Below are 57,671 nucleotides of genomic sequence, written 5' to 3'. Positions count from 1 at the left end.
TCGAAGAACTGAGAAGAAAGAAAAAACTGCTCCAAGGCGAAATCAGTGATCTGGAAAATTTACTCACTTTTAAAAACACAAAAGAGAGCCTGAGTGCTTTCACCAATGGCCTTACAGACCAATATCTGCAAGAAAAAGTAGATGAAGACGGTGATGAAAAAGTAGTTCTGCGAAAAGACGTTATTGCCAGGCAGCTGACTTCTGAAGTCAAGGATATGTTCATCAATAAAAATACGGCAGTAGGCATTGCCAGTACAGCTTTAGGCGGCAATGTGACAGACAGTCTGATTAAACTGGGAATCACTGCTTTTGTAGGAAACTATGCCAAAAAGAACATGAAAAGCCCGAACTGGAAGAAAAAACTTCTCGGTGCGGCCATGATCTACCTCGCTCCTATTGCCCTGAAATATGTCAGAAAGAAGCTGGAAGTATATCAGAAGAATAAAAGTGTTTCGAGTCTGGAACAATTAATTTAAGGGATTAGGGCTTAGGATTAAGGAAATAGTTTTATACACTAAATTTTATACTCCCTAAGCCCTAATTCCTTATTGCTTATCTAGAAAATAACTGCCCCAAAATAATCCCCGCTGCCATAGAAACATTTAAGCTTTCTGTAGACTGCGATTTTCCAAATCTTGGAATGGTGATGCATTGATTAAGGAGTTTTTCTGTTTCCGGACGCATTCCGTTTCCTTCGTTTCCGAGAATAAGATTCAGTTTTTTCGGTTTTTCGAAAGTATAAATATTTTCTCCTTCCATATCGGTTCCGATATTGACATTCTCCGTTTTCGAAAGATATTCCACAAGATCAGTATAAATGATATTCACCCTCGTGAAAGAGCCCATCGTGGCCTGAATCACTTTTGGGTTGTACACATCCACCGTATCTTCACTGCAGATAACCTGTTCTATTCCGAACCAGTCTGCCAGACGGATAATGGTTCCCAGATTACCCGGATCCTGAATTCCATCCAGAACCAACTGAACATCCTTATCATCCATTTTTTCATCTTCAGGCAGATAACAGACTGCTACAGAATCTTTAGGCGTTTTAAGGAAGCTGATTTTTTTCAGCTCATTTTCAGTGATCTGAATAATGGGCACATCAGTACGGTCCAGTTTTTGCGGATCGGTAGAAAATATTTCTTTAACTTTAAAATTAGATTGAGGAAGTTCACAAATGATTTTATTACCTTCAACCAAAAACAAATTGTATTTTTGTCTGAACTTCTTTTTATCTAAAGACTGTAAAATTTTTATTGTATGAGCTGTAAGCATTATAAGAATTCTCCTCAAAAATATTATAAAATTATCTCATTTGCAACATTTGTTGGTCTCCTTTATGCCTGCAGTACAACAAAAAAAGTTCCGGACGGTGAATATCTGCTTACTAAGAACACTTTTGAGTTTGAAGATAAGAAAGAATCCATCGATGAAGAACTGAAGGATTACGTCCAGCAGAAGCCCAACAAAAAGCAGCTTCTGTTCGTTCCGCTGACTTTAGGATTCTATAATATGGCCAATCCTAAATATGATACTTTACTCAACGAATACATGACGTATCCGGATGAGATGAGAAATCAGAAACTGAGAGATTCGCTTTTCCTTAAATACAATATGAAAAGCAGTGTGGGTAAAACACTGTTTCTGGACCGTCTGCTTCACAGCTGGGGAACGCCACCGGTGATTCTGGATCAGACCAGAAGTGAAAAAAGTACAGAATCTATTGAAAAAAGATTGATATACAGAGGGTTTTGGGATGCCGACGTACATGTTAAACATTCCATTGATTCAACGTCTAAAAAAGCGGCCGTTAATTATTTCGTCAGACATAACGATCCTACCTATATTAAGGATTACTACTATAATATTACCGATCCTACCGTAAAAGGTCTTTACTGGCAAAAACTGGACAAGAGTCTGATAAGATCCGGACAGAGGCTTGACCAGACTGTTCTTGAAAAAGAAGTAACAAGAATTACAGATCTGATGCGTGAAAACGGATATTACAGGTTCAACAGCTCCAATGAAGAGGTTTATTTCGTAGCAGATTCCCTGAAAAGCAAAAAACAGGTTCCTCTTACGCTGGAAATCCATAAAGATTCTGCGGATCACCCTTACAAAGTGGCCACTATAGGAAATATTGATGTAGCGATTGTCAATGAGGCGAGCGATTTTCCCAAACATACTATCAAGGACAGTTTAAGAAGAATCAGATTCCACAAAATGGACAACAACTACAAGACTTCTTCCCTATGGAGAGCGGTTATCGTAGACAGCAAGAAAGTGTACGACCAAAAGAATCTTGACCTCACGAAAAGAAATTTCATTGCGATGAATAACTTCAGTATTCTCAAGGCCAGAGATTCCTTAAGAAGAGGTGGAGGAACTTCTCCTAATGACAGTATTGTAGACGTTTTATATTTATTGAAACCTCTTCCGAAATACGAACTTAAAGTTGGAACGGATGTCAATTACTCTCAGCTCTTAAATCTTGGGGTATCTCCTTCTGTTGATCTTACGACCAGGAATATTTTCAAAGGGGCAGAAAACCTTTCGACCAGCATTTCCGGAACATTTGGTTCCATAAGAAGTACAAAAAACATTGATAAGAAAGAACTCGCTTACGAAATTTCAGCGCAGGCTTCGCTTAATTTCCCAAGACTTCTTCTGCCGTTCGATTATTATAAACTTCTCCCTAAAAGATATACACCTACTTCTTCCATTCTTTTGGGAGCATCGGTACAGAATAATATCGGTTTGGGAAGGGTTAACTTTAATACCGGATTGAATTATCAGGCCAATGTGAATGATCAGGTATCGCACAGACTGACCCTTTTCAATACCCAGATAAGTCTTACGAAAAACAAAGATGCCTATTATGATTATTTTGCCAATGACGAGCTCATAAGAAAAGATGTATTTGCAAGCTATTTTGCCACTCAGCCATCATCACAGCTTGAACAGCAGTTTAACTCTGGTCAGTTAACGATTGATCAGATTTCAAGAAAAATCATTACTGATACTACTTATCCTGGGACTCTCGATCAGAAAGGACTGGATCTTCTGACCGCATTCAAAGGAACTGTTGTGAATAAAGACAGACAGACACAGGATATCATCATTTCTTCCATGATCTATAATTTTGTGTACAGTGAGATTGGTAAGAAAGATTATCCGAACGCCTTTTATTTTAACGGAAAAGTAGAGCTTGCCGGTAATATCTTAAGCATATTCAACCAAAAAAGGGATGCTGGAGGTGTTGTGGCGAGTCCTCAGAGAACCATCTTCGGAATTCCTTATGCTCAGTTTGTGAAATTTGATATCGACACCCGAAAATATTTTAAATTCAATGGAAACCAGACGCTGGTTTTACGTCAGTTTGTGGGTGTGGGTGTTCCTTACGGGAACTCTAAGGATATGCCTGTTATCAAGTCTTATTTCAACGGTGGATCCAATGACATCAGAGCATGGGTTGCATTTGGAGGACTGGGACCTTCAGACTCTCAGGTTGATGAAAGAGTACGTACCTATATGACCAACAACTTAAAACTAACGACGAATATAGAATACAGGGTTCCGTTTAATGAAATGTATGAAGGTGCCGTATTTACCGATATCGGAAACACATGGAGTATTAGAAAACCTGGGGAAGACAACAGTTATGGAGATGAGTTTAAATTCAATAAATTCTTAGGACAGATGGGAATAGGAAGCGGATTTGGATTAAGGGTAAATGTGGCTTATATCACACTGAGAGTTGACCTTGCCTACAAAATCTATGATCCGAATAAACCTGAAGGTGACCGATGGAGATTTAAAAACTTCCAGCCTTTCAAACCGACATTGAATATTGCATTCGGATATCCTTTCTAATCCGGAGAAATTCCCAATATGAAATAGACTACAGCAATCACTCTGGCGAGTACTTCGCGGGCCTGATTTCTGTAGTAGCTTTCAGGCTTGTTGACATCCTGAGCATCAAATCCCAGTGCATTCATATTATTATTTCTTGCAAAAAATAAGGCACGAAGGTTATGAAATCCCTGTGATACAATGATCACATCTTTCTTTTTATAAACGTCTTTACAGCGCAGAATACTTTTATAGGTATTGAATCCTTTTGGATCTTCGATAATAATATCTCCCGGAACGCCTTCCTGATTGACCAGATAATTCTTCATCGCAGCCGGCTCATTATACCCCCTGCTTTTCTCACCGCTTACAATGATTTTTTTGATTTTCCCATGATGATACAGAAGTGCTGCTGCATCCATTCTTTTCGTAAAATAAGGATTGGAAAGACCGGATCTCATCTTTGGAGAAGTTCCCAGAACCAAAGCAACCTCACGCGGCGGAATTTTTGAAATCTTGGTATAGGTACGGCCGTTGGTAAGCCCAAAAACCCAGGCATTACACAGACATATCACCAGAATTCCTATTTCTACTGATATAAAAGTTAAGTTAAATATGTTCCTGATAATTCTCAACTAAGGTCAAAGTTAAGCTTTATTTTCTTACTTTTTATAATAGACATACACGCTAATATTTTTCCCTGGGCTTCTTCTTTTTCCGTTAAATATTCATTTTCAAGAAGTTCCACTTCCCCTTCTTCAAGATAACATTCGCAGCTTCCGCAGATCCCCGATTTACATGAATAAGGTACCGGAAAATTCTGAATCAGAAGCTGTTGAAGGATCTTTTCCCTGTTGTCCGGAAGATGCGCTTCATACTCTTTTCCAAGCATTGTGAAGGCTACTTCTACGTTCTCAATCAGAGGAAATTCCTTTTCTACAGGATAAATATCGTCATTATATTCTTCAAAAAGCTCAAAATGAATATTCTTTTTAGGAATTCCGTGGTGGTAACACGCATTGGCCAGCGATTTTATCATCTCGCCTTTACCGCAAATCAGGACTTCATCTACCGCATCCCAGATGGTAGATTCTTCGTCTGTATCGTCCAGATGGAGAATTTGATTAATAATTAAGTTCAGCTTCTTTTCATCCAGCCGGCCGTAGAAAAACTGGTCAGCTGTTTTTTCCTTTGAGAAAAAGTAAAAGATCTGCAGCCTGTCACTGTGTATTCTCGCAAGATTATCTAATTGTTCCCTGTAAATAACTTCTTCCGAGCTTTTATTTCCAAAAAACAAAAATAATCGGGTGCGTGGTTCTGTATGCAGAATATTTTTAAAATGGCTCAGGACCGGCGTAATTCCAATACCCGCTGCAAATGCAACGATTGTCCGGAACTCGCTTGGCTTCGAAACCAGTGTAAATCTTCCGGAAGGCTCTCCTACCATCAGTTCATCTCCTGCATTATAGTTCTTGAACAGCTCTGAAGTGGCTCCCTCAGAAGAATTCACTTTGATTCCAAGGCAGATTTTATTTTCATACGGAGCCGAGGTCATTGAATAATCATTAATGACTTCTTCACCATGAGCCCTAAATTTTATGCTCACAAACTGCCCTGCTTCAAACTTGAAATTCTCCCGTAAATTCTCTGCAATATCGAATTCCAGAGAAAAAGTATTTTTGGTAAGTTGTTGCTTTTTCGCTATTTTTAACGGATGAAACTGTATCAGTTTCCCTTTATAGATTTGTTGTTCCATACTTCAATTCAAAAATAGTCAAAAAATAATTTATGAAGAAGATAATTTTATGCACGCTTATTCTTACCGCTCTTTACAGTTGTAAAAAAGAAGAGCAAAAAATAGAGGATACAGATGTGTCAGTTTCAGTTTCCGTAACAGATCATGCAGCTCCTGCAGCGGACGCTACTTCAAAGGAACTTTCTCCGGAGGATCTTGGAAAATATTTAGCTCAGAAAAATGACACTTTATACGTTACCAACTTCTTTGCAACGTGGTGTGGACCATGTATAAGAGAAATCCCTCATTTTAAAACCAAAATGGAGGAATTGAAAGGGAAACCGGTAAAATTCACATTCATCAACCTTGATGATAAGTCTGAATGGAACAGCGCTGTGAAAAGATTTGCACAGGAAAACAACCTTGCTTCTAGTATTATTCTTTTAGACGGCCAGAAACTTGACCCAACCTTTTTTACCACTAATTTTAAGCAGTGGGACGGTGGTTCAATTCCTTTTACCTATATGAGAAAAGGTGATAAAACTGATGAATATCTGGGCATGATGACCGAAGAAATATTGAATTCTAAAGTTGAAGCTCTCTTAAAATAAAACATCCAGATTCTTTCTGAATAATGCCAAAAAAATTCAAGATCCTGTGTTTACTGCTGACGGCCGCTATTATTCTTACTGCGGTCATCAATCTGAACACAGGATTTTTAAGTTTAAATCTGCAGGATTTTCTTCAGGATTCTAACCAAAGCCAGATCGCTGAGATTCGTATCAACCGTGTGCTGGTTATGCTTTTAGCTGGGATTTCAATTCCGACTTCCGGTTTCCTGATGCAGGAATATTTTCAAAATCCGCTGGCCGGTCCGGATATTTTGGGAATCACATCGGTAGCCAGTCTATCCGTAGCCTTTTATATTTTCTTTTCTCACGATTTCCTGATCCCGGAATTTTTGCAGAACAGTTTTCTCAGCCTTTCAGCCATCGCAGGAAGTCTTGTATTGATGCTGGTTCTCCTTTCCATGTCGAATAAATTTCAGGATAAATCTTATCTCATTATATTCGGATTTCTCGTTTCTGCGTTTGCCGGAGCGGTGGTTTCTTTATTACAGTTCTATGCAGAAAATCAGAGTCTGAAAAACTATATTCTATGGTCTTTCGGAGCTAATAACATGGTGACCAGAAACCAGATCTATGTATTATCTATTCTGGTTTTCATCGGTATGTTTTTCTGTTTTAAAACCATAAAACCATTGATTGGGAATTCATTGGGAACGTCTTACGCACAAAGTTTGGGAGTCAATCTCAATCAGCTGAAGATTCTGATCATTGCAGCTTCTTCCCTACTTTCGGCTTCAATTACGGCATTTTTAGGGCCTATTTTATTTATTGGGATCATTGTTCCTCATTTTTGCAGACTGATCTATAATCCATCCAAACTTTGGCAGCAATGGATTCTGAATATGTTTCTCGGAATGCTGGTGATGATGCTCTTCTCAGTAGTAGCAGAAAAAACACAGATTCCTTTAAATGTGATCAGTTCTGTATTTGGAATACCGGTGATCTTGCTGATGCTTTTGAAGCAGAATAAGGTTTAAAAGTGAATAGTCAATGGTGAATTGTGAATTTTTTAACCCGGAAATAAGATCTGTGTAATCTGAAGAATCTGCGTGAGATTATTTTTTTGCTCGCTGATTTTACAGATTGTCTAGTTTTTTGGTTAATCGCAAAGTCGCAAAGAAATTTGAAAGGATTGTGTTTTAAGGCGCAAGGATTTTATCTCCGATAAAATTGATGAACACGGTAATTGCGAGGAGTATAACGACGAAGCAATCTCTCCATCTTCTGTAGCTGAAAATCTTTGATTTTCTTGCGCCTTAAAATATGCTCATTTTTGATCAAACTTTGCGTCTTTGCGAAAAACCAACAAATTTGTAAATTCACAGAAACACAAACACAATAACAGAAAATGAATTATCAAAAGTAGTTTTTGATGCAGGTCTAAAGATTCACAAAAAGCTAGGCGCCGGATTATTTGAACATGTTTACGAAGAATGCCTGTTCTATGAGCTTTCAAAGACAGGCTTATTAATCGAAAGACAAAAATTATTTCCCATTATCTATGAAGATTTAAAAATTGAGAATGCCTTCAGATTAGATATGATAATTGAAAATAAATTAATATTAGAAATAAAAACGGTAGAATATATTAACTCAATTCATAAAGCACAGCTTTTGACCTATTTAAAAATGACAAACTCTAAATTAGGCCTTTTATTAAATTTCCAATCAGATGTTTTTAAAAACGGAGTAACCAGAATTGTCAACCATTTATAATTAGTAGTATAAAAATTCGACTCTGTCGAATTCTTTGCGCCTTAAAAACATTATTTTTGTAAAAATTGCGTCTTTGCGATTAAACACCAAACCCATGCACCTGGAAATCAGACAAGCCAATATAGGCTACGACAAAACCTTAATTTCAAATGCTCATGCAGATTTGAAACTGGGTGATGTGTGCCTTCTGATTGGAAATAACGGGGTTGGGAAAACCACGCTGATCAAATCTATTTTGCATCAAATTTCCCTCTTAAGCGGAGAAATTTTAATTCATCAGAAAAATATAAAAGACCTTTCCGTTAAAGAAATTGCTGAAAATATTGCCGTTGTTTTCTCAAAATCAAATGTTCCGCAGCATTATACCGTTGAAGACCTGATTTCATTGGGGAAATATATTTACTATCCTTTTTATTTTGAACTCAAGAAAGAAGACAGAGAAGAAGTCTCCGACATTATTGATGAGCTGGATCTCAGACAATATAAATATACTCTTCTAAAAAACTTATCTGACGGGAATCTGCAGAAAGCATTTATAGGCCGTGCCATTACTCAAAATTCACCGGTTATTATACTGGATGAGCCCACGACGCACTTGGATGAGAAAAACAAGCTTATCATCTTAAAAACACTCCGCAGGCTGGCTAAAGAACAGAATAAAATCATTTTGTTTTCTTCCCACGACTGGAGACTCGCCAAAGAGTTTGCAGACAAAATCTGGTATGTAAAGGACAATCAGCTTTTCACGGGACTTGTAGAAGATGTACTGCTTCAACATGATGAGCTGACCAATGTATCCTTATTTCAGGTGAATGATAATTCTGTTCCGCCTTCCATTCAGGCTCCGCAAGTTCATAAAGAAATGCTCTATTCTTTGTTACAGAAAAATTTCGAAAAAGACCTTTCTGCCCTACATTTTGAATACAGGAACGGTTTTTGGGATATTCTCACCAACACCTCTAAACAGCAATGTGAATCTTTCGAAGAAATAGTTGATTCCGTTAAAAACATTCATTAATACTACATTTCTGTTAAATATTTCACATACTATGCATGCATAGTATTATGCTAATCATACAATTTAACTCGTTTACTATCAGATTATTAACAAAATTTAACGTTAATAAATACTATGCATGCATAATATTTACTAAATTTGGGTAACACCATTCGTACATAAATGATGGATAATAATAAAGAAAAAATAGAAAACGTAGATTTAGTTTTAAAACAGACCTGGCTGGCTGTTTCTAAAATGTACACAGAACTTGCTCAAGAGCATGATTCTACTGCTGTACAAGCCCTCACTCTTCTTAAAATTGATCCCAAGGAAGGCACCCGAAGTACCAACTTAGGTCCTAAAATGGCGATTGAGCCCACCTCTCTGACAAGAATCATCAAGCTTCTTGAAGACAACGGATACATCTATAAGGAAAAGACCACTGCCGATAAAAGGGAAGTGATCATTAAACTTACAGATAAAGGTCTGAACTCAAGAAACATGTCAAAAGAAGTGGTGGTCAATTTTAACAAAAAGGTGATGGAGAAGATCGCTCCCGAGAAAATTGAAACGTTCAAGGAGGTCATGTCCGAAATCATGAAAATTGCAAACGAATTATTAAATAACAGAAAATAAATTGTAGGAAATCCATATGGTAACCTATGGTTTTAGCAAATAATAAAAATTTACATATGAAAAGAAGAATCAAACATGTAACGGTTCTTGGTTCAGGAATTATGGGTAGCGGTATTGCGGCACATTTCGCCAACATCGGCGTGGAAGTGTCCCTTTTAGATATCGTTCCTTTTGAACTGACAGAAGCTGAGCAGAAAAAAGGTTTGACCAAAGATGACAAAGTGGTAAGAAACAGAATTGCTTCTGAAAACTTTGAAAAACTGAAAAAAGCAAGTCCTGCCCTTCTCTATTCTCCAAAATTTGCAGATAGAATCAAGGTAGGAAACTTCGATGATGATCTTCAGAAGATCAAAAACACAGACTGGATCATTGAAGTAGTCGTTGAAAGACTTGATATTAAGAAATCTGTTTATGAAAAAATTGAACAGTTCAGAAAACCGGGAACATTAATTTCTTCTAATACATCGGGAATTCCTATTCATTTTCTAATTGAAGGAAGAAGCGATGATTTCAAACAATACTTTGCGGGAACGCACTTCTTCAACCCGGTAAGATACCTTCCTCTTTTAGAGATCATCCCTACCCCGGAAACCCTTCCGGAAGTGGTTGACTTCTACATGAACTACGGAGCGAAATTCTTAGGAAAAACTACTGTTTTAGCCAAAGACACTCCGGCGTTTATCGCTAACAGAATCGGGGTTTTCTCCATGATGGATCTTCTTCACAATGTACAGAAATTAGGACTGACTGTTTCTGAAGTTGATAAATTAACCGGTCCTGTCATCGGACGTCCAAAATCAGCAACATTCAGAACGGCTGATGTGGTAGGTCTTGATACCTTGGTTATGGTAGCCAACGGAGTTCGTCAGAGCGGTGCTGAAGCCAACAACTTTAATGACGTTTTTGCCCTTCCAGGTTATATCCAGAAAATGATGGATAATAAGTGGTTAGGTTCTAAGACTGAGCAAGGTTTCTATAAAAAAGTAAAAAATGCAGAAGGAAAATCTGAAATCCACGGATTAAACCTTGATACATTAGAATATGAACTTCAGGGGAAATCTTCTTTCCCAACGTTAGAATTAACGAAAAATATAGACAAGCCAATTGACAGATTCAAAGTTTTAATTGGTGGAAAAGATAAAGCAGGCGAATTATACAGAAAATCATTAGGCGCTCTGTTCGCTTACGTTTCTCATAAAGTTCCTGAAATCTCAGACGAAGTTTACAAAATAGACGACGCGATGAGAGCAGGTTTCGGATGGGAAAACGGACCGTTTGAAATCTGGGATGCCGTAGGTGTTCAAAAAGGTATTGAATTAGCTAAAGATGCCGGTTATGAAGTTTCAGACTGGGTAAAAAATGTAGAAGCTTTCTATAAAGTAAATGATGAAGGTCAAAGCATCTTTGTGGATAAAAATTCAGGAGAATACAACAAAATTCCTGGTCAGGATGCTTTTATCATCTTAGACAATATCAGAAAGAACAAAACACTTTGGAGCAATTCAGGGGCAGCCATTGAATATCTTGGTGACGGTATCATCAACTTTGAGATCCGCTCAAAAATGAATTCTCTTGGAGGTGAAGTTCTTGACGGATTAAACAGAGCTATCGATTTAGCAGAAAAAGAATACGACGGATTGGTAGTTGGAAACCAGGGAACCAATTTCTCTGTAGGCGCCAACCTTGCCATGATCCTGATGATGGCTATCGAACAGGACTGGGACGATCTGAATATGGCCATCGCTTATTTCCAGAAATCCATGATGAGAGTACGTTACTCTTCTATTCCTGTAGTGGTTGCTCCTCACGGAATGACGCTTGGTGGTGGTTGCGAAATGACCATGCACGCAGACAGAGTGGTTGCAGCAGCAGAAACTTACATAGGATTGGTAGAAACCGGAGTTGGGGTCATTCCTGGCGGTGGTGGTACTAAAGAACTTACCTTAAGAACTTCCAGAGAATTCCACAGCGATGACGTTAAAAACAACAGACTTCGTGAAGCATTCATGAATATCGCCATGGGTAAAGTAGCGACTTCCGCTTATGAAGCTTACGATATGGGAATTCTTGAAAAAGGAAAAGACATTGTATCCGTAAGCAAAAACAGACAGATCGCTGAAGCTAAAAAAGTAGCAAAACTATTGGCCGAACAGGGGTACACACAGCCTATCGAGCAAAGAGTAAAAGTTTTAGGAAAAGATGCCTTAGGAATGTTCTACGTAGGAACAGACCAGATGCTTACCGGAAACTTCATCTCTGCACACGACAAGAAAATTGCAGACAAACTAGCCAACGTGATGGTCGGTGGAAATCTTTCTGAACCAACCGTAGTTACCGAACAATACTTATTGAATCTTGAAAGAGAAACCTTCTTACAACTTTGTGGGGAAAGAAAAACTTTGGAGAGAATTCAGTATATGTTGCAGAATGGGAAACCGTTGAGAAACTAATAGGGAGCTCCGTAGGAGCGAACTGTTAATAGCTGTGAATTAATGATCAATTTTGTTGAGCCTCGTAGAGGCGACCTGTTAATCTGATGGCAAACACATATACACAAATTTATATACAAATTGTTTTTGCAGTTCAAGGTCGGCAAAACCTGATTTCAAAAGAAAACAGAGAGGAGCTTCATAAATTTATTACAGGTATTGTTAGCAACAGAAATCAAAAATTATTTGCTGTATTTGCAATGCCTGATCATGTTCATATTCTTGTCAGTATCAGTCCTGCCATTTCTATTTCAGACTTAGTAAGAGACATTAAAGCGGGCTCTTCAAAATTCATTAATGAAAAAGGATGGATCAATGGAAAATTCAATTGGCAGGAAGGATATGGAGCCTTCTCTTATTCTAAAAGCAGTGTTGATCCTGTGGTAAAATATATTTTAAATCAGGAGGAACATCATAAAAAGAAAACATTTAAGGAAGAATATTTGGATTTCATGGAAAAATTTGAAATTGAATATGATTCAAAATATTTATTTGAATGGATTGAAAATTAACAGGTCGCTCCTACGGAGCTCCGTCAATTACAATCAAAACAAACATGCTATGAACAGTTTACCTCTACGAGGCAAATTCTCAAAAAATAAATTAAATAAAAAAATATGAAACAAGCATATATAGTAAAAGGATTTAGAACAGCAGTAGGAAAAGCGCCTAAAGGCTCCCTTCGCTTTACTCGTCCCGACGTGATGGCCGCTACAGTTATTGAAAAATTAATGGCTGAGCTACCACAATTAGATAAAAACAGAATTGACGACCTTATCGTAGGAAACGCAATGCCGGAAGCAGAACAGGGACTGAATGTAGCCCGTCTGATTTCTTTAATGGGATTGAATACCGATAAAGTTCCGGGAGTTACTGTAAACAGATATTGCGCATCAGGAAGTGAGGCGATTGCTATTGCTTCTGCAAAAATCCAGGCGGGAATGGCAGACTGTATCATCGCAGGAGGTACAGAATCTATGTCTTATATCCCGATGGGTGGTTACAAGCCGGTTCCGGAAACGGATATCGCAAAAACAAACCCTGATTATTACTGGGGAATGGGTTACACCGCTGAAGAAGTAGCCAAGCAATATAATATTACAAGAGAAGAACAGGATCAGTTTGCCTTTGAATCGCATATGAAAGCTTTGAAAGCTAACGCAGAAGGGAAATTTGCCAGCCAGATCGTTTCGATTCCTGTAGAATATAATTTCCTGGATGACAACCAAAAAATGCAGTCTAAAAAGTTTGACTTCTCTGTAGATGAAGGGCCTAGAAAAGATACTTCTCTGGAAGGTCTTGCTAAACTGAGACCTGTATTCGCCAACGGAGGAAGTGTAACGGCCGGAAACTCATCTCAGATGAGTGACGGAGCTGCCTTTGTCATGGTAATGAGCGAAGAAATGGTAAAAGAATTAGGTCTTGAGCCGGAAGCTAGATTGGTAGCATATGCTGCTGCAGGTCTTGAGCCTAGAATTATGGGTATGGGACCGATTTATGCGATTCCAAAAGCTTTAAAACAGGCCGGTCTTGAATTAAAAGATATTGAATTAATTGAATTGAATGAAGCCTTTGCATCACAGTCTGTGGCGATCAAAAAGGAATTAGGATTAAATCCTGATATCCTTAACGTCAACGGAGGTGCCATCGCTCTTGGACACCCGCTTGGATGTACCGGAACCAAATTAACCGTTCAGCTTCTTGACGAAATGAGAAGACGTGGCAACAAGTACGGAATGGTTTCTATGTGTGTAGGTACGGGACAGGGAGCAGCAAGTATCTTTGAGCTGCTTTAATTAAATAGACTAAAAGAGCAAAGAATAAAGAGCAAAGACCAAGATGAAGCATAATTTCAAAAACCTCAATATTTGGAAACTATCTATTGAACTGGCCGATGAAATTTATACAGTTACTGACAGTTTCCCCAAAAGCGAAGAATTCGGATTGAAATCCCAGCTTAGAAGATGTGCAGTTTCTGTTGCTTCAAATATTGCAGAAGGCTCAAGCAGAAGTTCTACTAAAGATTTTAATCGTTTTTTAGAAATAAGTCTTGGTTCTCTTTATGAATTGCAGACTCAAATAATAATATCAAATAACAGAAATTATTTTGAGTCATCTAAAAATGAAATTATAGAAAATAAAATCACAGAATTACAGAGAATGATCTCGGGCTTTCAAAAAAACTTAATGTTGTAAGTCTTTATTCTTTTCTCTTTATTCTTTAATCTATCAAAAAACAAAAAAACATATGGCTACATTAAAAGGAGGTGAATTCCTGATCAAGGAAATTCCTGCAAATGATATTTTCACTCTTGAAGAACTGAGTGAAGAACAAAAAATGCTTCGTGATTCTGCGAAAGAATTTATCGACAGAGAAGTAATTCCTCAAAAAGAAAGATTTGAGAAAAAAGATTATGCTTTAACTGAAGAAAAGATGCGTCAGTTAGGAGAAATGGGACTTTTAGGAGTTGCTGTTCCTGAGGAATACGGCGGTCTTGGAATGGGCTTCGTGAATACCATGCTGGCATGTGATTACTGTTCAGGAGCAAATGGTTCATTAGCTACGGCTTATGGAGCACACACGGGAATCGGAACCCTTCCTATCCTATTGTACGGTACAGAAGAGCAAAAGAAAAAATACCTTCCGGATCTGGCTACAGGGACAAAATTCGGAGCATACTGTCTTACTGAGCCTGATGCAGGTTCTGATGCCAACTCAGGAAAAACAAGAGCTAAGCTTTCTGAAGACGGAAAACATTATGTGATCAACGGACAGAAAATGTGGATCTCCAATGCAGGTTTTGCAGAAATATTCATTGTATTTGCTAAAATTGACGATGATAAAAACATTACCGGTTTCATCGTAGAAAAAGAAGGAACTGAAGGACTTACTTTCGGTGAAGAAGAACATAAACTGGGAATCCGTTCGTCTTCTACAAGACAGGTTTTCTTTAATGATATGAAAGTTCCTGCTGAGAACCTTTTAGGCGAAAGAAACAACGGTTTCAAAATCGCTTTGAATGCTTTGAATGTAGGAAGAATTAAACTGGCAGCTGCCAACCTTGACGGACAGAGAAGAATCTTAAACCACTCTCTTCAATATTCTAACGAAAGAAAGCAGTTTGGCGTTTCTATTTCAACTTTCGGAGCGATCAGAAAGAAACTGGCAGAAATGGCAACAGGAATTTTCGTTGCCGAGGCGGGTTCTTACAGAGCAGCAAAAGACGTTGAAGACAAAATCAATGAATTGGTTGCCGGTGGAATGAATCATCAGCAGGCTGAATTGAAAGGTGTTGAAGAATTTGCGGTGGAAGCTTCTATTCTGAAAGTTTTTGTTTCAGATTTAACACAACATACTGCTGACGAAGGAATCCAGGTGTACGGAGGAATGGGATTCTCTGAAGATATGCCAATGGAAGCGGCATGGAGAGATTCAAGAATCGCAAGAATCTATGAAGGAACTAATGAGATCAACAGATTATTAGCCGTAGGAATGTTAATTAAGAGAGCGATGAAAGGAGAATTAGATTTGCTTTCTCCAGCAATGGCGATCAGCAAAGAATTAATGGGAATTCCATCTTTTGATGTTCCTGATTATTCAGCATTCATGAGTGAAGAAAAAGCGATTATCGCTAACCTTAAGAAAGTATTCCTTATGGTTTCCGGAGCAGCTCTTCAAAAATTCATGATGGATATCGAAAAGCAACAACACTTATTATTAAATGCATCTGAGATCCTTAACCAGCTTTATATGGCAGAATCTGCTGTACTGAGAGCTGAGAAACATTTCTCTCCTGATTCTGTAGAGGCAGCAATGGCACAGCTTAACCTTTATAAAGCAGTTGAAAAGGTCATTGCAGCCGCTAAAGAAGGAATTATCTCTTTCGCTGAAGGTGACGAGCAGAGAATGATGCTTTCAGGTCTGAGAAGATTTACAAAATATACCAACCATCCTAATGTGGTGGCTTTAACTGAAAAAGTTGCAGCCCAGTATATTGCTAAAGGTAATTACTAAACATTATTTTGAATATAACAGTAAACGCTCCAAGATTTTGGAGCGTTTATTATATTAATATGGGTTGTAATTCTTTTGGAAATTACATCTGTTTTTGTCCGATTTCATTTATTTCATTGAAATTCTCTTTAGGATTTACACCATATTGATTGGTTCCCGGAGTTCCTTCTGTAAATAAAAGGATCAATAACCAGATAGCTCCAACAATTGGAATCAAAGAGATAAAAAACCACCATCCGCTTTTATCCACATCATGTAATCTTCTAACCAGAACAGCTAATCCCGGAATAAAAGTAGCCAATGCGTAAACCATATAAATAAATCCATAAGGCATATCCTGATAAAATTTCAATCCCAAAAGATTATCCAATAACGTCGCTATAATTACGAAGATTGTGTTAAATAATAAGTACATCCAGTACTCGGTTCTTCTCGCTCTTCCTGTAAAATCAGCATACTGTTTCAATGCTTTTAAGTACCATTTCATAGTTTTTGTTTTTTTTAATAGGGGCCAAAAATAAAGATTTTTTTCAGATCTGCAACTATTTTTTATCTTATCCGAAACAACTAAAAATTTCGTTATTGAATCACATCACTTGTCTTAAAATAAGCAGCAGAACTATAAAAAGCTATCAATGAACCTATTCAATATTTTTTCATATGTATTGAAAAGCTGCGCGTAGTCTTCGACTTCGCGCAGCTTTTTTTGCTATTTTTCAATTTTTTTACTATTTTTAGTAATTAAATTTGATCAGAGATCAATACTTTTTTCAATATGATAAAAAAAGACATAGAAATGAAGTTATTATTGTCATGCTCATTATTATTGTTTTGCACAATGACTTTCGCCCAGCAGAAAGAAGATAGAAAACAAATTATTCCAAAGGTAGATACTGCCAAAATCCTTAATTTTAAAGGCCTTAAGGAAACACAGGCAAAGATTCATACCGATCCTAAACAGCAGTATAAAATGCTTGTTGCCACTCCAAAAGACACATCGATGTATCTGGCTTTAAAAGAAGCCAAACGGGATGACTCAAAATACAGGACACTCAACAGTTCAGCTCCCGAAAAACAAATACCAGACACAAAAAAGGCACAGCCTACCAAATAATTAAAAAAACTAATCCAACCACAAAAACCAATTACTATGGGAAAATTTATTATCTCGAAGAGAACCGATGGTGACTTCAAATTCAATCTGAAAGCCGGAAACGGACAAGTAATCTTAACCAGTCAGGGATACAGCTCAAAACCATCCTGTGAAAACGGAATAGAATCTGTACGCACCAATTCTCAGGACGATTCGAAATTTGAAAGAAATACAGCAAAAGATGACCGCTGTTATTTCAATTTAAAGGCCGGAAACGGACAGGTTATAGGAACCAGCCAGATGTACGAATCTGAAAACGGCATGGATAACGGGATAGAATCCGTAAAAAACAATGCTCCAGGCGCTTCTGTAGAGGATGAAACCATTATTTAATATTCCTTAAAATATTCTCAATAAAAATGTCTTATTTTTTAAGGCATTTTTTATTTTTGTATTCTATTTTCTATTTGAAATGACAAAAGATGAAATGCTCAACAGAGCCATAAAGATAGCTGATAAAGCACACAAAGGACAAACTGACAAATACCATGCTCCCTACATCGCTCACGTGATGCGTGTCATGGAATACGGAAAAACAATGGACGAAAAGATTGTCGGGGTCCTTCATGACGTAGTGGAAGACCACCCGGAAGAGTTCAGTCTGGAGTATTTAAGAACTGAAGGTTTTCCCGAATATATTATTTTTGCCATCAGCTGCCTTACCAAATTTGATCCCGAAGAGGATTACGATGAATTCGTTAAAAGAACGGAAAGATCACCTTTAGCTGTCGCTGTAAAACTCAATGATCTCCGCGACAATATGGACCTTAGAAGAGTCAACAGAGAGCTTACTCCCAAGGATATCAAAAGATTTAACAAATACCTGAAAGCTTATCATTATCTAATAGAGAAATATTAAAAGTACATAAACACAAAAAATGAATAACCTTCCTAAAATGTCGGCAGCTTACAGGTCTAAGCTGACTTCTGCTATTGTATCCATTTCCATATTTTTTATCGTCTATCTTATTCTCATTGCCGTTTCCCTCTTTCTCATTGTGCTTTTAGGATACGGAGCGTATTCTATTCTTGCATTGAAAATAAGCTACTATACACTTATAGCTGCCGCGGGTCTTGCCAGCATTGGCATTTTTGTTTTTTATTTTATGATTAAATTCATCTTCAAAACAAACAACTACACCACAAGACATCTGGTAGAAATTACCCGATCGCAGCAGCCGGAATTGTTTAGTATTATCGATAACATTGTCACCGAAACTCAGGTAAAAGCTCCGAAAAAGGTTTTCTTTTCTCCTGATGTTAATGCCAGTGTAAGTTATAATTCGATTTTCTGGAGCATGTTTTTTCCAGTGAGAAAAAATCTTACCATCGGTCTGGGATTGATCAATTCTACAAGCACCGGCGAATTAAAAACAATTCTCGCCCATGAATTCGGGCATTTTTCCCAAAGAAGCATGAAAGTGGGTGGATATGTTCACCACGCACAAAAAATCGTGTACGAAACGGTTTACAACAATAAAGAATACGAAAACATGATCATGAGTTTTTCAGGAAATACGTTTTTTACTTTATTTGGAGCGATTTCAGTGGGCTTTATCAATGTATTTCAGTTTATCCTGAAAAAAGTTTCATCTTTTTTATTCCAAAAACACGCTTCCCTTAGCCGGGAGATGGAATATCATGCGGATGCCGTTTCGACTTTTCTCACCAATCCTGAGGAGCAGATCTCTTCGTTATTGAGAATAGAACTAAGTGATTCCGCTTTTCATTATTCCTTTAATTTTTATACCCAAAGTGAACAAAAATATCTTCCTAAGAATCTTTATAAAAATCACACCTCCTTACTGGAAATTTTCAGTGAAAGAAACAATCATCCCTATATTAACGGGCTTCCAAAAGTAGACGAAGAAGATTTAACCCGTTACAATAAAACAAAAATAGAAATTCAGGATCAGTGGGCCTCTCATCCGGATACCGTAAAAAGAATTGAAAGAATCAGAAACAACACCACCAGAAATATTCAGGAAAATCATGAACTGGCAAAAAATATCATCAGAGGATATGACGACATCTGTGAGGTGATGACCCGGAAATACCTGACCCTGCATCAGGTGAAAAATGTGGGTGAAGTGATAGATAATGAAAAGTTCACTGAGCTTTATATAGAAAAATATCCTTATCAGTACCTAAGTTCTAATTTCAACGGATATTATGAAGCTCACAATCCACTTTTAGAGAATATTGAAACGATTATCAAAGATTCCGATCCCATAATGGGCAGTGAAGACCTGTTCAGTGACCGAAAAGTTTCTTTAATTTATGAGAAAGCCGGAATTGAAAGTGATCTGCAAACTCTTGCCTATCTGAAAGCCAATCCTAAAGAAATTAAAACATTCAGATACGGAGAAAATCTTTACAAGGCCAAAGATGCCACTAAACTCATTCCTGAACTTGAAAGCGAACTGTTAAAAGTAAAGACCGCGCTTACAAAAAATGATGAAGATATCTTCCGGTATTATTTCAGCAAGGCTGATCAACATGACCAATCTATCTTATTGGGTAAATACAAAAAGTTTGGAATCATAGACAAAGAATTTGACAGATTTCAGGAGGCACTGACTGAGTTTGCTGCATATCTTCAGTTTATGACCGTAACCTTGCCTTTTGAAGAAATCCGTAAACATAGAGCCAAACTGTTAAAAGCTGAAGCTTCTTTCAAAAAAAATCTGAATGATTTTATAGAAAACTCAAATTATAAAGAATCTTTGACAGAAGAAAGCAGATCTATCTTAAAATCATATTTAGAAGCTTCATACATTTACTTTAATCATGATAAATACCAGGAACCAGAAGTTGAAACCGTATTTGCCGTCGTGAATGAATTTCAGAAAATCCTCAATGAGTATTATCTCGAACTGAAAAAGGACCTATTGACTTTTCAGGACTCATTTTCAAAACTTGGGGAGTAAAAGTAAGTACACTGATTTAATAAATAATCTGAGTTTGGTTTAAGAAAATTAAGGGATAGAGAGTTACGTGATACGGGTTTGAGCGAATTAATGCAGATTAAGCTAATGGAACAGATTACTATTGACCTTTTTTAAACATTAAGATCAGTGAAGAGAAAAAGAATAGTTAAGCTATACTTTTTTATCTTAAGATGTAAGAAATCATAGGTTAAAAACTGCTGAGAAAAGCCAGCCACAACGTGGCGATTTAGCCCAAGATAGGATGCAGTCCAATCAGAATCTCAAGTCACTCAGTTCCATACTCTATTCATCCCACTACTGGGTCTTTTTCTCAGGCGGATTTAAACAAAAAATCTTAATCCGCTCCCGGGAAATCATACGTTTTTGTAGGATGATCCGTACCGTCGATATTGATGTTCAGGGCCAGATAGATAAAGTGAAGGTTTTTATTGCCTTTTGCTTCAAATTCACGCTGCCACAGATAACCTGTAAGAATTCCGAAATAGTCATCGATCTGATAGCCGAAACCGCCATATACTCTATTTCTGGCGAAAGTAGGTTTCATCGGGCTTACCAAAAAGATTTCGTCATAGGCATTCGCGAAGATAGTTCCTTTTTTGACGGTCTTTGCATTCAGGGGAACACTGATATTCAGACGGTATCTGTAACGCATTCTTTGGGAGGCTTTGTCAATTGCGGGCTCATAAAAAAAGCTTTTTTCGATACGAAAACGGTTTTCAAACTTCACGATTCCTTTTTTGAAATCAATCACGTCCTGTAACCAAACCCTGAATTCCTCTCTGCTCAGACTGTGCTCTTTATAATTCACATATCTTCCTAATCCTACAAAAGGTTTATGATTTTTAGTCAGGTTGTAACCTACTCCTCCTTTGATCTCGTAATAATCCGGATACGTATAATCTTCGTTACCTCTGAGCTGTCCTTCTGCGTAGAGAAAAAACTTCGGATGAAACTTATAGGTTAGAGTCACTGCATTGAAGCTGGAAACGTGGTCCTGTGCTTTTAAAAAGGTCATACTCAAAAGTAAACTCAGACTTAAAAAAAGTTTCATAAAAAATTTTTGCAAAAATAAATTATTTAACAATTTGTTAATGTTAACTTTCATTCATTTCAAATTAACATTTACTTAATATTGATCGTATATGAGAAGCCTAAATGAAACCATCTCTGAGGCATTTCAACTCCAAAAGCTTCCGTGTATTTTGTGTTCGTCAAATTATTGATCAGTACATAAACCGAGAAGTCTTTTTTAGCAAAACTCAGCTTCTCATCTAAGAGATTATAAGTCCCCAGATTCATTCTCTCATTGTATCTGTAAACCAATTCGTTGGTGAAATAATTCAGGAATTTTGTCTCCAGTTTGGCGACCACCTGATGTTTCAGATTGTCCAGAATATATCTTGAAACAAATTCATTGGATTCTTTCATTTTGCTGTCCAGATAGGTGTATCCTGCGGTGTATTTTAACCAGCTGAAAGCTCTGTGGCTTAATTCAAGTTCAACTCCTTTTGTGTCAATTTTCCCAACATTCTGAGCGTACCAGATAGGATCCGTCAGGCTTTTTTTAACCCAGTCGATAGAATTATTGGAATTTCTCATGAATCCGCTCACTTTTGCCAGGATTTTGCTGTTCTGAAATTGATATCCTACTTCAGATGAAACTGCATTTTCAGGAAGAAGATTTTGATTTCCCTGTTCTGTTTTGCTTACATAATAAAGGTCTGTAAACGTCGGAACACGGTGAACCTTTGCAATATTTCCGTAGATCTTATTATTTTGATTGAAATTATATCCTACATCTAATCCCGGATAGAAAAAATTCCCCTCTTTGGAATAATTCGCCCATGAAATTCCCGGACTGATGTTCAGTTTTTTTTCCAGTAATGAAAAATGATGTTCAAAGAAAACCTGTGAAACAAAGCGGTTTCGTTCCCCTAGATTATTACTCGCCAGAAATTCCTTTCTCAGCTCCACACCCACACCGGTAGTTCCCAATCCCCATTGATAGCTGGAATTTACTTCTCCACCTACATTATTCCCGATATGCATATTTCTGTAGCCATTTGGCTTATTTCTATCATAGAGATACATATCCTGACCTCTTCTCCAATACGCATTGGAGCTTATCTTCAAATGGCCAAACGTTTGCTGATGCGCTAAACTTACAATAGAAGCCTGCGTTTCCTCATACTGTTCAGTAGCGCTTTTAGATGCATAAAAACCATTCGCGCCGAATTTCTTTTCAGAAAAACCAGCCTGTAGCTTCAGATCTCCGTTTTTAATGTTCAGTTTACTTTGGTAGAAAACATTTCTGATCTCGTAATCCGTATTGTACATATATCCCTGTGAAGAAGAAGAGTTGGCCTGAAGAGAGTTTGAGAATTTTTCATTTCCCAACTGCGCATTGAATCCGAATCCGTAGGTTTCGTAATCTCCGCCGTCAGCACTTATCTTCACTCTTTTTCCGGGAGTTGTTTTGGTAATAATATTGATGACACCGGCATAAGCATTCTGCCCAAATCTTCTGGCAGCCGGACCTTTGATGATCTCGATTCTTTCCACATCATCCATATCTACCGGGACATTCATTGAATTGTGACCCGTTTGGGAATCGTTCATTCTGATGCCGTTCAGCAACAACAATACCTGTTCAAAAGAACTTCCTCTGAATCCTATATCACTTTGTACGCCGTTGGCTCCTCTCCTTCTGATATCCATTCCCGGAACCTGCTGAAGAACTTCATCGATACTTTTCGCCGGAGAATTGGCAATATCTTCTTTGGTAATAACCGTTATGTTCTGATTGGCACTTTTATAAGGTGTGGAGATAAATTTCCCCTGAAATTCAATATTTTCAATATCTGTTGTCTTTTCCTGTGCCTGCGCACAAAACAGGGATCCCAATAAAAATATACTCCCAATCTTTTTGATCATAATAGCTGCCGTTTTTGTTCTAAATCAGTTTATTTAATAATGGCCTCAAAAGTAAGGGAGTTCCTGAAGACAGGCAAATGATAGTTATCATAAAAAAAGATGCAGTATGGCTATACTGCATCTTTTAGGGAAGTAACTGTTTTATCTTTTTCTCATTAAATGTGTAACAAGATCTCTGAATAATTTTCTCATTTCTATATTACAAATTTATGAGTACAATTTTAAATAATTTTAAAACACAAAACAATAGTAAATGGTAAAAATATAACGAAAATCATAAACCGATGAAAAATTTCATGAAAACATGCTATCTATATAACCTTATGACTGATAATCATTTATTCACAAATCAACCTTTTATTCCTCCACGACGGCCTCTCCTTTTCCTGTAGAAGTCAGGATAATATATTTGTATCCGGGAAATATTTAAGCATCTTATTTCCACTAAAATTTCGTAATTTTGTGGGTCTTATTTTTTAAGATGCAAACAATCTTTTTCAAAGATAAAACATGGCTAAAACAATAGAAATAGATATAAAAAAACAGATCTTCGTTAAGAATGCACACCTTAACAATCTGAAGCATATAGACGTTCTGATCCCGAAAAATAAACTGATCGTGATCACAGGAGTTTCCGGAAGCGGAAAATCTTCTCTGGCATTCGATACGATTTATGCAGAGGGACAGAGAAGATATGTGGAGAGTTTAAGTTCCTATGCGCGTCAGTTTTTGGGTAAACTTGAAAAACCAAAAGTGGATGATATCAAAGGGCTCGCCCCTTCCATTGCCATTCAGCAGAAAGTGATTTCTTCCAATCCGCGTTCTACAGTAGGAACTTCTACAGAGATCTATGATTATATGAAACTTCTTTTTGCAAGGATCGGGAAAACCTATTCTCCGGTTTCAGGTGAAGAAGTGAAAAAAGATTCCGTGTCTGATGTGATCGATTTTATCAAAGCTTCCAAAAAAGAGACTTCATTTCTATTGACGGCTCCTTTGGAATATGATGCGGATAATTTTAAAGAAGCACTAAACGTTTTAAAGCTGGCAGGTTTCACAAGACTTGAAATCAATGGTAATCTAGCCGGTATTGAAGATCTGGAAAGTTTCGGTTTTACACCGGAGAAAGGAATGATCATTAATCTGGTGATCGACCGTTTTTCTTATGAAGAAGACGAGAACTTCCTTCAGAGATTGGCAGACTCCATTCAGATGGCGTTTTATGAAGGTCATGGTTATTGTGCACTGAAGAATGCAGATACCGGAAAAGTAAAAGAATTTTCTAATAAATTTGAGCTGGACGGCATGGAGTTCCTTGAACCGAATGTTCATTTTTTCAGCTTTAATAACCCTTACGGAGCTTGTCCGGCATGTGAAGGCTACGGAAAAGTAATCGGAATCGATGAAGATCTTGTGATTCCCAATAAAACCTTATCCATTTATGAAGATGCTGTAGTATCCTGGAGAGGTGAAACCATGAGCGAATGGAAAAAAGCATTCATCAAAAAAGCAGAAGACTTCCCTATCCATAAGCCTTATCATCAACTTTCCAAAGAGCAGAAAAACTTCCTTTGGAAAGGAGACGGAAAAAGCAGTTTCCCATCCATCAATAATTTCTTCAAAATGCTGGAAGAAAACCTGTACAAAATTCAGTACCGTGTCATGCTTTCCCGATACAGAGGAAAAACACTCTGCCCTACCTGTGAAGGCTTAAGGCTTCGTGAAGAAACGAGCTGGGTAAAAGTAGACGGACACAATATCCAGTCGATGATTGAGCTTCCACTGGATGAATTACATCCTTTAATAGACGGACTAAAGCTTTCCGAACACGATCAGGATGTGGCCAAAAGACTGCTATACGAGATCAAAACCCGTATTGAGTTTTTATTAAAAGTAGGTTTGGGTTATTTAACCATCAACAGAACATCCAACACACTTTCCGGTGGGGAAAGTCAGAGAATCAACCTTGCTACAAGTTTGGGAAGTTCACTGGTGGGATCTATTTATATCCTGGATGAACCTTCTATCGGTCTTCACTCAAGAGATACGGAAAACCTGATCGGAGTTTTAAAAAATCTTCGTGATCTTGGAAATACCGTAATCGTTGTAGAGCACGATGAAGACGTGATGAAAGCCGCAGATTATATTATCGATATCGGTCCGGAGGCTGGCTATCTTGGAGGTGAACTGGTTTTTGCAGGAGATTATACCGATCTTAAAAACGCAGATACTCTTACCTCAAAATACCTGACCGGAAGAATGGAAATTGAAGTTCCGAAAAAACGAAGAAAAGCCAAGGAATGGATCCATATCAAAGGAGCAAGACAAAATAATCTTAAAAATATAGACGTAGATGTACCTCTGGAAAGCCTTACGGTGATCTCGGGCGTTTCCGGAAGCGGAAAATCTACACTGATGAAGGAAATTTTAACCAATGACATCCAGATCCAGCTTGGAATGGGTGGTAAAAAGGGAGATTACGATTCTGTAGAATTTCCTAAGAAGCTGATTAAAAATATTGAGCTAATTGACCAGAACCCGATCGGAAAATCATCAAGATCCAACCCGGTTACTTATCTGAAAGCCTATGACGACATCAGAGATCTTTTTGCCAAGCAGAAAGTATCAAAAATGATGGGTTATAAGCCTAAGCATTTCTCTTTCAACGTAGACGGCGGAAGATGTGATGAATGTAAAGGTGAAGGAGTTATTAATGTTTCCATGCAGTTCATGGCAGATATTGAACTTGAATGTGAAGTATGTAAAGGAACCCGTTTCAAAAGCGAGATCCTGGAGGTGAAATTCGATGAGAAAAGTATTTCCGATATTCTTCATATGACGGTAGATGAATCTCTGGAATTCTTTAAAGACAATAATGAAGAAAAGATTGTGACCAAACTGAGACCACTTCAGGAGGTAGGATTAGGTTATCTTCAGCTGGGACAAAGCTCTTCTACCCTTTCCGGAGGTGAGGCGCAGCGTGTGAAACTGGCTTCTTTCCTTGTTAAAGGAGTAACCACAGATAAAACCCTATTTATCTTTGACGAACCTTCTACAGGACTGCATTTCCATGATATTCAGAAGCTGTTGAAATCATTGCAGGCTTTGATTGATCTTGGGCATTCCGTGATAGTTATTGAGCATCAGCCTGACATTATAAAATCCGCGGATTATATAATAGATATCGGGCCTGAGGCTGGAAAATATGGCGGCGAAGTTGTTTTTGCCGGTACACCGGAAGATCTGGCGAACGATAAAAAATCGCATACCGCGAAATACATTAAGGAAAAACTTGAAAACTAAATACAAATAGAGAGCCGGATGGCTCTCTATTCTTTTATAGGAATGTGAATTTTATTCCTTTACATTATACAGAAATGGGCTCTGTCTGCTATAAGTTTTATCCTCAATCTGGGAAACCAGAAATTCAGAAAGGTCTGCTGCGCTGATCTGTTCGCCTTTGCAATCTGTCAGATTCGTTTCTGTTTTGAATTGTTCTGAAGTCGGAATGATTAAAGGAAGTCTGACCAGAGTCCAGTCCAGATCGCTGTTGACAAGGATCTCGTATTCATCCTGCTTGTCTTTTGTGGTTTTGGGATAATTCTGGTACATCCAGTCTGTAGCCGCTTTTACCTTTTCGTTCTTATGATCGAAAGGAGTGTCCACATTCAGGCCGGTGATCGCAATATATCTTTTAATCCCATGCGCATTCATCGATTGTATAATATTGTTTGTGGCATCGCTGAATATTGATTTCTCTCCGACAGGCTGTCCTATCTTGCTGATTACAGCACTGCAGCCTTTAATAAGGTTATCAATAGCCTCAAAATCTCTCGCATCTCCCTTTACAATTTCAATTAAAGGATTTTGAAGGGTAAAATTCTCCGGAATCCGGAGGAGTAATTTCATAGGATACCCTTTTTTAAGAAGTTCCTGAACAAGATAGTTTCCGGTTTTTCCGGTTCCGCCTAGTACGGCAATGGGAGTTGTTTTCATAATGATCTCTTTTGTTGGTAAAGAATTTTTGCCATAGTGAATGATGGATAATCCAATCACTTACGGTCGGTTTTCTTTAGCGTTAAATAAAATAATAGTAGTAACAGGTCCAGATAATTTGAACCTTAAGGTTTCAGACATTTAAAAATGCGTCTGAATGGGGAATGATATTTATAAAGAGATATTAATACTCCAAATGTAGTACTTAATTTTTAACTAACAAAAAAATTCAACTGTTTCAGAAAAAATATAATTAAATAATAATCACCAATTTAACTGATACAATATCAAACAAAATCTTAATTAATGAATATTTTCCTATTATTTTATGAAAATAATGATAATTAAAAATAACCGCTCTGATGAGAATTCAGTCAGACAGTATTTTTATTAAAAAAATTGTTAAAAATTTAATTTAAACCAAATTCATCACGGTAAATAATTATTCATTTTCAAATAACTCCAATAAACAGTATATGTATCAAATCTGATTTAAATAATTGAAATTTAATTTAATACATTCAAAAATAACGGATAAAAAAGGATAAATGAAACCAATACATTTGTGTTATAACTCTTTTTTTTAAACAGCATATTGAGGATGAAAACACTAATTATTTCAGCATTATTTCTGTGCTTTGTCAGCACCAGCGCACAAGTGGGAATCAACACCACGACTCCCGATCCCAGTGCCGTACTGGACATCAAACATTCCAATAAAGGCCTTCTTATTCCAAGAGTAAGCCTGAAAGACAATATGGATATCACAACCATTCCTTCACCCGCCAATGGACTGATGGTGTTTAACCTGACGAATTCAACCGGAACCAGCAATAAGGTGATGGCTGACAATTTCTATGTTTTTTCGTCTTCAACCAATTCATGGAATTTACTCGTAACAGACACCGTCCTGAATATGGCGATTGAAGGGCTTGGAGTACCCCAACTGCAGGTCGTTGCCAATGTAGCAGCCAGCGGAAATGATACCTCTTATATAGGAAGTGATCTGGGTGCCAATATAAGAAAGCTCTTTTTCGAGAATGAAGTCTTTGACAGAAACAGTTCCTACGATCCGGCAACCTCTGAATTCAAAGCTCCTAAAAACGGCTACTACCAAATTGATGTTTCAGTTCTCCTGAAAAGCTATCAGGCCCAGAATACAACCAATATTGTGCGGCTGGGAGTAAGTAATCCTTATACGACATTTACTTACAGCGGTAATGCAACATTCGCTTTTCTGAATCAGCCTTTAAATGCTGTCACTGATGATCAGCAGCCGTTAACCCTTAAAGTTTCAGGGGTCATTTATATGAACAAGGACCAGAAAATATGTTTCCTGACCCGATACATTACGCCCGGCACCACTGCAGGCAATAATACCTATTCTATCGCTACTGAAAGTCTGGGCTACAACAGAACACAGGTCAATAATATCACCATCGTATACCTTCCCATAAATTAAAGCCATGAAAATATACAGTTTACTTATGATTTGTTTTGGGGTATTTCACTATTCACAGGTAGGCATCAACGTGATTCCCCGACCTGACAACAGTGCGGCACTTCATGTACAATCTACCAACAAAGGCCTGTTAATCCCCAGAGTTTCATTATCGGGAGCCACAGATATTACGACGATCAACAAACCTGCAAATGGCTTACTGGTGTTCAATTTAAAAGATGGAGATAACGGAACGCCTCTTACTACAGATGATGTACTGAAGAACAGGCTCTATTCTTTCAGCAACGGAAGATGGAATATTTTCGTGAATGCTGAAGAGATGGATAAAAAAATCAACAATATTCTTCTCAACAGATTGGTAGCTCTGGTTAATATGAAACCTTCAGGAAACGATCTCAGCTTCGTGAGCGGCGATCTGGGCAATAACATCCGGAGATTTATATTTGATAATAAGGTGACGGACAAATCCAATACATTCAATACCTCAACAGGAGAATTTACAGCTCCGTTTACAGGATATTATGTCATCAACATGAATATTCTTCTGAAACCGTGGTCGAATAATTTTGATCCGGGCAATAATATCAAAACACCCATCCGGTTAGGTCTTGCAAAGCCTTATACCGGAACATTCCCTGCCAGTGGTGTTACCGATGCTATTTTCCACAGTGTTTTCCAGAATCTGGATTCAGCAATGGGGAATAATTTCATCACGTATATGAACCTGAAAACCATTATCTTTCTGCAGTCAGGAGAGAAAACGGTTCCTCTGGTAAAATATATTAGTCCGGGAACATCAGGAAATCAATATAACCTGAATACGGAAGCGAATAATTACAACCGGGTTTTAACCAACACGATTTCTATCGTCTATCTTCCTACCACTTCATGATAAAATTCCCTGTGTTTAAAGGGAAAAAGAATGAAAAAGAACAGAGTGGAAAAACAGGAATCCATACTTATCCACAAAAAAATGTGGATAACTTGTGAATTTTAACATTAAATTCATATTTCATATTAAAAATATGACTACATTTACTATGTAATACAACTGAAATGAAATCTTTTTTTGCTTTTTTCAGCTTTGAAATTGCAATTAAATTTGAAATAAAAATTTAAGCACAGCATTGTCGGCTGTGCTTTTTTAATTGTTGTCTAATTAAAAAAATGAGATGTTTTATCTACTGGATCCGCTTCTAAAGAGCGGGTCCTTTTTTTTATCCCTAATAGAAGCATTTTCAGAGGAATTCTAAACTTTCTTAAATGTTTTCTTGTTAAATAATTCTCGTCTTTTTTGCTGTTTGCTTTTATAACTTTTGTCTGAATCTTTTGTTGGAAACGCAAGGACGCAAGGGTTTTAAGCTTTAAGAATATTTAAGGCGCAAGAAAATCATAGATTTTCAGCTAGGTATTCATTCTATTGTAAACAGCATTCAATTTTATCGGAGATAAAATCCTTGCGCCTTAAAATGCGTTTTGTAATATAATTTGCGTCTTTGCGATGTTCCAACAAGAAAAATCGCTCTTGTGTTTCTTGCTTTTATAAAATTTGTCTGAACCTTTTACTGGAAACGCAAGGACGCAAGGGTTTTAAGCCTGATGAATATGTAAGGCGCTAGAAAATCATAGGTTTTCATTGATGCATTGGTTCTATAGATGGAAAATCTTTGGAATTTTAAACTTTCTAAAAATATTTTTTGAAGCAAAGATTGACCGTAAAACCGTTTATCTTTACGTCTGCGAAGATGAGATCGATCTTCGATTGATCCGACTAAGCACACTCACCATCCAACAGATTAGTCAACGCTACAGTCAGTTTTCATTGCTTCTCTTAAAGTAGAAGGGAATCAAACAAAAACTTTGCGTTGAAAAAGCAAATGTTTATTTCTCCTGTAATTATATTGGATAGCTTTTACTCTCGCAGATCAAGCCAATTGAGCACATAATTATTATTCTCTTTCAAACTTTTTTAAGGTTCCGTTTTGGTTGAGTTCAATGGAATACCGTTCCCTGCTGCCATTAATGCTTGCCGGAAACCATCGAAGTTTGTTATTGGCAATGGATATATAGATGGTGGTGAGTGGTTTTGCCCCTTCTATCTGTGCTATCTTTTGACTGTAAGCATCTGCAGCTTTAGCAACGTTGGCAAAATCTATTTTATCCAAAGGAACCAAACGGCTCCGAATATCATCTCTTACAGACATCTGCTCAGGTCTCGGCTCAGACCACTTTCCATCTTTGTATTCATAATTATCAATATAATCAGGATTCGTAGGATGCTGAAGCATCGCAAGGATACTGCCGTTGTCATAAAAATGCATGGTATAATAGATTTTAATTTCTTTTCCGTCATACTGAGGAAGTTTTCTTAAGGCTTCCTCAGCGTTCTTCAGCTTGTCTTCATTGGTTAAAAAACCTGTGTTTTTACCTTCTGTATAGGTATCGATATGTGTTTTGGTGTGTTTTTCCAGCATTGTATTGACGAGTCGCTGGGCTTCTTCTATCTGCTTTTCAACTTCCGGACTGTAAGGATTGGGAGCTGAAACCGGAATATGTTCATCTCTTTTAAGCTGAGCTTTGGTATCGGCCACAGGCTCAAAAGTCTCTTTTACACTTTTGGAAACCTGCTCACAGCCTGTTAAAAGAAGACTTCCTATACTTATAATAATTAAGTTTTTCATGGTATTTAACTTACATTTTCCAGATCTTCGGCAAAGGCGATTCGGCTCGGATCTTCTTTCAGGTAAAAAATATCTACAGTTTCTTTCTTTACATTATTCAGATCAAGAAGGTTTACAATTTTCTTAATTTCAGCTCTCCTGGTCTGATTCTGTTCATCGACATATTCCAATTTAAACAAAATCATAGGCTGTTCATTGATATAAGTTCCGGTCTGATCAGCACTGATTAATCTGGCTGTCGTTCTGATTCCTTTAAATTTAATCAGTTCAGACTCTCCCTGTTTACCATTGAAAATCCTATTGATAAAGTAGAAAAAAATAAGTTTATAAAACATTAATATCGCAGGACAAATCAGTAAAGGATGCCAATATATAATGAACCGCCACCCCATTCCATTGCTCTCAGTCTGATAGGAGTAGATATAATACCATGCAACCAGAGTAACAATGGTCAGCCAGCCCATCGTGATTAGAAAAATGATCAGAATATTGATGCTCGCCTCGCTTCCCGCAAAAATAAAATAGGGCATTTTTTTTACCTCTTTATCGATGAGTAGGTCTACTGTTTTTCCTTTTTCAAACCGATGTTGCTGAGGTTTTGAATCATTAACGGCAGCTTTCTGTATGATATCCGTGTTGACCAGATTTTTGAAAGAAAGCACAAGTTCATAGGTGTCATATTTACTCCCGGGCTTGGATACTTTTACCGCTTCAAGAATTTCAGCTTTTCTTCGGACGCCGTGTTTAGCAAGATGGACCACGTTTCTTTTAGCAACAAAGTTCAACACGATCCACTTATAAAACCAACTCAACAAAACAATGCTCCATAACAGTACAGAAAGTCCCAAAAGTCCCACTGCAAGCCATGGATTAGTTTCGTTGAGCAAGGGCGGTTCCGCATCTTTGATGTTATAATACAAAATCATGGGAAACGGTACCGCAAAAAACAGCATATAAAGCATCCAGAATATTCCAAAGCCTCGACTCATATTTTTGTTTTTTAGTTAATCATAAGATACTCATTTTAGGTAAATTATATGGAAAGGCAAAAATATTTTCTTTCATCAAATCCCGGAACCACAGATAAATCTCTGTATCAGTCAGAATATTGAGGTTTTTCTTTTCGATAAGTATAATGAAAAGCTTTTTACTATCATTATTCTTATTATAAATATTGGCAATTTAAGATATCCAAACACTTCACAATCCTGATAATTTTCGTGATAACAAATGGAAATGACACTGTCTATCTTTTTATTCTTCCGGTCGCCGGCAGTAGAAAATCCTATATCAAAAATGATATTTTTAAGTTTTTATTTACCAATCTTTTGAGCCGAGGAAAAAAAAATAGGGAAAAGAAAAACAGACCCGAAAGTATTTTTTAGCCATACTTATTTTTTAGTATTCTTAATCTGTTAAAGGGCTTCATTAGTCGGTGTCGTAGCAAAGTAGCACCTACGTCTTAGCTACTACTCTATATAAATCAGTGCTTTAAAACCAAGTCCGGAATGAAAATAATAATTAATTTCGGGAATCTTTAAAACACCAACACATTGATGATTTTAATATGACATTTTCACACCAAAGATAAATCCGATGAAACATCAATAATATTTTACTATTATTTATATAATTTTCTAAACATATATAAATTTAATCAATTAACTATTTTTTTATGAAGAAAAACTACCACCTCTTATCTCACGCTTCTGTTCTGTTTATTTTCCCAGGATTTGAAAACATACATTCTTTCAAAAAACCAGATATTTCATAGCAGTTATTATGATCCCGTGGATTTGCGTCTCGGCTGTCCATGGGTATTTGATTTCACCCATTTAAAATTAATTTTAATACCTAAAATATGATTAAAAATATACTGATTCTAATACTGTTTAATCTCTGCACACTCCTATTCGCCCAAGCCGATCAGGTTTTGTTTATCGGCAACAGCATGACGTATTTCAATGATATGCCTGTTCTTTTTAAAGATATGGCTGCTTCAAAAGGAAAAAATGTTGAAGTTACCTCCCATACCGTAGGTGGAGTTGGCTTTGCCAACCACGTTAATGACAATGCACTTTACCAGACCATACGCTCTAAAAACTACAAATACGTCGTGATGCAGCCAGGAACTGGTGAGTCTGCCGGCTACTCTGTTCCTGTTGCTGTGACAGCAGAAAGAGGAAGGAAACTTAGAGATTCTATCAGAAAATACAGCCAGTGCTCAAAGATCTTTTTGTACGAAATTTCGAATGGCATTGCTTCTCAAAATGGATATCCCGCGTATTTTGCCTCCCAAAAAGTCATCAAAGATTCCATTACAAAAATGTCGAACCTTATGCAGACCGAAATGATTCCTGCAGGAGAAAGTGCAAGAGCGCATTATACAGCTACACAGGATCTCGCATTGCACAGCTCATATGGTGATGTCCATCCTAATCCTCAGGGCAGTTATCTTATAGCAGCTTCTGTATATACCGCCCTTTTTCAGGAGCGGATCTTCCCGTCTTCTTTTCTCAGCGGAATGACACAGAACAAAGCGGAATATTACCAGCAGCTGGCAGACGGAACTTTTTTTAATAATTCTGCCCAATGGAATTCTAATGTTTTTCATCTCCATGCAGGTTTTTCAGCAGGTGGCAACGGACAGAATATTAGTTTCTCCAACCTTTCTACGAATTATGATACCGTTTTGTGGACATTCGGAGACGGAAACACTTCTGCTGCTATAAATCCGACACATCTTTATGCTGCATCCGGAACATATACCGTATCTCTTAAAGTCACTAAAAATTCATGTTCTGAAACATTCACTAAAACGATTAATACCAACCAGCTTTCAGTTTCTGATTATGCTGTACAGAATTTCAAGTTTTATCCAAATCCTGTTTCCGATACGGGCTTCCTGAAAACCGGGAAATTCATTAAAGAAATAGAGATCTACGGTATGGATGGCAGAAAAATAAAAACGTTGCCCTATTCAAAAGTGAATGATGTAAAGATTGATTTCTCAGCATACAGCAAAGGAGTTTATATTCTTACTATCCTTTTTGAAGACGGAAATTCTGAAAGGCTTAAAATTATAAAAGAATAAACCGGAGACGGCCAGCTATTTCATTCAGTTAAAAGACTTTGTATCATCAAGGTCTTTTTTTATGCAGAATACTGTAAAATCTACGACTGGTGAATAATACATTATTTAAAAAATAACAAAATAAATAAACCATAGAAGCCCTTCTATCATGATGTTTGTCATCATAAAATTTATCCCCATTACTTGATTTAATTTTTATATTTGCGCCGGAAAAAGTTATTATACGTTCTGTTCCTGACGTTTAAAAAAGCACACTATTAATAAAATAAAAACTAATGACAAAAGGTTATTTAACGGCAGTATTAGCCGGAAGTATTCTTTTTCTTTCATCTGTTCAATCATGTATGCACGAAAGCCTTGAAACTGAAATTTCTACTGTTCAGCAGGATCCGCTTTCTTTCATCAGAAGTGAGTATATGAGAGGAAAAGACATGGTTGGAGGAAAACTAATCGAATGGGAAAAAGCCAGAGAGTACAAAAGGGAGGAAAATATTATCCTTATCACTGTACCGGTGAAAAATGAAGAAAATAATCTGATTGAAGAATTGACCTTCAGAATTGACAACAACAAAGTATCCGGGCATCTTTGGAAATTTAAATCCAATACGCCATTTACTTCTGAAGATTACACGCTCACGGCTCATGAAATCATGAACAAGATGACAGGAACAGTTTCATATATAGCTCTGGAAGGATCTATGAGATATGAAAAGAAGATTGTGAAAGGTGAAGCTATTGATGAAGTAGCAAAAAACGGAAGCGGGCCTATGAGTTCACCGGCTTGTAAAAAGTGTCACGGTGAGATAGATGAGGTAGTCATAACAGTTCCCGGAGGAGGTGGTCCAACTAACCCATTTCCACCCGACAATCCTACAATTCCGATTCCTCCTATTGTAATTCCACCACCAAAACCTACTGACCCGCCTGCCGGAAATGATCCGTGCAGTAAAATAAAGGGACAGAAAGGAAAAGCAGATTATAACCAAAAAGTAAACGATCTGAAGGGTAAGACAGGAGAAAAAAAGGAAACGGGATATTCTCAGAAAGCTTCAGGAGATTATACTTACCATAACCAAGCGTCCACCAACTCCAACTCTAATTCTTTATCTCTTCCCAGGCCAGATCTTCCGGAAAATAAAGACATCACCGGATATATGCATACTCATGTTGATGATTTTTCAACCACTGATGCAGAAGGCAATGAAGGAACAAGAAAAGGAATAAAGATGTTCTCGCCTGCAGATGTTGGCTATCTTATGGATATGCTTGGCAATGCTCAGGCTGCCGGAAGACCTCTTGGAGATGTATATGCTGCAATGATCACCAGTGGCGGAATGTATCAGATAAGATTTACGGGAACTTCAGGACAGCTAAAAACGTTTACCAAGGAACAAATCGGAACTTTAACCAATTCCTATATAAAGGCCATGGGAAGCAGTAACAACCTGGAAGCTTCTTTCCTGAAATTTCTGAAAGAAAAAATGGGTATAGAAGGTGTCAACTTATATAGAATGGCACAGGTAGGAAAAACCACAGAGGTAAAATTAGACCCTGACGGTAAAAAAACTTCCCAATCAGATTGTCCCTAATATATTAATGATTAAATTAAACAGTAATGAAAAAATTTCTTTTTACAATAATGATAGGGCTGTCTACAGTTCTGAATGCACAGCTGGCATCTCTCGAATTAATGGTAGAATGCACTGTGAATCCACAAAACTGCCCGGAGAACGTTGAGTATGTCAAGGATTTCAATCATCTTCTCGACAAATACGTTGGAACCTGGAGCGGAAACATGGAAGGCAAAAGCTATGAATTTAATTTCATCAAGAAAGAAATGATGGAAAACGAATTTTCAACCACCAAATGGGACAGGCTTGTAGGAAGGGTTAAAATTATCAATCAAAACGGAAGTATTGAATACAATGATTTTAGCAAATCAGATCAGGAAGCCAATTGGGGTGACAATTTCCAGAAAGACATGAAAGCCTATCTGGTGACCTTTTACGGAGGCAAAACGGGATGTACAGATAATGGCTACCTGTATCTGCGTGTTAAAGCGGATACGCCCAATCAAATGTCGATCACTTTTATACCCGTTAGAGATATGGTAACACAGGAATGCAGCAATTTTCAAACGACAATTCCTACCGGTAAAGTAATCCATTTAACGAAACAGTAAAATGACGTTATAAACAATATGAAATCCCCTTCTGATTCAGAGGGGGATTTTTATGTTTAACCAGATTTAAGGCTATAATTATATCTGACTGATGATGCATGCACTTCAATTTATTAGTAATTTTATTCTCCTCAACGGCCTCATAGTTCAACGGATAGAATAGAAGTTTCCTAAACTTTAGATCCAGGTTCGATTCCTGGTGGGGCCACCAAAAGTCAAATGGCGCCATTTTTTTCTTGTAGAGCTAATCCATTATCTTAATTAAATTTTAGTACTGTTCTATTACTTCAATAATAAAACTTGTTAATATAGCAAAGTTGATGGACAAGCTATTTTAGGTTGCTTATGATGTTTTATTGGATATCCCCGCTGGATCGAGGATCTTATTCAAGCCCACGCATTTATCAAAGAAGGGAGCACGAAAATTCAGAAACACTCTCAAAACTTACTTATTTGCATGACCGAGACAGTATTAGAAGCTGTCATCATACAGGGAAGTATGGCCAATAGTGGTATACAGTTCATAAATCAGCTTACTTTAACACAATAACTCTTAATCATATTATATCATTTCTCAACCATCTTGCAACAGCTTACTTGCTTGAAATCTTCTTATATTTGTCAAAACGCCTTTTTAAACTAAATTACCACTGAATTCCAATCAAATGAGAACCTATCAATCTATTTTATTCCTCATCATTTTACACCTATTCACTTTAGGAAAAAGCCAGAAAATATCCGAAGATCAATTAAAGAACGAATTACACCAGATACAAGACAAGATAGGCAGTACAAGTGTCGTAAACACTACCATAAAACAGCTGAAAAACATCTACAGAACAGCAAAAGAAAATAAATACAATGTTGCATTCCCTATTGGTACTGAACTGATGCGAACTTATTCTACATTGAATAATTCGGAGAAAGTCATTGAAGTTGCAACAGACCTGGAAAGCTATATCAATGAAGATTCATCTCCACAGCAAGTATCTAATATGTACAAGATGAAGGCCGTTTCATTGGGAGACTTGGGGTTTCTGGAAGATTCCCATAAAGCATATCAGGCTTCAAAAAAATATTTGGGAAAAATCAAAGACAATGATGTTCGTCATTATTACAGCAGCTTATTTTATTCTAACTATTCCGGTTATTTTGATCAGAGCAAGAAACAACCGGACTCGGTACGCCTAAACCTCATAAAAGGGCTAGAAGAGGCAGAAAAAATATCCGAAAAAGAGTCCAGCATATCACTGGGACAGAAATATGATTTGATTGTTTCCATACAAGCAAACCTAACATTGTATTATTTATGGATCATTCAGCCCTCCGAGCCCAGGACGGCAGAGACATATCTTTTAAAATCATTGAAGATTGCTGAACGTAGGAAAATAAGTTCACTCAATGAAATGAACCTATACAGAACCGCTGGTGATTTTTATTTTGAACAAAAAAATAACGACAAGGCCATACACTATGCCCAGAAAGGCTTAGAACTGGAGCGAAAAATTTCATCCCCTTCCGGTCGGGAAATTTTCTACGAGATCTTAACGGAGGCTTATCTGGCTAAAAACAATACTCTCGAAGGAAAAAAATACAATCAACTTCTTACAAAGCTCAGGGACAGTATTAGAACTGTAGAAAAACATTCGGTAAATAAAGTTACCACAGCCATCAAAAAGGAAAAGGACAAGGAAAAAAGTAACACAGTCAGAAACTACTTATATATATTCTTTGTTTTAATAATACTAGGATGTGGTGGTATCTGGTACTATTGGAAAAACAGGAATAAAATCCTACAACAGAGATTTCAGGAACTCATTACAAAAATAAAGCATGAGTCAGAAAGCCGGAAGGATGAAATGGAGAAGCATGGAGAAAAAGCAATCAAAGCTCCGAAAACAATAGCTGAGGAAACAGTCAATCAATTATTGAGTAAAATATCCAAATTTGAAAAAACAGAAAAATACCTAAAAAGCGACATTACAATAGGTGGTATGGCCAGTAGTTTTGGCACCAATACAAAATATCTTTCAGAAGTTATAAAATCCTATAAGAACAAGAACTTCAATCAGTACATTAACAGTCTTAGAATTGAATACATAACCAGGAAACTGTATGAGGATTCAGTATGCAGAAAGTATAAGATCACTTCTCTGGCAGAGTTATGTGGCTACGCCAATCATAGGGTCTTTCAGACTGCATTTAAAAAAGAAACAGGCCTAACCCCCTCAGATTTCATTAACAATCTGAAAAAAGAGACTGAAGTTGAAGTACTGTAATACCAAACAATTTGAAGAGATAGTAGCGTCGCAGTACATGGAATACTGTATTAGATAACACACAATCTCCAACTATAATTGCAATCATTGATTAGTGTTTTCCTGTTAATTTTTCAAAATAATATTTACTTGGCTTCTATACCTTTGGAAGTTATTGCAGAGCCTGCTGATGCAATAACCACACAGGCTACGGCAATACATTCGGTCACTGATAAATATTCCTGTAAAAATACGAAAGCGGCTAAAGAGGCCATTGCAGGCTCAAGGCTCATTAAAATACTAAAAGTTCGTGCCGGTAAATGTTTAAGAGCATTTATTTCCAGCGTAAAAGGAATGGCACTGGAAAGCAGAGCGAGTGCCGCCCCTAGGCCGATCAAGTGTGGGTTGAGGTTAGCAAGCCGTCCATCAAAAATTCCAAATGGCAAAATAAAGATTGTTGCAATGAGCATCCCGATAGTCACCGCATCACCACCTTTCATTATTTTAGATATTCTTCCCCCAAGAATAATATATGCCGCCCAAAAACCACCAGCGAGCAGGGCTAATAAAACGCCAACTAAATTTAATCCATTACTCGACCACGGCGCAATTAATGCAATACCCACGACTGCTAAAATGATCCATATAAAATCTGTCATTTTTTTTGAGCTGAAAATCGCCAGAACCAATGGTCCTACAAATTCTAAAGTCACCCCCAGCCCAATTGGGATGCGCTCAATAGCCATGTAGAAAATTAAATTCATGGCACCTAACGATAAGCCGTAGAGTGTTACATATTTCCATTGTTTTACATTGAGTTTGGATAGATTAGGACGGAAAGCAATCCATAAGATAATCGCAGATAACCCAATCCTTAAAGTAGCAGTAGCCGCCGCTCCAATTTCAGGGAAAAGTCCTTTCGCAATGGCAGCGCCACATTGCACACTGATAATAGATAATAATACGGCCGGAATCGGTGGAAGCTGAAACTTAGTCTTCATTAGTATGATTTGAGTTACAATATTACAGCTTTTGATTTGTTCGGGTTACATTGTGTGAATGCAATTTATCATAAGTTTCATTTCCTAACCGAAAATCCCGACTCCCTAACTAACGAAGCTTCATTTAAAAAAATGAGTCAACTCATGGTGTTAATACCGGGATCTTTACAAAGCTGTCATTGTACCATTTCACTTTTAAGGGTTCTTTGGCATCTTTAATGGTTTCTTCACTCACTGTTTTTCCTGTTCCATAGTTGAGTTCAGAAAACGGATTTTTATTTACATTCAGATAGATAACCAGACGACTCCCCTTACTTAGCTGCTTACTCACCAAATGTGTATTGGAGAACGGAATGGTTTCAATTTCATTAGGTTTCAGTAGTTTCCTTTTTGTAATATCTGTTGAGTAACTTGCCCTTCCAATAAAATATGACAGATGAAAATATTCTCCATTTGGCATTAATTCATATAATGTCACTCCAATATCCATATCTTTTTTATTGATACTGGCTTTAATTTCCCCTAAAAAGGAACCATTGATTAATAGGGGTTCTTCCAGGGGTTCACTAATGAAATTAAATCCGTTAGAGGTATCTATTTCCTTGCGGATAATGGGATCCGGGTAGTAATCATTATTTGCTATTTCTCTGTTTGCAAAATCTACCGATTGCTCTAAATAATTTTTTTTAACAGGTTTTTGTGAATTTAAAGAGTAGAATTTACCTGACTTATTATCAGTGAGATACAAGGTTAAAAAACCATTACTCATTTTATCAATAGATGGAGCACTGCGCCATTCATTGGCTCCCATTACCTGATAGTTAATCCTATCTTTCAAAACTTTGGGTTTAGGCCCGTTTTTTAAAATATAGTCAAACCATTGATACGTAATTGTGTTGATATCAAATAACGCAACAGGGTCTACTTTATATTGATACAAAGTAGCTTCTCCTCCACTTTGAGTCCCAAAATGCCCATAAGGTCCTATAATTAAATACGCAGGGGTTTGAGGGCTATACTTTTGAAGTTCTCTCAAATAATACAAACCCGAACTCTGCCCATCATTGTAGTAACCGTCAAATGCCAAAACGGGTATTTTTATTTGTGCAAAATCTTTTTTATACGGAGTCATTTTTTGCCAATAATGGTCATAGGAGGGATGGCTGATCCATCGTTGAAACCATTTGTTGGCTACACCGTCTATACTGTCTAATTTTTTATAGGCCACCCCTGTTTCCCACCATTTATTTTGCATTTTTCTAAAACGCTGTCTGTCATTTCCAGCTATGGTGTCCAGGTATTTATTATTTCCAACGTAAAATGCCCATTCATAATTGGGGTTAATGAAGGTATTATTTTCCATAGGCAAACCCTGTCCCGGTCTCGCTGCTACATAAGGTACGATTGTTTTAAGAGCCGGGTGCAGGTTTTTACACGCTGCCCACTGTGTAAATCCATTATAACTTCCTCCATACATTCCAACACTTCCATTAGACCATTTTTGTTTACTGATCCAATCTATGACATCATAGGTGTCATTTCCGTCATTCTCATATGGAAGTATTTCATCCTGACTGAATCTTTTTCCTCTTGCATACGCTATAACTCCTACATAACCATTATCTACAGCTCTCTTTAATGATACCATATCTCTGCCTGCATCTCTAACATAAATTGTTGACTGAAGGATTACAGGTGCAGGTATTTCATCTCCTTTTTTACGCACCACCATTAAAGATAAGGTGGCTCCATCTCTGGTTTTTACAGAAACACTATCCTGAATATTATAAATACTTTGTAAGTCTTCTGTTTTTGCTTTTTTTGTTTGTTGGGCCCGACAATAGAAAAATGCCAAGAACACAATGATGAAATTCAAAATTACTTTCATTGGTTAGTTTTGTTTAGGTTGTTTTTTATCAGATTTTATTTATATTTCTGAATTTAACAGATTGGCGGTTTGAAACTTCTAATAGCTCTCCTGTTTTGAGTTTTACCTCTAACCTACCGCCGGTAATTTGTTTTACTTCCTGTATGTATTCAATATTGATAATCTCAGTTCTGTTTATTCTAAAAAATATATTTTCATCAAGCATCTCTTCCCATTGACGAAGTGATCGTCTTTGAAGCGCTTTCTTCCCTTGAAAAAAAAGTCTGGTATAATTTTCAAGTGATTCAATTAAATAAATGTCACCCAGCTGGATAAAGAATCGTTTCTCCCCATCCTTAATAAAAATCTTCCGGTCTTTGGTTACCCCATTATTTAAAGAAGATTTCTGGTTTACAGCATCTCTTATTTTTTCAATTGCCTTTGCAAAACGCTCCTCTCTTATAGGTTTCATGAGATAATCTAACGCATTTACTTCAAATGCCTGTACCGCATATTGATCATAAGCCGTAACAAACAGCACTGCAGGCACATGATCTAAAGACTCCAATAAATCGAAACCGGATTTCTCTGGCATCTGAATATCTAAAAAAAGCAAATCAGGCATTTCTGTTTCAATCAAATGCTTAGCGTCATCAGCATTTTCAGCCTCACCAATCAGCACGAAATCGTCATACATTTTTAATGTTTTTTTCAGTTCTTCCCGGGACAAACGCTCATCATCCACTATTATCACTTTTATTTTTTTCATTTGAATGGGAGTAAAATAGTTGCTAAAACCGTTTCGTCTTTTCTCTCTTTAATTTCAAAAAGGGCATTTCCATTGTATTGCAATAAAAGCCTCTCTTTTAGATTATTCAGTCCAATACCGGAATCTTTAATCCTGTTACTCAGTTTCCCCGGATTTTGAACACTGATTTTTATCCAATTGCTTTCCTCTTCAATTTTTATACTAAGAAATCCACCATTTTTTCTTTTTTCAATTCCATGTTTTATGGCGTTTTCAACCAGGGACTGAATACTCAAAGGAAGAATCTGATGTTTTGACACCTCTGCATTGATCTCCATTTTTATTTGTAACCTTTCCTCAAACCGCATCTTTTCTAATTCAAGATAATCGTTAACAAGATTAATTTCATCACTTAAAGGCACTAATCTCCCTACATTGTTATTTAAGGAATTCCTGAGCAGCTCAGACAAAAGATCAATGGCACGCCTTGCTGAATTAGGATTTTCTAATACCAGAAATTTTATATTATTCAATGAGTTAAAAAAGAAATGTGGGTTAAGCTGCGCACTTAGATTATTCAATTGCACCTCTTTTATCCTAAGTGACAATTGTGCAGTTTCAATTTCAAGTCTTGAATAATGGAAAAGGTGGTAAGCCAATAACCAAATAGACATTAATCTGGTACCCGTAATAAAAACCTGTAGTTCCCTGGATTTGAAAAACGTAATGAATGAAGTCATTGTACTTTCTAAGATAAACAGCCGTACCAGATAAAGTTTACTGACTATCAAAAACATATATAGTAAAGAAAGTATCAGGACACTGACTGCAATTTTTGGAGCTAACTTTTTAAGATTTAACTTATTCCAGCCTTTTCTTATGGCAAAATTTCTGTAAATATGGGTCAATGTAATACCTATCAATACATCCAATATCAAATCTGCTATTCCTATTTTCCAGCTAAAATTACCGGTTAAAAATGCTGAGAATCCCCAATAAAAGGAAGCCGAAAACCATCCAATGAGCTGAATCTTCCAGTAGGTAGATATTTCTCTAATTATTTTCAATACATAAATTTTTTAATGCTTTGGTAAAGGTATTCCTCTACCACAGATTGAGCAAATAAAAGTACATGAACGAAAAATAATAGCAGATGAACGCAGATGGCTTCCTTACTTTAGAAAAGGGATTAAAAAAATCTAAATTTACAAGAGAGTCTACAGATTCACATTAAAAACGGAAAGAGCTTTCAGTATCCTGAAAGCTCTATTCCTATAAAAACCACTTACCGAAAGTCTGATGATGAAACCTAAAATTTATTATTCAGAGATGAACAAATACGTATGCAAAAGTTCATTCCTGATCCACAACCTATAACAATTTTTTGTACTTCCGGCTTGATCAGCAGCTTTCATTCTGAAAACTAAAATCTTGCACTATTTCTTTATCATTTTTTTCGAAACTATATTTCCGTTCTTTAATTCCCCCTGAATGATATAAGCTCCTTTTGGGAGTTTTGAAACATCAATATTCTTTATACTTCCAGTTTTTAAAACAGATTTTCCGTCAAGAGATGTAATGGTGATCTTTTTAAGATCTTCATCAGACTGTAATGTAACCGTATCCGAGGTTGGGTTCGGGAATATTGAAATTTCTGTCTTCTTTTTGTTTAAATCAGAGGTTGATAAAGCCCCCGGAACAAGATATGACACCAGCTTCGAAACATTGGTATTTCCATTCAAAGTGAAAGTATTGATCCCAAAAGAGAAAACCATTCCTGAAGTCTGACTGATCCATTGATAAGATTCGTGGGTATAGGGCAAAGGCGGCTGTCCCGGCATGGTTTGAGTAGCAGTTCTCATTCTCTTTACCCTGAGAACGTTCGTATACGTTCCGGTCGGGGTAATAACTGTTCCATAACCGTCTGCGATAAAGGATTCCTGTCCGGCTTCACTGGTATTTCCTGCGCCCGAAACGGTATTGAACTGATACGTTTCATTAAACTGCTGCTGGTATGTGATCGGAAACTTGTACATGATCAGAGGATCTGTATAGGTTACCGTTCCGTTACCAAGACTGGGTCCGAAATAAGATCCTACCATAGTGGCTTCCGTATCGGTCATGATATTGAAATCATACGTGTCGAGTGCAATGGGATTCGTAATCCTGTTGGCTGTTGGAAACCTGAAACAATTGGTCTGCCCGGGACATATATTCGTGGTAGCAGTTACTGGATTGGCTGCTGTATAAGCAGAAAAATCCCATGTAACATTAGCCCCGGCTGCTCCTGCAGTAATGGACGTGGATGTAACATCACCCGATCTGAATGTAGTGGGTATATTAATCCTGTCAATTGCGGATCTGGTTACCGTAGGCTGCGCGTAGGCCATCATTCCTACGGTAATGATTAAAAGAAAGTTAATTTTTTTCATGTGTTTATGGTGATATGGTGAAAGTGATTTATATGGAGTGTTTTTTTATTACAAATGTATCTTTAGGTTTATAGAGTATCAATCCTGAAAAAAAAGTATTTTTTTCTACCTATAATTAGGTATTTCATATCATTGTTAAAATCAGTATTTTCTCCGTTCGGTTCCAAAAACAAATAAGCCCGACGCAATGCCGGGCTTATTTTGAATGTATTTGTTTGATCTTAATTAAAAGACTGTCTGTAGCTCAGAGGGGTTTTGTCTGTTTTCTTTTTAAACAGCTTATTAAATGATTGTGGATGTTCAAAACCTAATGCGTACGCTACTTCCGATACGGAAAAACTCGTTGCTGTAAGGTATTCTTTAGCTTTTTCAATCAATTTTTCATGGATGTGCTGTTGTGCATTCTGTCCGGTAAGATTTCTAAGCATATCACTTAGATAATGGGGTGAAAGATTCAGTTCAGAAGCCAGAAATTCTACTGTGGGAATCCCTCCGTTTAACGTCTGCTCTTTATTAAAATAATCTTCCAGTACGGTATCCATTTTGGACAGCAGATCACTGTTGACTGCCTTTCTGGTTATAAACTGTCTCTTATAAAAACGGTTGCTGTAATTCAGCAGAACCTCTATATAGGAGATAATCACATCCTGACTTACCTCATCAATGGCCGTATTCAATTCATTTCGGATATTGTCCAGCAGTCCGGTAATAACGGTTTTTTCCTGATCAGACAGATGCAGCGCTTCATTCGTATCATAAGAAAAGAACCCGAATTTCTTAATATTCTTCGCTAAAGGATAGGTCCGTATAAAATCCGGATGCACAAGCAGTGTATAGCCACAATATTCTGCATCCACATCTGTAGAAAGGATCTGTCCCGGCGACGTGAACATCATTCCGCCTTCATTAAAGTCATAATACCCCTGCCCATACCCCATCTTTCCGTGTTCAGAAAATTTATAGGAGATCTTATAAAAATTCATCAGGAAACTTTTTTTTAGCATTTCTTTATCCACACTCATTTGGGTATTGTCTACCAGACTTACCAATGGATGTACCGGTTTGGGAAGCTTCAGCAGATCATGAAGTTCCGATATGGAGGAAATTTTCATTGGGGCATTATCTTTCTTTTCCATGATATAAATGTATTAAATATTTGGTTGTAAAGACAGCATAAAAGCAATGTATTTATGCTGTCCTCCAATTTATTTGGCTTAGATAAACTGTTTTCCGAACTGCTCTCTGAAAAGCTCGTCTCCCAATTCAAGACGCTGTGCGTAAATCGCTTTGGCATCTTCTCCGGCTACATATCTCAACTGTTTTTTACCGTCTGTAGCCGCTTCATAAATCACCTCAGCAATTTGTACCGGTTCAGAAGCCGCTTCCATCATTCCTTCCATTTTTGAAAATAGAGAATTGCTCATTTCATCATAAGCGGGACTTGTAGCAGCATCTAAAGAACGGCTTACAAAATCTGTTTTAATTCCGCCCGGAGAAACGGTTTTGATATCAATTCCAAATCTGTTCAGCTCATACGCTAAACTTTCGCTCCAGCCTTCAAGCGCCCATTTGGTAGCGTGATAGGTAGACCCTAAAGGAAAAGCAACCAATCCACCTATTGATGTGGTAGAAATAAACATTCCGCTCTGTTTTTCTCTGAAATATGGAATGAATGCCTGCGTCACGCGGATCACACCCAGAAGATTCGTATCCAGCTGTTTTAAAATCTGCTCGTCGGATAAAGCTTCCAAAGGACCGATAAGTCCATACCCTGCATTATTAAAAACCACATCTACATTACCCAGCTCAATTGCTTTTTTTACGGTTGATTTGATCTGTTCCAGATTGGTGACATCCAGCGGAAGCAGGGTTACATTGTCCAGATCTTTAAGTTCAGTTGCTGCTTCAGGGTTTCTCATGGTAGCGATCACGTTCCATCCTCTGCTTTGAAATAATTGGGCAGCCGCTTTTCCTAATCCTGTTGAAGCGCCTGTTATAAAAATTGTTTTCATTTTGTTCTGTATTAAATTAACAGGACAAAGGTCAGCATTAGAATAAAGGCCGGAGTTGCCAAATTGGATTAACGTGTAGCCAAAATGGATTTCTCATTTAAAATCATAAAAAAGCGGTACAATATATACTGCACCGCTTCGCTATTAAAAAAAATAAATCTAAATATTTCAGCGTTTGAGCAATCTTTTTCTGATTCTGCTTAAAGACTGTGGCTGAATGCCGAGATAACCAGCAATATGCTTTTGAGGCACCAGCTGCAGGATTTTTGGGTTTTCCAGCAACAATTGATGATAGCGCTGTTCCGGAGAGATGCATAATAAACCTTCTATCCTTTTTTTGGCATGAAGATACACGGCTTCGGCAATTTTTCTTCCGAATTCCTGCCAGTATGCTTCTTTGTGATAAAGGCTCTGAAGGTGATCTTTATGCAGGAGAAATACCTCAGAATCTTCTATAGCTTTGATATTCATTTTGGATTTCACGCCATATAAAACACTGTCATAATCTGTAATAAGACTGTTTTCAAGGTGGAAATTGACGTTGATATCCCGATCATAAAAACTTCGCATCAATCCGCATTTTAAAAATCCTAAATGCTGACAATATTCTCCTTCTCTCAAAAAGAAATCTGACTTTTTAAACGTGACTTTTTTCAAATAGCCGCAGAACTCTTTATAATGCTCTTCATCTACCAGAAATAAAGAACCGTAGACTGCGTATTCTTTAGTGATGCTTTCCATATAGAATTGATTTTATTACATTCTAAAACTCATAGACACTTCGTCATGGGTTAATTGATTTTTCTTGCAAATAAGGCATTGAGATAAAATATACCCTGCCAGTTACTTAAACTCTCTGCTCTTACCACTGAAACCGTTAATCTTGTTTTCCCCGCTCCGGTATTGGCAATGCTTATAATGTTGGCGGTATATACATCCGGGTAACTGGAATTGTTGCCGGCTGTGAGTTGAGGGTACAGATTGGTAATATTAAGCGCCGAACCCTGATATTCGTAAATAATCGTCATTCGTGCGGGCTGACCGCCTGTCGTGTTGACTGATGTTTTAGAAATAACCCACCAGTTATCATTATCATACGTGCTCACTGAATGGTTGCTAAAATCTGCTGCATACTGGTTGTGAGGCGGGATCTTCACCTGAAACCCGTACAGATCCACATTGGTGGGTCTCAAAGCCTGCCAGATTCCCGGAGATGGCAACGCCGCAGGATCAAAATAATAATACCCCGGCGCAGAGATATTAATGGCTGATCCGGTTGCTGTTCCTGTAGTGATATTATTAACGTAAATCATGGTAGATTCCGGAACGGCGGGACTGCTGTTATTCCCCATCGCCTGTGCTCTGGCTCTGTCCACATTAGGAATTAATATCCCGTCTTTCAGATTTGGATTCGAAACTCCCACAGGAGTCCTGGCAGTAATATCTACCGTTGCTTTTGGGCTTGAATTATTGATTCCAACCTGAGCGTTCATTGAGGCAAACCCGCATAAAGTAGCGGCTGCACTGATTGTTTTAAGTGTTTTTATCATAACGAAATAATTGTGTCAACATTTAAAAGGAGCTCTATACCAGGTATAAAGCTCCTTATCGAAATATTTTTTTTATGATTTGTGTTCTGTTATTATATATTTTCCGGACAGAATTCAACGCGCAGACCTCCTGTACCAATGACAATAGGTTCTTCTGACTGCAACAAAGCTGCCTTATCACAGGCTCCATTGTGAATAATAGTTCTTCTCCAAAAGAAATTTTCCGGCAATACGTGTATCGAAAAGAATGAGATACTGTCAACGCTAAGACAGTTGCTGCTCTTTTCTTTAACACAGGAAAACTCATTATTTATTCAACAATTGTAGAATTATTACTAATACAAAAAAAACACATTCTATGCTTTTTTACATCATCCAGTTTGTTTTTTTATACAGCTCCAGTTTTAATCATGTTAATTTTTATATTCTGAAAACTGGTCATGGCAAAACTTAAAAACTGGACTAGAATGAGGGCTATATTTTTTTCTTTTTTTGTACCAGCCAATAGATTTGATCGGGTAAATCAATCCTATCCTATTTCAGTGGGCTCCTATTTTTTTAATCCAAAACTATGTGAAACTGGTGATAGAACTCAACAGCTATGAAATACTGATAGGAAAGACCCTTTCAGAAGCAGAACATATTTTAAATCAACCCATCATCATCAGCCCTCAGTCTATAGAGCATGAGTGTATTTTAACCTCCTATTTTTGGGGACTGATCAGGAAAAAAATGTTTTTGTACTGTGGAAACGGCAAAGTTCTGGGCTATCGTATTATTTACATGAAAAAATATACTATCCATGATTTTTGAGTCAAAAAATATTCATATCGGTTCATTAATCGAGAAACGCGTCCAGGAATCCGGTATAGACATGACCCGGCTCTGCAATTTTTTTAAATGTACCGAAACAAGCATTAAAAAAGTATACAAGAGTAAGTCCATGGACTCGGATTTACTTTTAAAATGGTGCAAATTACTGGAATATGATTTTTTCAGAATGTATACTCAACATCTGATCCTCTATTCTCCGGCTACTAAACAGATCAAAGCCGAGACAACACTTCCCCGCTTCAGAAAGAATATTTACACCAAAGAAATCATAGATTATATTCTGGATTTGGTTCAGACCGGTGAAAAGAGCAAGAAACAGATCATAGAGGAATATAAAATTCCAAAAACCACACTCTATAAATGGATCAGTAAGTATAACATGGGCTAAGATTTGGGCACTGCATTTAGAAAGGTCTTTCTATCATTGGCAAGGATGCCTATTGCTCTTCTTTGTAGTAATACTTTTACCTCCAACACTTCCTTATAACACAAAAAACACATATTTGAAAACGACGGAAAAAACCATACCGGATTATAAAAAATTATATACGGATATACTCATAAAAAAGGGACTTCAGGATGATAAAGAATGTGTACGTATTCTGAAAAAAAGATATTTAACCACCCTTGATGTTCTGTTACTTAATGACCTCATATTCAAAACAAGTTGTCGGGAAACTGAAATTTTCAACCAAAAGCACAGATCGTACAATGAGGAGGCTATCATTAAAATATTAGATTATCAGCGATCCAATAATTTAAATAACAGTCAGCTATGCAGACACTTCAAGCTCAGCAGAAATACGATTGCTAAATGGAAGAAATTATACAGTACATCAGTTTAGTGAGTTTTCCATAGTTCAAAGAAGAAGGAAGCTGATGATCAGCTTCCTTCCGTTTTAAAATATAATTTGTTTGTAAAAATGTTTTAAAATCAAAACTTAAAAATACTCAGCCATAATCTTCACGGCTTCTTCCAGATTCTTTTCAGATACAGAACCGAAACTCACAAGAACTCCCTCACCATCATTTTTATAATAATCATGGCTGATAATGGATCTTATTCCTCTGGTGGCCAGTTCATCTTTTAAAAAACGGTTAAACTCTTCCCGCATGGGTTTTACAGGAGTAATCCAATAACCAAGTCCCAGTTCAGGTTTGGTATATCTTATTTTGCCATTGAGGTATTTATTCAAAATCTCATCCAGAAAATCCCTCTTGTTTTTGTAATGCCGGACAGATTTCTTTAAGTGCTTGGTATAAATCCCATCTCTTATTAAATTGAAAAATGCCCTTTCCATGATAGAATCACCATTTATGTCAATGATTCTCCTAAGTGCCACCAGCTTTTTGATCAGCGTATGACTGCTGGCAACATATCCTATTTTTAAGAAGGGACTTACCGACCTGCTGAAAGTTCCTACATAGATATAGTTTTTTAAATTTTCATCACTGCATAAAGGCAAAAGCCTCTTCTCGCTGTAATTAATATCGGTACAATAATCATCCTCTATAATATAAAAGTCATGGGCATTTGATAATTCAATCAGCTCTTTGCGTCTTGGTTCACTTAAAATAGCTGTCGTGGGAAACTGGGAATTCGGAGACACGTACACTGCTTTTATATTCATCCCCATTTCAATATATTTTTTGATATCTGAAATAACAATTCCGTCTGTATCTACTTCTGCAAATAATACCTTTGCTCCTGCATATTCAAATGCATCCCATGCAAGCCTGTATCCCGGATGTTCTACAATAACGCAGTCACCACTTTTCAACAAACATTGTGAAATCATAAACAAAGCCATCTGGCTGCCTCTTGTGATGCATATATTATTTTCATCTCCTGCGATTCTTCTCTGGTGGTTCAGCATTTGAGATAAGACGACTCTCAGCTTCCGGTATCCTGCAGGATCGTTGAAGGTATGCAGTTTCTGTTTCTGTATTTTTTTAAGGACCAGTTTGTATTCCCGGATGATATCTTCCATGGGAGACAGATTAGTGTCCGGAAGGCCCTGATCAAAAACAATTTTATTAATGGCAGAAATACTTTTGGCATGATCTGTAACAACCTCTTTTGCTTCTATATGCGGAAGATTAAAGGAGACAAATGTTCCGGATCTCTGTTTAGAAGTCACCCAACCTTTGTATTCCAATTGATTATAAGCTTCAATCACTGTATTTCTGTTTACCTGCAGCATATCTGCAAGTTTTCTGGTACCGGGAAGAACATTTCCTCTTTTCAGTTTACCGGAATGTACAGCGTCTATAACGGTTTCAACAATCTGTTGATAAACAGGTAGCTGAAAATATTTTTCATCAATTTTCAGATCCAGATTCCAAGGTCTTAACATTTTATAGGCTGTTTAATTAAAATCTCTATCTGATCAATCTAACTGACTTCTAAGCAGATAATTTATTCACTATCAAAGAAAAAATATTTTAATCTCATCTTGCTAGGCCAGTTTTTAAATTTAACACAAACCAGTTGGCTTAAAAAACAGAATCTAACGACCGTAAGACCTTCATTTTAACAGACAAAACGAAACAATAAATCCCTGTAAAACAAAGCTGTGAGCGGTTATCACTTACTCCCAATGCTTCGTTTAGAATCATTGGAAAAGATATTAACTCCACTTTTCTTTTCATTGTAATAAGTACTGTTAAAAAAAAAATAAAACTGTATTCTAAAAAAATAATAAACTGGATCAGATATAAAATGGCTCAAAACATTTTCTTTGTTCATATAAATCACTAAATAATGATAAAATATTAACTTAACAAAATAATTAAATAACTTTAATACAGATATTTATCAATCAAAATAATCAAGAAAAAAACCATTTAAACAATAAACTTATGAAAAAATTGATCTTTTCTGTACTTGCGGCATCGTTGTCGCTGGTATCCTGTCAAAACAGTGATGACCTATTAGAAAATTCACCGGAAAATAATCTGGCTGGTGAAAATCAGATGACATCAAAATCCAATTTCTTCCCTGCTACGGGCCAGGCCAATGAGCAATACGGAAATATGGGCCCTTATGCGGTGAGCACAGATGCGGTACTCGGAGACTGTGGAAATCTGGGCGGTATCATTGTAGATGTTCTTCAATCCATTAATGTGCTGGATCATACCATTCAATGTACCAACAATTTTCCTTTTGGGAACGGGTCTCCCATTATGACATCGGTCTATTATCCTTCCAATATCGCCAATATGGATAAGCTTCCGGTTGTCAATTTTGTTGGAGGTATACTTTCCAATGAGGGAAATTATGCACAAATGCTAAAGTTATGGGCAAGCCATGGTTTTGTGGTGGTAGTTTCTTCAGATTTCATCAATACACTGCCGGAAATGCACATCCTGGGGGCTTTAAAAGCATCAAAGCTGAACAAGGATACCCAATCTCCATTATACGGGAAAATTGATATGTCCAGAATGATTATAGCCGGGCATTCAGCAGGTGGCGGAGCTTCACTTTTGACCTCAAGTATTCCCGATACTGCTTTGAAACTGATCGATCCGGCGCTGAAAGTCGTTGGATCCCTTCCAATTGAACCGGGACCGGCAGCAGTAAGCTTTACGGTAAAAGCACCTACCCTGATCTTAACCGGAAGACTTGATATTGTGGTGATGCCATGGTATACGAAACTTCATCAGAGCCATCTTCTCAACCAATCTCCGGCCTGGGCGGCCACTGCCACTACAGCAACCCATTTTAGCCCGACCATGGAGATCTCAAAGAATGAATTTGCAGGAATCAGTGTAGCCTGGTTAAAATATACCGGTTATAATGATGCGGATGCCAGAACATATTTTGTAGGCCCGAATTATAAATTAAAATCGGACTCACAATTTCTTCAGGGGATTCACCCATACAGAGTCGTAAGAAACCAAATTGCGGATAACCTTCAGTAATTCACATAAATAAGGTGAAATTTCATCCTTTCAAAAATTAAGGCTCAGATTTTAATAATCTGAGCCTTATTTCAATATAGGAGATCAAAATATGATTGTAATCATCATATATTCTCTCTGATAAGTTGTAATTTAAAATTTATAAACGAATGAATTGATATTCATCCCCGCTCCTACAGAAGCGAACAGAACTACCTGACCTTCTTTTATTTCGTGGGAAGGAAGTTCTCCGTTTAAGATCATGGTAAGCAAGGTTGGAATGGTAGCGACACTGCTGTTCCCTAATTTACTGATGACCATCGGCATAATGTTTTCTGGCATCGGAAGGTCGTACAGCTGATAAAAACGCTTTACGATAGCTTCATCCATTTTTTCATTAGCCTGATGGATAATGATCTTATCAAGCTGATCTATAGAATATCCACTGGCATCCATACATTTTTTCATGGCATCCGCTACATTCACAAGCGCAAATTCGTAGATCTTACGGCCATCCATTTTGATGTACTTCGTATCCGGACAGCTTTCGTTGTTGTATGATTTTCCGAAAAACAGGAAGTCTTTCTCGTTTAAAGTATAAGAAGCCGATAGGTGAGACTGTATTCCGCTGTTATCATCACTGATTTCAAGAATAGCTGCTCCAGCTCCGTCAGCATAGATCATACTGTCTCTGTCGTGGATATCTACTACTCTGGAAAGTGTTTCTGCCCCAATCACCAGGCAGCGTTTTGCAATACCTGATTTGATGAAGGCATTGGCCTGTATCACCCCTTCAATCCAGCCCGGACATCCGAAAAGAACATCATAGGCCACGCAAAAGTTATTTTTGATTTTTAGCAGATGCTTTACCCTTGAGGCCAGACTCGGGACACTATCCGACTGAACGGTACCGAATCGCACGTCCCCAAAATTGTGGGCAAATATGATATAATCCAATGTTTCAGGATCTATTTTTGAGTTTTCTATCGCTCTCTGTGCTGCTATCAGTCCCAGATCCGAGGTCACCTGATGCTCAGATGCGTACCTTCTTTCTTCGATGCCGGTAATTTCCTTTAGCTTTCTGGCAATAATATCATTCGCTTCCTTTAATGACTCTCCGTTTTTATTAATAAAATGATGCTGGTCAAAAAATAAATTTGTAATTGTTTCCGGCGGAATATAATTGCCGACGCCTATAATCTTGCTTGTCATTAAAAAAAAATTATAATCTTCTTAAATTCATTTCGTATTTTTCATGAATTTAAATATTGTACAATAATAACGATAAAATATCTATTAATCGTATGATAAATTATAATTGAATATTTATATTGGTATTCAAAGCATACAATGGGCTTTCAACTTTCGCTAAACCGCTCTCTATCACTGGTTTTTCACTTCATCACGAATACCATGAAATCTTGTCATCCTTTTTTGTAAATTCGCGTGCTTATGGCAGCATATATTCTTGAAAATACAAGCTTCACGAACCTTTCTGTGTACGATCTTCTGAAACACACCTCCGGCAGCGCATTTCTGGAGATCAGAGACTTTCACGGAATCTATCCTTCTGCCATTGAAAATAACCATGGAATTTTCACAAAAAGGTCTCCTTTACAGGATTTTCCAGACGTTTCTGTCAGTCAGATCGGGAGTTCAATAGTGACTACCTGTACCTGCACGCATCCTAAAGATAAACTTTGTGAGCATCAGGCAGAAATCATTCACTGTATTTTAGAAGATAAAAATTTCAGGACTTTTTTTGAACCTTATCTTCGCAAGAAGTTGTTTATCGCCAAAGCGAAAAGCTACGGATTAGAAAATGAATCTGATCTGGACATTTATTTTGAATTGGAATATGCTGAGGGTAAAATTGAAGTAAAACCTAAGATCAAAGAGATGTTACCCATCGATGAAGATGTTTTCAAGCAGCAACTCCTTCCCCAGCGCACTTCTGTGATTGAAGAGCTGGCATTGCAGGAAAACGGAAAGAGAAAAATACTGGTGATCGGCAGACACCGTTATTACAGCCATCTCAACTTTTCACTGATGGAATCTGAAACCACGCAAACGGGAAAGATCAAAAATCCTGTCAATCCAATTGATGCCATGCAGCTGATCTGGAAGGCTGAAGAACCGCTTCATATTAAATTTTATACCGCTGTTTCTGCTTTTCAGAATAATTACAACGAAGATTACAATACAGCAGAATTGGAAGCTCTTAAACTGATTGTTCAGAATCCACTTAGGCTGGAAACGTATTACCACGACCGTGAACTCTCGGAAACTGTTTCAGCGAAATCTCTTGTTCCTGTCCATCTTGAGGTTTTAAAAGCCGAATTACAGCTTAGTGTATTCAAAAAAGAGCCTTTCTATGAAGTAACCGGAGAACTTGAATTCAATGATATTTCCATTCCATTTAAAAATGTCATCATCAGGAATGAATACTTTGTGTACAGCCGGAATACCTTCAGTTTTGTAGATGATCCGGATATGTTGAGGGTCATCAAATTTTTTAAAGCCAATAATGAAATCCTGCTTGTTCATGCTTCAAAGTACGAAGCATTTATGCAGAACGTTCTGGCTTCACTTGAGCAGCGTATTCATATTAATTATAGTTATATACAACCTGCAACTCCAGTACAGCTTGAAGAAAAAAAACACAGGAATGAACGGATCATTTATCTTCGCCAGCAGGGAAATTATATTGCTGTTACTCCCGTCATGAAGTATGGTCAGGCTGAAGTTCCGGTCTATTCCAGAAAACAGCTTTTCGGTACGGACCAGAACGGAAATATTTTTAAAATTGACCGGAGTGATGCTGAAGAAGCCCGCTTTACGTCTCTCATCATGAAACAACATCCCGATTTTGAAGGCCAAATGGACGGCTATGATTATTTTTATCTACACAAAGATAAATTTCTGGATGAAAACTGGTTTCTGCATGCTTTTGAAACGTGGAGGAATGAAGGAGTGATCATCCTGGGATTCAATGAGCTTAAAAACAATAAAGTCAACTCGCACAAAGCGAAAATCAATATTCAGATCACCAGCGGACTGGACTGGTTCAATGCCAAACTTAAGGTAAGTTTCGGACAGAAAGATGCCGCTTTAAAACAGCTTCACCGCGCCATCCGGAACAGAAGCAAATTTGTACAGCTGGATGATGGCACACTTGGTCTACTTCCGGAAGAATGGATCGGCAGGATGAATGAATTTTTCAGAATTGGGGAAATTGATGCGGAAGACCTTAAAATTCCAAAGATCAGTTTCACGGAAGTCTCTTCGCTGTTTGAGAAGGAAGTTTTAAGCGAAGAAATGCAGGAAGAACTTGATTCCTATTCGCTTCAGTTCTCGTCTGTTAAAAATATTCCACAAATAGCTGTTCCTAAAGGATTAAATGCTGTATTAAGAGATTATCAGCACGATGGGCTGAACTGGCTGGACTTCTTAGACGGATTCAATTTCGGAGGCTGTCTGGCAGACGATATGGGACTTGGAAAAACACTGCAGATCATTGCATTTATCCTGTCTCAAAGAGAAAAACATGGACACACGACTCATCTTGTGGTTGTTCCTACTTCCCTGCTTTTCAACTGGCAGGAAGAAATCAAAAAGTTTGCGCCGTCAATAAAAGTGATGACGCATTATGGAGCAGACCGCCTAAAAGCATCGGAACATATGTCTGAGTATGAAGTGGTGCTTACCAGCTACGGAATGCTGCTTTCGGATATCCGTTTTCTGAAAAATTTTCGCTTCAATTATGTATTCCTAGATGAATCACAGACCATTAAAAATCCCAATTCGGAACGGTACAAAGCAGCACGACTTCTACAATCGAGAAACAGAATCGTACTTACGGGTACTCCTATCGAAAATAATACTTTCGATCTTTACAGTCAGCTTTCTTTTGCCTGTCCGGGACTTTTGGGTAGCAAGCAGTATTTCAAAGATATTTACGCCATTCCTATCGATAAATTTGAATACGGAAAACGGGCTCAGGAACTTCAGGAAAAAATAAGGCCTTTCATTCTCCGCAGAACGAAGAAACAGGTTGCCAAAGAACTCCCTGAAAAAACCGAAATGGTGATCTACTGCGAAATGGATGCTGAACAGCGTAAAATCTATGATGCCTATGAAAAGGAACTTCGTGAATTTATCGCCGCAAACGATGATGATCTGAATAAAAACAGTATGCACGTTCTGACAGGCTTAACCAGACTCAGACAGATCTGTAATTCTCCCTTACTTTTAAAAGAAGGATACTCCGGTGAACATGCTGTGAAAATAGAAATACTGATGGAACAGATCCAAAGTAAATCTAAAGATCATAAAATATTAGTATTCTCACAATTCGTAGAGATGCTGGATTTACTTAAAGCAGAACTTGAACGTAAAAAAATTCCGTTTGAATACCTTACCGGACAGACGAAACACAGAGGTAAGGCCGTTAATAATTTTCAGGAAAATGAAGAAATCCGCGTATTTCTGATCAGTTTAAAAGCCGGCGGTGTAGGCTTAAATCTTACCGAGGCAGA

48 protein-coding genes and 1 tRNA gene (2 of these 49 cut by a window edge) are annotated in these 57,671 nt (G+C 37.3%); 29 read left to right on the top strand and 20 right to left on the bottom strand.

Going from position 1 to position 57,671, the window contains the following annotated elements:
- Window positions 1-476: the 3' portion of a hypothetical protein gene (locus BUA72_RS14460; RefSeq protein WP_034727817.1), read on the top strand. It extends 22 nt beyond the left edge of the window; 476 of the gene's 498 nt are visible here — the last part of the coding sequence; its start codon lies beyond the left edge, outside the window; the stop codon is at window positions 474-476.
- Window positions 477-552: 76 nt separating this feature from the next.
- Here the strand turns inward: BUA72_RS14460 and BUA72_RS14455 are convergent, their stop codons facing one another.
- Window positions 553-1,278: a TrmH family RNA methyltransferase gene (locus tag BUA72_RS14455; RefSeq protein ID WP_047453293.1), complete on the bottom strand. Its 726-nt coding sequence runs from the start codon at window positions 1,276-1,278 to the stop codon at window positions 553-555.
- Here BUA72_RS14455 and BUA72_RS14450 point away from each other — a divergent pair.
- Complete coding sequence (locus BUA72_RS14450) at window positions 1,264-3,876, top strand: translocation and assembly module lipoprotein TamL (RefSeq protein WP_072923546.1); 2,613 nt, start codon at window positions 1,264-1,266, stop codon at window positions 3,874-3,876. The two genes, BUA72_RS14455 and BUA72_RS14450, sit on opposite strands and share 15 nt — an antisense overlap.
- On the opposite strand, the gene BUA72_RS14445 is transcribed toward BUA72_RS14450, so the two are convergent.
- Both BUA72_RS14445 and BUA72_RS14440 read right to left on the bottom strand, forming a co-directional pair.
- Complete coding sequence (locus BUA72_RS14445; RefSeq protein ID WP_394332573.1) at window positions 3,873-4,430, bottom strand: SanA/YdcF family protein; 558 nt, start codon at window positions 4,428-4,430, stop codon at window positions 3,873-3,875. The genes BUA72_RS14450 and BUA72_RS14445 overlap by 4 nt on opposite strands.
- Window positions 4,431-4,486: 56 nt before the next feature.
- A complete protein-coding gene (locus tag BUA72_RS14440) occupies window positions 4,487-5,611 on the bottom strand; it encodes a ferredoxin--NADP reductase (protein WP_047453299.1) in 1,125 nt (374 codons plus the stop codon).
- A gap of 32 nt (window positions 5,612-5,643) precedes the next feature.
- Between BUA72_RS14440 and BUA72_RS14435 the strand changes: the two genes are divergently transcribed.
- From BUA72_RS14435 to BUA72_RS14390, 10 genes are all read left to right on the top strand, one after another.
- Entirely contained in the window at window positions 5,644-6,201 is a 558-nt protein-coding gene (locus tag BUA72_RS14435) for a TlpA family protein disulfide reductase (protein ID WP_047453301.1), read from the top strand.
- Between the two features lie 23 nt (window positions 6,202-6,224).
- Window positions 6,225-7,196 (top strand): iron ABC transporter permease, encoded by a 972-nt coding sequence (locus BUA72_RS14430; protein ID WP_072923544.1) that lies wholly within the window; start codon window positions 6,225-6,227, stop codon window positions 7,194-7,196.
- A 340-nt stretch (window positions 7,197-7,536) separates the two neighbouring features.
- The gene (locus BUA72_RS14425) at window positions 7,537-7,935 is read left to right on the top strand and encodes a GxxExxY protein (protein WP_317043247.1); all 399 of its coding nucleotides are present in this window, start codon (window positions 7,537-7,539) and stop codon (window positions 7,933-7,935) included.
- A gap of 94 nt (window positions 7,936-8,029) precedes the next feature.
- Window positions 8,030-8,953, top strand: coding sequence for an ABC transporter ATP-binding protein (locus BUA72_RS14420; protein WP_072923541.1), 924 nt, complete (start codon window positions 8,030-8,032; stop codon window positions 8,951-8,953).
- Window positions 8,954-9,118: 165 nt separating this feature from the next.
- Window positions 9,119-9,571, top strand: coding sequence for a MarR family winged helix-turn-helix transcriptional regulator (locus BUA72_RS14415; RefSeq protein ID WP_034727924.1), 453 nt, complete (start codon window positions 9,119-9,121; stop codon window positions 9,569-9,571).
- Between the two features lie 56 nt (window positions 9,572-9,627).
- A complete protein-coding gene (locus BUA72_RS14410; protein WP_034727921.1) occupies window positions 9,628-12,021 on the top strand; it encodes a 3-hydroxyacyl-CoA dehydrogenase/enoyl-CoA hydratase family protein in 2,394 nt (797 codons plus the stop codon).
- 86 nt (window positions 12,022-12,107) lie between these two features.
- A complete protein-coding gene (gene tnpA / locus BUA72_RS14405; RefSeq protein ID WP_072923539.1) occupies window positions 12,108-12,572 on the top strand; it encodes an IS200/IS605 family transposase in 465 nt (154 codons plus the stop codon).
- Between the two features lie 105 nt (window positions 12,573-12,677).
- The gene (locus tag BUA72_RS14400; protein ID WP_034727792.1) at window positions 12,678-13,856 is read left to right on the top strand and encodes a thiolase family protein; all 1,179 of its coding nucleotides are present in this window, start codon (window positions 12,678-12,680) and stop codon (window positions 13,854-13,856) included.
- Window positions 13,857-13,899: 43 nt separating this feature from the next.
- Window positions 13,900-14,256 (top strand): four helix bundle protein, encoded by a 357-nt coding sequence (locus BUA72_RS14395; RefSeq protein WP_072923538.1) that lies wholly within the window; start codon window positions 13,900-13,902, stop codon window positions 14,254-14,256.
- Between the two features lie 52 nt (window positions 14,257-14,308).
- A complete protein-coding gene (locus tag BUA72_RS14390) occupies window positions 14,309-16,075 on the top strand; it encodes an acyl-CoA dehydrogenase family protein (RefSeq protein WP_047453310.1) in 1,767 nt (588 codons plus the stop codon).
- Between the two features lie 82 nt (window positions 16,076-16,157).
- Here BUA72_RS14390 and BUA72_RS14385 read toward each other — a convergent pair whose 3' ends face one another.
- Complete coding sequence (locus BUA72_RS14385) at window positions 16,158-16,562, bottom strand: DUF805 domain-containing protein (RefSeq protein ID WP_034727786.1); 405 nt, start codon at window positions 16,560-16,562, stop codon at window positions 16,158-16,160.
- Between the two features lie 309 nt (window positions 16,563-16,871).
- Here BUA72_RS14385 and BUA72_RS14380 point away from each other — a divergent pair, with 309 nt between their 5' ends.
- The 4 genes from BUA72_RS14380 (at window position 16,872) to BUA72_RS14365 (ending at window position 20,158) form a co-directional block, all read left to right on the top strand.
- Window positions 16,872-17,189 (top strand): hypothetical protein, encoded by a 318-nt coding sequence (locus BUA72_RS14380; protein WP_139259620.1) that lies wholly within the window; start codon window positions 16,872-16,874, stop codon window positions 17,187-17,189.
- A 36-nt stretch (window positions 17,190-17,225) separates the two neighbouring features.
- The gene (locus BUA72_RS14375; RefSeq protein WP_047453316.1) at window positions 17,226-17,561 is read left to right on the top strand and encodes a YegP family protein; all 336 of its coding nucleotides are present in this window, start codon (window positions 17,226-17,228) and stop codon (window positions 17,559-17,561) included.
- 79 nt (window positions 17,562-17,640) lie between these two features.
- Window positions 17,641-18,087, top strand: a complete 447-nt coding sequence (locus BUA72_RS14370) for a phosphohydrolase (RefSeq protein WP_081987452.1) — start codon at window positions 17,641-17,643, stop codon at window positions 18,085-18,087.
- Window positions 18,088-18,106: 19 nt separating this feature from the next.
- Window positions 18,107-20,158: a M48 family metalloprotease gene (locus BUA72_RS14365; RefSeq protein WP_072923534.1), complete on the top strand. Its 2,052-nt coding sequence runs from the start codon at window positions 18,107-18,109 to the stop codon at window positions 20,156-20,158.
- Between the two features lie 355 nt (window positions 20,159-20,513).
- On the opposite strand, the gene BUA72_RS14360 is transcribed toward BUA72_RS14365, so the two are convergent.
- Together BUA72_RS14360 and BUA72_RS14355 are read right to left on the bottom strand one after the other, a co-directional pair.
- Window positions 20,514-21,230 carry a DUF2490 domain-containing protein gene (locus tag BUA72_RS14360; protein WP_047453556.1) on the bottom strand — a complete coding sequence of 239 codons (717 nt, stop codon included), beginning with the start codon at window positions 21,228-21,230 and terminating at the stop codon, window positions 20,514-20,516.
- 71 nt (window positions 21,231-21,301) lie between these two features.
- Window positions 21,302-23,113 carry a TonB-dependent receptor plug domain-containing protein gene (locus BUA72_RS14355; protein WP_072923533.1) on the bottom strand — a complete coding sequence of 604 codons (1,812 nt, stop codon included), beginning with the start codon at window positions 23,111-23,113 and terminating at the stop codon, window positions 21,302-21,304.
- Window positions 23,114-23,623: 510 nt separating this feature from the next.
- Between BUA72_RS14355 and uvrA the strand changes: the two genes are divergently transcribed.
- Window positions 23,624-26,416 (top strand): excinuclease ABC subunit UvrA, encoded by a 2,793-nt coding sequence (uvrA, locus tag BUA72_RS14350; protein WP_072923531.1) that lies wholly within the window; start codon window positions 23,624-23,626, stop codon window positions 26,414-26,416.
- A gap of 51 nt (window positions 26,417-26,467) precedes the next feature.
- Here uvrA and BUA72_RS14345 read toward each other — a convergent pair whose 3' ends face one another.
- Window positions 26,468-27,109, bottom strand: a complete 642-nt coding sequence (locus BUA72_RS14345) for an NAD(P)-dependent oxidoreductase (RefSeq protein ID WP_072923530.1) — start codon at window positions 27,107-27,109, stop codon at window positions 26,468-26,470.
- A 601-nt stretch (window positions 27,110-27,710) separates the two neighbouring features.
- On the opposite strand from BUA72_RS14345, the gene BUA72_RS14340 reads away from it, so the two are divergent.
- Both BUA72_RS14340 and BUA72_RS14335 read left to right on the top strand, forming a co-directional pair.
- Entirely contained in the window at window positions 27,711-28,571 is an 861-nt protein-coding gene (locus BUA72_RS14340) for a hypothetical protein (RefSeq protein WP_072923528.1), read from the top strand.
- Between the two features lie 4 nt (window positions 28,572-28,575).
- Window positions 28,576-29,463 carry a hypothetical protein gene (locus tag BUA72_RS14335; RefSeq protein WP_139259619.1) on the top strand — a complete coding sequence of 296 codons (888 nt, stop codon included), beginning with the start codon at window positions 28,576-28,578 and terminating at the stop codon, window positions 29,461-29,463.
- A 1,057-nt stretch (window positions 29,464-30,520) separates the two neighbouring features.
- Here BUA72_RS14335 and BUA72_RS14330 read toward each other — a convergent pair.
- Both BUA72_RS14330 and BUA72_RS14325 read right to left on the bottom strand, forming a co-directional pair.
- Entirely contained in the window at window positions 30,521-31,252 is a 732-nt protein-coding gene (locus BUA72_RS14330; RefSeq protein ID WP_072923525.1) for a hypothetical protein, read from the bottom strand.
- A gap of 5 nt (window positions 31,253-31,257) precedes the next feature.
- On the bottom strand, window positions 31,258-32,241 hold the full coding sequence (locus tag BUA72_RS14325; protein ID WP_072923524.1) for a hypothetical protein: 984 nt from the start codon (window positions 32,239-32,241) through the stop codon (window positions 31,258-31,260).
- Between the two features lie 872 nt (window positions 32,242-33,113).
- On the opposite strand from BUA72_RS14325, the gene BUA72_RS14320 reads away from it, so the two are divergent.
- The 5 genes from BUA72_RS14320 (at window position 33,114) to BUA72_RS14300 (ending at window position 38,807) form a co-directional block, all read left to right on the top strand.
- Window positions 33,114-34,346: a PKD domain-containing protein gene (locus tag BUA72_RS14320; RefSeq protein WP_083544221.1), complete on the top strand. Its 1,233-nt coding sequence runs from the start codon at window positions 33,114-33,116 to the stop codon at window positions 34,344-34,346.
- 275 nt (window positions 34,347-34,621) lie between these two features.
- Window positions 34,622-35,935 (top strand): hypothetical protein, encoded by a 1,314-nt coding sequence (locus tag BUA72_RS14315; RefSeq protein ID WP_072923521.1) that lies wholly within the window; start codon window positions 34,622-34,624, stop codon window positions 35,933-35,935.
- 26 nt (window positions 35,936-35,961) lie between these two features.
- Window positions 35,962-36,528: a DUF6705 family protein gene (locus BUA72_RS14310; RefSeq protein ID WP_072923519.1), complete on the top strand. Its 567-nt coding sequence runs from the start codon at window positions 35,962-35,964 to the stop codon at window positions 36,526-36,528.
- Between the two features lie 136 nt (window positions 36,529-36,664).
- Window positions 36,665-36,739, top strand: a tRNA-Arg gene (locus BUA72_RS14305).
- A gap of 454 nt (window positions 36,740-37,193) precedes the next feature.
- The gene (locus BUA72_RS14300) at window positions 37,194-38,807 is read left to right on the top strand and encodes a helix-turn-helix domain-containing protein (RefSeq protein WP_072923518.1); all 1,614 of its coding nucleotides are present in this window, start codon (window positions 37,194-37,196) and stop codon (window positions 38,805-38,807) included.
- A 125-nt stretch (window positions 38,808-38,932) separates the two neighbouring features.
- On the opposite strand, the gene BUA72_RS14295 is transcribed toward BUA72_RS14300, so the two are convergent.
- From BUA72_RS14295 to BUA72_RS14255, 9 genes are all read right to left on the bottom strand, one after another.
- Window positions 38,933-39,787 (bottom strand): EamA family transporter, encoded by an 855-nt coding sequence (locus BUA72_RS14295; RefSeq protein WP_072923516.1) that lies wholly within the window; start codon window positions 39,785-39,787, stop codon window positions 38,933-38,935.
- A gap of 142 nt (window positions 39,788-39,929) precedes the next feature.
- A complete protein-coding gene (locus BUA72_RS14290) occupies window positions 39,930-41,675 on the bottom strand; it encodes a CocE/NonD family hydrolase (protein WP_072923514.1) in 1,746 nt (581 codons plus the stop codon).
- A gap of 28 nt (window positions 41,676-41,703) precedes the next feature.
- On the bottom strand, window positions 41,704-42,423 hold the full coding sequence (locus BUA72_RS14285) for a LytR/AlgR family response regulator transcription factor (protein ID WP_072923513.1): 720 nt from the start codon (window positions 42,421-42,423) through the stop codon (window positions 41,704-41,706).
- Complete coding sequence (locus BUA72_RS24665) at window positions 42,420-43,076, bottom strand: sensor histidine kinase (protein WP_228407912.1); 657 nt, start codon at window positions 43,074-43,076, stop codon at window positions 42,420-42,422. The genes BUA72_RS14285 and BUA72_RS24665 overlap by 4 nt, the downstream gene beginning before the upstream one ends.
- A gap of 762 nt (window positions 43,077-43,838) precedes the next feature.
- Window positions 43,839-44,834: a T9SS type A sorting domain-containing protein gene (locus BUA72_RS14275; protein ID WP_072923510.1), complete on the bottom strand. Its 996-nt coding sequence runs from the start codon at window positions 44,832-44,834 to the stop codon at window positions 43,839-43,841.
- Window positions 44,835-45,055: 221 nt separating this feature from the next.
- Complete coding sequence (locus BUA72_RS14270) at window positions 45,056-45,970, bottom strand: helix-turn-helix domain-containing protein (protein ID WP_047453351.1); 915 nt, start codon at window positions 45,968-45,970, stop codon at window positions 45,056-45,058.
- Window positions 45,971-46,048: 78 nt separating this feature from the next.
- The gene (locus BUA72_RS14265) at window positions 46,049-46,846 is read right to left on the bottom strand and encodes an SDR family oxidoreductase (protein WP_072923508.1); all 798 of its coding nucleotides are present in this window, start codon (window positions 46,844-46,846) and stop codon (window positions 46,049-46,051) included.
- A 168-nt stretch (window positions 46,847-47,014) separates the two neighbouring features.
- Window positions 47,015-47,587: a Crp/Fnr family transcriptional regulator gene (locus BUA72_RS14260; RefSeq protein ID WP_047453356.1), complete on the bottom strand. Its 573-nt coding sequence runs from the start codon at window positions 47,585-47,587 to the stop codon at window positions 47,015-47,017.
- 50 nt (window positions 47,588-47,637) lie between these two features.
- The gene (locus BUA72_RS14255) at window positions 47,638-48,396 is read right to left on the bottom strand and encodes a hypothetical protein (protein ID WP_072923506.1); all 759 of its coding nucleotides are present in this window, start codon (window positions 48,394-48,396) and stop codon (window positions 47,638-47,640) included.
- 573 nt (window positions 48,397-48,969) lie between these two features.
- Between BUA72_RS14255 and BUA72_RS14250 the strand changes: the two genes are divergently transcribed.
- The 3 genes from BUA72_RS14250 to BUA72_RS14240 all read left to right on the top strand — a co-directional run bounded on the left by BUA72_RS14250 (window position 48,970) and on the right by BUA72_RS14240 (window position 50,075).
- Window positions 48,970-49,209 carry a hypothetical protein gene (locus BUA72_RS14250; RefSeq protein ID WP_072923505.1) on the top strand — a complete coding sequence of 80 codons (240 nt, stop codon included), beginning with the start codon at window positions 48,970-48,972 and terminating at the stop codon, window positions 49,207-49,209.
- A 130-nt stretch (window positions 49,210-49,339) separates the two neighbouring features.
- Complete coding sequence (locus BUA72_RS14245; RefSeq protein ID WP_317043240.1) at window positions 49,340-49,618, top strand: helix-turn-helix domain-containing protein; 279 nt, start codon at window positions 49,340-49,342, stop codon at window positions 49,616-49,618.
- A 115-nt stretch (window positions 49,619-49,733) separates the two neighbouring features.
- Entirely contained in the window at window positions 49,734-50,075 is a 342-nt protein-coding gene (locus tag BUA72_RS14240; RefSeq protein WP_072923501.1) for a transposase, read from the top strand.
- A gap of 96 nt (window positions 50,076-50,171) precedes the next feature.
- On the opposite strand, the gene BUA72_RS14235 is transcribed toward BUA72_RS14240, so the two are convergent.
- Window positions 50,172-51,587, bottom strand: coding sequence for a MocR-like pyridoxine biosynthesis transcription factor PdxR (locus BUA72_RS14235; protein WP_072923500.1), 1,416 nt, complete (start codon window positions 51,585-51,587; stop codon window positions 50,172-50,174).
- Between the two features lie 505 nt (window positions 51,588-52,092).
- On the opposite strand from BUA72_RS14235, the gene BUA72_RS14230 reads away from it, so the two are divergent.
- The gene (locus tag BUA72_RS14230) at window positions 52,093-53,154 is read left to right on the top strand and encodes a poly(ethylene terephthalate) hydrolase family protein (protein WP_072923498.1); all 1,062 of its coding nucleotides are present in this window, start codon (window positions 52,093-52,095) and stop codon (window positions 53,152-53,154) included.
- Between the two features lie 132 nt (window positions 53,155-53,286).
- Here BUA72_RS14230 and BUA72_RS14225 read toward each other — a convergent pair whose 3' ends face one another.
- Complete coding sequence (locus tag BUA72_RS14225; RefSeq protein ID WP_047453368.1) at window positions 53,287-54,345, bottom strand: 3-oxoacyl-ACP synthase III family protein; 1,059 nt, start codon at window positions 54,343-54,345, stop codon at window positions 53,287-53,289.
- A gap of 240 nt (window positions 54,346-54,585) precedes the next feature.
- Here BUA72_RS14225 and BUA72_RS14220 point away from each other — a divergent pair, with 240 nt between their 5' ends.
- Window positions 54,586-57,671, top strand: the 5' portion of a protein-coding gene (locus BUA72_RS14220) for a DEAD/DEAH box helicase (protein WP_072923497.1). It continues 256 nt past the right edge of the window; 3,086 of the gene's 3,342 nt are visible here — the first part of the coding sequence; the start codon lies at window positions 54,586-54,588; its stop codon lies off the right edge, out of view.

It is taken from the genome of Chryseobacterium sp. OV279 (genome assembly GCF_900128945.1).
Lineage (GTDB): Bacteria > Bacteroidota > Bacteroidia > Flavobacteriales > Weeksellaceae > Chryseobacterium.
This window is presented reverse-complemented; position numbering and strand designations above follow the sequence as displayed.

What these genes read in the sequence shown, in the direction of transcription:
- BUA72_RS14320 (WP_083544221.1), top strand. Translation starts at nt 33,114, where the DNA reads ATGATTAAAAATATACTGATTCTAATACTGTTTAATCTCTGCACACTC.
- BUA72_RS14315 (WP_072923521.1), top strand. Translation starts at nt 34,622, where the DNA reads ATGACAAAAGGTTATTTAACGGCAGTATTAGCCGGAAGTATTCTTTTT.
- BUA72_RS14235 (WP_072923500.1), bottom strand. Translation starts at nt 51,587, where the DNA reads ATGTTAAGACCTTGGAATCTGGATCTGAAAATTGATGAAAAATATTTT.
- BUA72_RS14260 (WP_047453356.1), bottom strand. Translation starts at nt 47,587, where the DNA reads ATGGAAAGCATCACTAAAGAATACGCAGTCTACGGTTCTTTATTTCTG.
- BUA72_RS14310 (WP_072923519.1), top strand. Translation starts at nt 35,962, where the DNA reads ATGAAAAAATTTCTTTTTACAATAATGATAGGGCTGTCTACAGTTCTG.
- BUA72_RS14370 (WP_081987452.1), top strand. Translation starts at nt 17,641, where the DNA reads ATGACAAAAGATGAAATGCTCAACAGAGCCATAAAGATAGCTGATAAA.
- BUA72_RS14375 (WP_047453316.1), top strand. Translation starts at nt 17,226, where the DNA reads ATGGGAAAATTTATTATCTCGAAGAGAACCGATGGTGACTTCAAATTC.
- BUA72_RS14440 (WP_047453299.1), bottom strand. Translation starts at nt 5,611, where the DNA reads ATGGAACAACAAATCTATAAAGGGAAACTGATACAGTTTCATCCGTTA.
- BUA72_RS14390 (WP_047453310.1), top strand. Translation starts at nt 14,309, where the DNA reads ATGGCTACATTAAAAGGAGGTGAATTCCTGATCAAGGAAATTCCTGCA.
- BUA72_RS14295 (WP_072923516.1), bottom strand. Translation starts at nt 39,787, where the DNA reads ATGAAGACTAAGTTTCAGCTTCCACCGATTCCGGCCGTATTATTATCT.
- BUA72_RS14415 (WP_034727924.1), top strand. Translation starts at nt 9,119, where the DNA reads ATGGATAATAATAAAGAAAAAATAGAAAACGTAGATTTAGTTTTAAAA.
- BUA72_RS14265 (WP_072923508.1), bottom strand. Translation starts at nt 46,846, where the DNA reads ATGAAAACAATTTTTATAACAGGCGCTTCAACAGGATTAGGAAAAGCG.
- BUA72_RS14410 (WP_034727921.1), top strand. Translation starts at nt 9,628, where the DNA reads ATGAAAAGAAGAATCAAACATGTAACGGTTCTTGGTTCAGGAATTATG.
- BUA72_RS14435 (WP_047453301.1), top strand. Translation starts at nt 5,644, where the DNA reads ATGAAGAAGATAATTTTATGCACGCTTATTCTTACCGCTCTTTACAGT.
- BUA72_RS14355 (WP_072923533.1), bottom strand. Translation starts at nt 23,113, where the DNA reads ATGATCAAAAAGATTGGGAGTATATTTTTATTGGGATCCCTGTTTTGT.
- tnpA (WP_072923539.1), top strand. Translation starts at nt 12,108, where the DNA reads ATGGCAAACACATATACACAAATTTATATACAAATTGTTTTTGCAGTT.
- BUA72_RS14255 (WP_072923506.1), bottom strand. Translation starts at nt 48,396, where the DNA reads ATGATAAAAACACTTAAAACAATCAGTGCAGCCGCTACTTTATGCGGG.
- BUA72_RS14290 (WP_072923514.1), bottom strand. Translation starts at nt 41,675, where the DNA reads ATGAAAGTAATTTTGAATTTCATCATTGTGTTCTTGGCATTTTTCTAT.
- BUA72_RS14450 (WP_072923546.1), top strand. Translation starts at nt 1,264, where the DNA reads ATGAGCTGTAAGCATTATAAGAATTCTCCTCAAAAATATTATAAAATT.
- BUA72_RS14330 (WP_072923525.1), bottom strand. Translation starts at nt 31,252, where the DNA reads ATGAAAAACTTAATTATTATAAGTATAGGAAGTCTTCTTTTAACAGGC.
- BUA72_RS14340 (WP_072923528.1), top strand. Translation starts at nt 27,711, where the DNA reads ATGAAAACACTAATTATTTCAGCATTATTTCTGTGCTTTGTCAGCACC.
- BUA72_RS14345 (WP_072923530.1), bottom strand. Translation starts at nt 27,109, where the DNA reads ATGAAAACAACTCCCATTGCCGTACTAGGCGGAACCGGAAAAACCGGA.
- BUA72_RS14230 (WP_072923498.1), top strand. Translation starts at nt 52,093, where the DNA reads ATGAAAAAATTGATCTTTTCTGTACTTGCGGCATCGTTGTCGCTGGTA.
- BUA72_RS14380 (WP_139259620.1), top strand. Translation starts at nt 16,872, where the DNA reads ATGAAGTTATTATTGTCATGCTCATTATTATTGTTTTGCACAATGACT.
- BUA72_RS14420 (WP_072923541.1), top strand. Translation starts at nt 8,030, where the DNA reads ATGCACCTGGAAATCAGACAAGCCAATATAGGCTACGACAAAACCTTA.
- BUA72_RS14275 (WP_072923510.1), bottom strand. Translation starts at nt 44,834, where the DNA reads ATGAAAAAAATTAACTTTCTTTTAATCATTACCGTAGGAATGATGGCC.
- BUA72_RS14300 (WP_072923518.1), top strand. Translation starts at nt 37,194, where the DNA reads ATGAGAACCTATCAATCTATTTTATTCCTCATCATTTTACACCTATTC.
- uvrA (WP_072923531.1), top strand. Translation starts at nt 23,624, where the DNA reads ATGGCTAAAACAATAGAAATAGATATAAAAAAACAGATCTTCGTTAAG.
- BUA72_RS14395 (WP_072923538.1), top strand. Translation starts at nt 13,900, where the DNA reads ATGAAGCATAATTTCAAAAACCTCAATATTTGGAAACTATCTATTGAA.
- BUA72_RS14365 (WP_072923534.1), top strand. Translation starts at nt 18,107, where the DNA reads ATGAATAACCTTCCTAAAATGTCGGCAGCTTACAGGTCTAAGCTGACT.
- BUA72_RS24665 (WP_228407912.1), bottom strand. Translation starts at nt 43,076, where the DNA reads ATGTCTATTTGGTTATTGGCTTACCACCTTTTCCATTATTCAAGACTT.
- BUA72_RS14400 (WP_034727792.1), top strand. Translation starts at nt 12,678, where the DNA reads ATGAAACAAGCATATATAGTAAAAGGATTTAGAACAGCAGTAGGAAAA.
- BUA72_RS14455 (WP_047453293.1), bottom strand. Translation starts at nt 1,278, where the DNA reads ATGCTTACAGCTCATACAATAAAAATTTTACAGTCTTTAGATAAAAAG.
- BUA72_RS14285 (WP_072923513.1), bottom strand. Translation starts at nt 42,423, where the DNA reads ATGAAAAAAATAAAAGTGATAATAGTGGATGATGAGCGTTTGTCCCGG.
- BUA72_RS14360 (WP_047453556.1), bottom strand. Translation starts at nt 21,230, where the DNA reads ATGAAACTTTTTTTAAGTCTGAGTTTACTTTTGAGTATGACCTTTTTA.
- BUA72_RS14225 (WP_047453368.1), bottom strand. Translation starts at nt 54,345, where the DNA reads ATGACAAGCAAGATTATAGGCGTCGGCAATTATATTCCGCCGGAAACA.
- BUA72_RS14270 (WP_047453351.1), bottom strand. Translation starts at nt 45,970, where the DNA reads ATGGAAAAGAAAGATAATGCCCCAATGAAAATTTCCTCCATATCGGAA.
- BUA72_RS14385 (WP_034727786.1), bottom strand. Translation starts at nt 16,562, where the DNA reads ATGAAATGGTACTTAAAAGCATTGAAACAGTATGCTGATTTTACAGGA.
- BUA72_RS14245 (WP_317043240.1), top strand. Translation starts at nt 49,340, where the DNA reads ATGGACTCGGATTTACTTTTAAAATGGTGCAAATTACTGGAATATGAT.
- BUA72_RS14335 (WP_139259619.1), top strand. Translation starts at nt 28,576, where the DNA reads ATGAAAATATACAGTTTACTTATGATTTGTTTTGGGGTATTTCACTAT.
- BUA72_RS14430 (WP_072923544.1), top strand. Translation starts at nt 6,225, where the DNA reads ATGCCAAAAAAATTCAAGATCCTGTGTTTACTGCTGACGGCCGCTATT.
- BUA72_RS14325 (WP_072923524.1), bottom strand. Translation starts at nt 32,241, where the DNA reads ATGAGTCGAGGCTTTGGAATATTCTGGATGCTTTATATGCTGTTTTTT.